This window comes from Paracoccus hibiscisoli (genome assembly GCF_005048265.1).
Taxonomy (GTDB): Bacteria; Pseudomonadota; Alphaproteobacteria; order Rhodobacterales; family Rhodobacteraceae; genus Paracoccus; species Paracoccus hibiscisoli.
This window is the reverse complement of record NZ_SUNH01000024.1, coordinates 1-45411: the sequence shown is the minus strand read 5'-3', so window position 1 is coordinate 45411 and position 45411 is coordinate 1. Positions and strand designations below refer to the sequence as shown.

56 protein-coding genes, 1 tRNA gene and 4 pseudogenes are annotated in these 45411 nt (G+C 65.0%); 43 read left to right on the top strand and 18 right to left on the bottom strand.

Features of this window, described 5'->3' with window-relative positions:
• Positions 1–94: EF-Tu C-terminal domain-related protein (locus FA740_RS20360; protein ID WP_136857013.1), on the top strand; the 94-nt coding region annotated here is incomplete at its 5' end.
• Positions 95–156: 62 nt separating this feature from the next.
• Here FA740_RS20360 and FA740_RS15685 read toward each other — a convergent pair.
• Positions 157–1434, bottom strand: coding sequence for a glycosyltransferase 61 family protein (locus FA740_RS15685; protein WP_136857778.1), 1278 nt, complete (start codon positions 1432–1434; stop codon positions 157–159).
• Positions 1435–1711: 277 nt separating this feature from the next.
• On the opposite strand from FA740_RS15685, the gene rpsJ reads away from it, so the two are divergent.
• From rpsJ to rpmD, 20 genes are all read left to right on the top strand, one after another.
• A complete protein-coding gene (gene rpsJ, locus FA740_RS15680; RefSeq protein WP_042247848.1) occupies positions 1712–2020 on the top strand; it encodes a 30S ribosomal protein S10 in 309 nt (102 codons plus the stop codon).
• 11 nt (positions 2021–2031) lie between these two features.
• Complete coding sequence (rplC, locus tag FA740_RS15675) at positions 2032–2922, top strand: 50S ribosomal protein L3 (protein ID WP_136857777.1); 891 nt, start codon at positions 2032–2034, stop codon at positions 2920–2922.
• The gene (rplD, locus tag FA740_RS15670) at positions 2922–3542 is read left to right on the top strand and encodes a 50S ribosomal protein L4 (RefSeq protein WP_136857776.1); all 621 of its coding nucleotides are present in this window, start codon (positions 2922–2924) and stop codon (positions 3540–3542) included. Before rplC ends, rplD begins: the two co-directional genes overlap by 1 nt.
• The gene (locus tag FA740_RS15665; protein ID WP_136857775.1) at positions 3539–3835 is read left to right on the top strand and encodes a 50S ribosomal protein L23; all 297 of its coding nucleotides are present in this window, start codon (positions 3539–3541) and stop codon (positions 3833–3835) included. Before rplD ends, FA740_RS15665 begins: the two co-directional genes overlap by 4 nt.
• Before the next feature lie 95 nt (positions 3836–3930).
• A complete protein-coding gene (rplB, locus tag FA740_RS15660) occupies positions 3931–4770 on the top strand; it encodes a 50S ribosomal protein L2 (protein ID WP_136857774.1) in 840 nt (279 codons plus the stop codon).
• Between the two features lie 3 nt (positions 4771–4773).
• Entirely contained in the window at positions 4774–5052 is a 279-nt protein-coding gene (rpsS, locus tag FA740_RS15655; protein ID WP_131574401.1) for a 30S ribosomal protein S19, read from the top strand.
• A 5-nt stretch (positions 5053–5057) separates the two neighbouring features.
• Complete coding sequence (gene rplV / locus FA740_RS15650) at positions 5058–5438, top strand: 50S ribosomal protein L22 (RefSeq protein WP_042247864.1); 381 nt, start codon at positions 5058–5060, stop codon at positions 5436–5438.
• Positions 5438–6148: a 30S ribosomal protein S3 gene (rpsC, locus tag FA740_RS15645; RefSeq protein ID WP_136857773.1), complete on the top strand. Its 711-nt coding sequence runs from the start codon at positions 5438–5440 to the stop codon at positions 6146–6148. Before rplV ends, rpsC begins: the two co-directional genes overlap by 1 nt.
• Positions 6149–6161: 13 nt before the next feature.
• The gene (gene rplP / locus FA740_RS15640) at positions 6162–6575 is read left to right on the top strand and encodes a 50S ribosomal protein L16 (protein ID WP_045982159.1); all 414 of its coding nucleotides are present in this window, start codon (positions 6162–6164) and stop codon (positions 6573–6575) included.
• Positions 6576–6768: 193 nt separating this feature from the next.
• Positions 6769–6975: a 50S ribosomal protein L29 gene (rpmC, locus tag FA740_RS15635; protein ID WP_136857772.1), complete on the top strand. Its 207-nt coding sequence runs from the start codon at positions 6769–6771 to the stop codon at positions 6973–6975.
• 12 nt (positions 6976–6987) lie between these two features.
• Positions 6988–7233, top strand: coding sequence for a 30S ribosomal protein S17 (rpsQ, locus tag FA740_RS15630; protein ID WP_136857771.1), 246 nt, complete (start codon positions 6988–6990; stop codon positions 7231–7233).
• Between the two features lie 77 nt (positions 7234–7310).
• The gene (gene rplN, locus FA740_RS15625) at positions 7311–7679 is read left to right on the top strand and encodes a 50S ribosomal protein L14 (protein WP_022708219.1); all 369 of its coding nucleotides are present in this window, start codon (positions 7311–7313) and stop codon (positions 7677–7679) included.
• Positions 7679–7984 (top strand): 50S ribosomal protein L24, encoded by a 306-nt coding sequence (rplX, locus tag FA740_RS15620; RefSeq protein ID WP_136857770.1) that lies wholly within the window; start codon positions 7679–7681, stop codon positions 7982–7984. The genes rplN and rplX overlap by 1 nt, the downstream gene beginning before the upstream one ends.
• Positions 7984–8544, top strand: a complete 561-nt coding sequence (gene rplE / locus FA740_RS15615; protein ID WP_136857769.1) for a 50S ribosomal protein L5 — start codon at positions 7984–7986, stop codon at positions 8542–8544. Before rplX ends, rplE begins: the two co-directional genes overlap by 1 nt.
• Positions 8545–8563: 19 nt before the next feature.
• Entirely contained in the window at positions 8564–8869 is a 306-nt protein-coding gene (rpsN, locus tag FA740_RS15610) for a 30S ribosomal protein S14 (protein ID WP_136857768.1), read from the top strand.
• A gap of 10 nt (positions 8870–8879) precedes the next feature.
• Entirely contained in the window at positions 8880–9278 is a 399-nt protein-coding gene (rpsH, locus tag FA740_RS15605) for a 30S ribosomal protein S8 (protein WP_211243727.1), read from the top strand.
• Between the two features lie 10 nt (positions 9279–9288).
• Positions 9289–9822 (top strand): 50S ribosomal protein L6, encoded by a 534-nt coding sequence (gene rplF / locus FA740_RS15600; protein WP_136857766.1) that lies wholly within the window; start codon positions 9289–9291, stop codon positions 9820–9822.
• Between the two features lie 12 nt (positions 9823–9834).
• On the top strand, positions 9835–10194 hold the full coding sequence (gene rplR / locus FA740_RS15595; RefSeq protein WP_136857765.1) for a 50S ribosomal protein L18: 360 nt from the start codon (positions 9835–9837) through the stop codon (positions 10192–10194).
• A gap of 116 nt (positions 10195–10310) precedes the next feature.
• Positions 10311–10880, top strand: coding sequence for a 30S ribosomal protein S5 (gene rpsE / locus FA740_RS15590; protein WP_136857764.1), 570 nt, complete (start codon positions 10311–10313; stop codon positions 10878–10880).
• A gap of 12 nt (positions 10881–10892) precedes the next feature.
• The gene (rpmD, locus tag FA740_RS15585) at positions 10893–11078 is read left to right on the top strand and encodes a 50S ribosomal protein L30 (protein ID WP_136857763.1); all 186 of its coding nucleotides are present in this window, start codon (positions 10893–10895) and stop codon (positions 11076–11078) included.
• A 61-nt stretch (positions 11079–11139) separates the two neighbouring features.
• Here rpmD and FA740_RS15580 read toward each other — a convergent pair whose 3' ends face one another.
• Positions 11140–11769, bottom strand: coding sequence for a hypothetical protein (locus FA740_RS15580; RefSeq protein WP_136857762.1), 630 nt, complete (start codon positions 11767–11769; stop codon positions 11140–11142).
• 228 nt (positions 11770–11997) lie between these two features.
• On the opposite strand from FA740_RS15580, the gene rplO reads away from it, so the two are divergent.
• The 17 genes from rplO to FA740_RS15495 all read left to right on the top strand — a co-directional run bounded on the left by rplO (position 11998) and on the right by FA740_RS15495 (position 27523).
• The gene (gene rplO, locus FA740_RS15575; RefSeq protein WP_136857761.1) at positions 11998–12474 is read left to right on the top strand and encodes a 50S ribosomal protein L15; all 477 of its coding nucleotides are present in this window, start codon (positions 11998–12000) and stop codon (positions 12472–12474) included.
• 110 nt (positions 12475–12584) lie between these two features.
• Complete coding sequence (gene secY, locus FA740_RS15570; protein ID WP_136857760.1) at positions 12585–13955, top strand: preprotein translocase subunit SecY; 1371 nt, start codon at positions 12585–12587, stop codon at positions 13953–13955.
• Between the two features lie 66 nt (positions 13956–14021).
• A complete protein-coding gene (locus FA740_RS15565) occupies positions 14022–14603 on the top strand; it encodes an adenylate kinase (RefSeq protein WP_136857759.1) in 582 nt (193 codons plus the stop codon).
• 155 nt (positions 14604–14758) lie between these two features.
• Entirely contained in the window at positions 14759–15127 is a 369-nt protein-coding gene (gene rpsM / locus FA740_RS15560; RefSeq protein WP_136857758.1) for a 30S ribosomal protein S13, read from the top strand.
• A 12-nt stretch (positions 15128–15139) separates the two neighbouring features.
• Entirely contained in the window at positions 15140–15529 is a 390-nt protein-coding gene (gene rpsK, locus FA740_RS15555) for a 30S ribosomal protein S11 (protein WP_042247912.1), read from the top strand.
• 114 nt (positions 15530–15643) lie between these two features.
• Complete coding sequence (locus FA740_RS15550) at positions 15644–16660, top strand: DNA-directed RNA polymerase subunit alpha (RefSeq protein WP_136857757.1); 1017 nt, start codon at positions 15644–15646, stop codon at positions 16658–16660.
• A 108-nt stretch (positions 16661–16768) separates the two neighbouring features.
• Complete coding sequence (rplQ, locus tag FA740_RS15545) at positions 16769–17188, top strand: 50S ribosomal protein L17 (protein WP_136857756.1); 420 nt, start codon at positions 16769–16771, stop codon at positions 17186–17188.
• Between the two features lie 286 nt (positions 17189–17474).
• A complete protein-coding gene (locus FA740_RS15540) occupies positions 17475–18086 on the top strand; it encodes a helix-turn-helix transcriptional regulator (RefSeq protein ID WP_136857755.1) in 612 nt (203 codons plus the stop codon).
• A gap of 58 nt (positions 18087–18144) precedes the next feature.
• Positions 18145–18735 carry an acyl-homoserine-lactone synthase gene (locus tag FA740_RS15535; protein ID WP_136857754.1) on the top strand — a complete coding sequence of 197 codons (591 nt, stop codon included), beginning with the start codon at positions 18145–18147 and terminating at the stop codon, positions 18733–18735.
• Positions 18736–18797: 62 nt separating this feature from the next.
• Positions 18798–20114 carry a replication-associated recombination protein A gene (locus FA740_RS15530; protein WP_136857753.1) on the top strand — a complete coding sequence of 439 codons (1317 nt, stop codon included), beginning with the start codon at positions 18798–18800 and terminating at the stop codon, positions 20112–20114.
• 163 nt (positions 20115–20277) lie between these two features.
• Entirely contained in the window at positions 20278–21333 is a 1056-nt protein-coding gene (locus FA740_RS15525) for an RluA family pseudouridine synthase (protein WP_136857752.1), read from the top strand.
• A complete protein-coding gene (locus FA740_RS15520; RefSeq protein WP_136857751.1) occupies positions 21330–21986 on the top strand; it encodes an HAD-IA family hydrolase in 657 nt (218 codons plus the stop codon). Before FA740_RS15525 ends, FA740_RS15520 begins: the two co-directional genes overlap by 4 nt.
• Positions 21983–22696: an ATP12 family chaperone protein gene (locus FA740_RS15515; protein WP_136857749.1), complete on the top strand. Its 714-nt coding sequence runs from the start codon at positions 21983–21985 to the stop codon at positions 22694–22696. Before FA740_RS15520 ends, FA740_RS15515 begins: the two co-directional genes overlap by 4 nt.
• A 170-nt stretch (positions 22697–22866) precedes the next feature.
• Positions 22867–23892 carry an amino acid ABC transporter substrate-binding protein gene (locus FA740_RS15510; RefSeq protein WP_136857747.1) on the top strand — a complete coding sequence of 342 codons (1026 nt, stop codon included), beginning with the start codon at positions 22867–22869 and terminating at the stop codon, positions 23890–23892.
• A gap of 120 nt (positions 23893–24012) precedes the next feature.
• Positions 24013–25269 (top strand): amino acid ABC transporter permease, encoded by a 1257-nt coding sequence (locus tag FA740_RS15505; protein ID WP_246053671.1) that lies wholly within the window; start codon positions 24013–24015, stop codon positions 25267–25269.
• 1 nt (position 25270) lies between these two features.
• Entirely contained in the window at positions 25271–26725 is a 1455-nt protein-coding gene (locus FA740_RS15500; protein ID WP_136857745.1) for an amino acid ABC transporter permease, read from the top strand.
• 12 nt (positions 26726–26737) lie between these two features.
• A complete protein-coding gene (locus FA740_RS15495; RefSeq protein WP_136857743.1) occupies positions 26738–27523 on the top strand; it encodes an amino acid ABC transporter ATP-binding protein in 786 nt (261 codons plus the stop codon).
• A gap of 43 nt (positions 27524–27566) precedes the next feature.
• On the opposite strand, the gene FA740_RS15490 is transcribed toward FA740_RS15495, so the two are convergent.
• From FA740_RS15490 to rpmH, 10 genes are all read right to left on the bottom strand, one after another.
• A complete protein-coding gene (locus tag FA740_RS15490; protein ID WP_136857741.1) occupies positions 27567–28085 on the bottom strand; it encodes a SixA phosphatase family protein in 519 nt (172 codons plus the stop codon).
• Positions 28086–28168: 83 nt separating this feature from the next.
• Positions 28169–29068, bottom strand: coding sequence for an acetylglutamate kinase (gene argB / locus FA740_RS15485; RefSeq protein ID WP_136857739.1), 900 nt, complete (start codon positions 29066–29068; stop codon positions 28169–28171).
• 64 nt (positions 29069–29132) lie between these two features.
• Positions 29133–29783 carry a ribosome biogenesis GTP-binding protein YihA/YsxC gene (gene yihA, locus FA740_RS15480; RefSeq protein WP_136857737.1) on the bottom strand — a complete coding sequence of 217 codons (651 nt, stop codon included), beginning with the start codon at positions 29781–29783 and terminating at the stop codon, positions 29133–29135.
• Positions 29780–30541, bottom strand: a complete 762-nt coding sequence (locus FA740_RS15475) for an MOSC domain-containing protein (protein ID WP_136857735.1) — start codon at positions 30539–30541, stop codon at positions 29780–29782. Before FA740_RS15475 ends, yihA begins: the two co-directional genes overlap by 4 nt.
• Positions 30538–32394 (bottom strand): membrane protein insertase YidC, encoded by a 1857-nt coding sequence (gene yidC / locus FA740_RS15470; RefSeq protein ID WP_136857733.1) that lies wholly within the window; start codon positions 32392–32394, stop codon positions 30538–30540. The genes FA740_RS15475 and yidC overlap by 4 nt, the downstream gene beginning before the upstream one ends.
• Before the next feature lie 150 nt (positions 32395–32544).
• Positions 32545–33828, bottom strand: coding sequence for an EAL domain-containing protein (locus FA740_RS15465; protein WP_169306328.1), 1284 nt, complete (start codon positions 33826–33828; stop codon positions 32545–32547).
• Between the two features lie 70 nt (positions 33829–33898).
• On the bottom strand, positions 33899–34786 hold the full coding sequence (gene ttcA / locus FA740_RS15460) for a tRNA 2-thiocytidine(32) synthetase TtcA (RefSeq protein WP_136857729.1): 888 nt from the start codon (positions 34784–34786) through the stop codon (positions 33899–33901).
• Entirely contained in the window at positions 34770–35033 is a 264-nt protein-coding gene (gene yidD, locus FA740_RS15455) for a membrane protein insertion efficiency factor YidD (protein WP_136857728.1), read from the bottom strand. Before yidD ends, ttcA begins: the two co-directional genes overlap by 17 nt.
• Positions 35030–35473, bottom strand: a complete 444-nt coding sequence (gene rnpA / locus FA740_RS15450) for a ribonuclease P protein component (RefSeq protein WP_420873153.1) — start codon at positions 35471–35473, stop codon at positions 35030–35032. Before rnpA ends, yidD begins: the two co-directional genes overlap by 4 nt.
• Entirely contained in the window at positions 35473–35607 is a 135-nt protein-coding gene (rpmH, locus tag FA740_RS15445; protein ID WP_042247969.1) for a 50S ribosomal protein L34, read from the bottom strand. Before rpmH ends, rnpA begins: the two co-directional genes overlap by 1 nt.
• 250 nt (positions 35608–35857) lie before the next feature.
• On the opposite strand from rpmH, the gene FA740_RS15440 reads away from it, so the two are divergent.
• Positions 35858–37279: a sensor histidine kinase gene (locus FA740_RS15440; RefSeq protein ID WP_136857725.1), complete on the top strand. Its 1422-nt coding sequence runs from the start codon at positions 35858–35860 to the stop codon at positions 37277–37279.
• Positions 37280–37374: 95 nt separating this feature from the next.
• Positions 37375–37451 (top strand) — tRNA-Arg (locus FA740_RS15435).
• A gap of 470 nt (positions 37452–37921) precedes the next feature.
• On the opposite strand, the pseudogene FA740_RS20135 reads toward FA740_RS15435, so the two are convergent.
• Positions 37922–38026: pseudogene (locus FA740_RS20135) on the bottom strand (IS481 family transposase); the annotation flags it as partial.
• Between the two features lie 59 nt (positions 38027–38085).
• Here FA740_RS20135 and FA740_RS15425 point away from each other — a divergent pair.
• Positions 38086–38516 (top strand): annotated as a pseudogene (locus tag FA740_RS15425) (IS5 family transposase); the annotation flags it as partial.
• Positions 38517–38658: 142 nt separating this feature from the next.
• Here the strand turns inward: FA740_RS15425 and FA740_RS15420 are convergent.
• A complete protein-coding gene (locus tag FA740_RS15420; protein WP_136857723.1) occupies positions 38659–39183 on the bottom strand; it encodes a hypothetical protein in 525 nt (174 codons plus the stop codon).
• The gene (locus tag FA740_RS15415) at positions 39180–40874 is read right to left on the bottom strand and encodes a YadA-like family protein (RefSeq protein WP_136857721.1); all 1695 of its coding nucleotides are present in this window, start codon (positions 40872–40874) and stop codon (positions 39180–39182) included. The genes FA740_RS15420 and FA740_RS15415 overlap by 4 nt, the downstream gene beginning before the upstream one ends.
• 208 nt (positions 40875–41082) lie before the next feature.
• On the opposite strand from FA740_RS15415, the pseudogene FA740_RS15410 reads away from it, so the two are divergent.
• Positions 41083–41337 (top strand): annotated as a pseudogene (locus FA740_RS15410) (hypothetical protein); the annotation flags it as partial.
• Positions 41338–41531: 194 nt separating this feature from the next.
• Here the strand turns inward: FA740_RS15410 and FA740_RS15405 are convergent.
• Positions 41532–41834 carry a hypothetical protein gene (locus FA740_RS15405; protein ID WP_136857719.1) on the bottom strand — a complete coding sequence of 101 codons (303 nt, stop codon included), beginning with the start codon at positions 41832–41834 and terminating at the stop codon, positions 41532–41534.
• Between the two features lie 870 nt (positions 41835–42704).
• Between FA740_RS15405 and FA740_RS15400 the strand changes: the two genes are divergently transcribed.
• A complete protein-coding gene (locus FA740_RS15400; protein ID WP_169306327.1) occupies positions 42705–43229 on the top strand; it encodes an outer membrane beta-barrel protein in 525 nt (174 codons plus the stop codon).
• A gap of 148 nt (positions 43230–43377) precedes the next feature.
• Here FA740_RS15400 and FA740_RS15395 read toward each other — a convergent pair whose 3' ends face one another.
• Complete coding sequence (locus FA740_RS15395; protein ID WP_169306326.1) at positions 43378–44853, bottom strand: vWA domain-containing protein; 1476 nt, start codon at positions 44851–44853, stop codon at positions 43378–43380.
• 321 nt (positions 44854–45174) lie between these two features.
• Positions 45175–45411: pseudogene (locus tag FA740_RS19910) on the bottom strand (hypothetical protein); the annotation flags it as partial.

Below are 45411 nucleotides of genomic sequence, written 5' to 3'. Positions count from 1 at the left end.
CGCGCCGATCGCCATGGAAGAGAAGCTGCGCTTCGCCATCCGCGAAGGCGGCCGCACCGTCGGCGCAGGCGTCGTGTCCAAGATCATCAAGTGATCTGACCCAAAGACAGACGGAAAGGGCCGCCCCAAGGGGCGGCCCTTTTTGCATTCGGGCCGTCAGGCCACGCCCATCCGGGTTAGGACCGCCGACATCCGGTCCAGCGTGGCGGCGCGGTCAATGTCGCTGCGCGCCAGGATCGCGTCGCGCCACAGCTGCGCATCGCGGGCCTCTGCCGCGGCAAAGCGGTCGCCGTCCCAATGGGGCGCCAGCTCGACCCCATATCCGCGCAGGATGCCGAACAGGCGCTGCGGCGCAAGGAAGGTGATCCCGTGGGGCAGCATCTCGGACCCGCCCAGATGGATCGGGGTCGCGAATCCGCGGATGACCGGGGCGTAATCCAGCCGGGTGCAGCGTGGCTGCAGCTGGGCGCGGGCCATGGTGCTGTGCGGCCTGCGGCGCAGCACCAGGATGGTCTGGTCCACCCGGCCCAGCAGCTGGCGTCCGTGCATCGCCGAGCCTTCGGCAAAGATCAGCAGCCGCGCCCCGGCATAAAGCGCCATCTGGCGCATCAGCCCCTCGCGGCCGGGGTCCATGATCGCCACCCCGGCGGCGCGCAGGGCGTCGACCAGGGCGGCCTCGCCCGCATGGGCGCCGCTGCCGCGGGGCAGCTGCCCCATGCGGGTGACATACAGCGCCCGGTTGGGGACCGGCTCCAGCCCGTGCAGCTTTGGCAGCTGGTCCAGCAGGTCCAGATGCCAGTCGGGCGGGGGATGGGCGCTCATGTGTTCGGTCTGAGGGGTGACCATCAAGCGGCCTGCCACCATCGGTCGCGTGACCAGGCGCACCCGGTCGGGGCGCAGGCCGAACCATGCAGTCATGTCCCAGAAATAGCCCGGCACCTCTCGGCCCAGCTTGCCGGGCGGCAGCAGGAACAGCGCCTCGGCGTTGGGGTGGTGATACAGCGCGCCGGGCAGGCGGTTCAGATGCTCGGCCGCGAGGTGGCCGAAATGGAACAGGCAGCGCCCGCCCCAGATGACCGGGCGGTCCAGCCGCGGCCCGGGTCTGCGCGCGGGCGTCGCGTTGATGTCGGCGGGGGTGTCGTGGATCAGGTGGCGGACCACCGGCGTCGTGTCAAAATCGGGCCAAACGGGGCCGCCGTCGGACAGGACCTCATGGTGCAGGCGGCGGGCCGGCACGACGGGAATGTCGTCCAGCAACAGGGGCGGGGGAACGGGCAGGCCGGGCGTCGCACGCCGCCAGTCGATCGGCGGGATGGTCGAGGCCGGGCGCGCCGCCGCGCCGGGCAGCCGACCCAGCACCGCCACCCGCGCCTGGCGCAGGGCGTCCAGCAGGGCGGGCCTGCGCCGGATCATGCCGATCAGCCTGTGTCGCATATCCGGTCCCCCGCAGCCTTGTGCGCCCTGCGCGACATAGCGCCCGGCCCCGTGACGCACAATCGCTAGGATAGGCACGCCATGCCTTGACCTGCGGGGGGCAAGCCGTTAAGGCAGCGCAATCGTGACCGGTCTGATGCCTGATGGCAAGAATCGGTCGCCTTGTCACGGGCCGCCACCCAAGGGCGGCCTGCTGTTATTTTTACGGTCCGATGCTGGCCCCGCGCGGTGCGATGTCAGCCTCTCGACTGGAACTCCCCGCAAGAGGGATGTCTTTATGCAAAGCCAGAATATCCGGATCCGGCTGAAGGCCTTCGATTACCGCGTGCTGGATGCCAGCACCCAGGAAATCGTGAACACGGCCAAGCGCACCGGCGCGACCGTCCGCGGCCCGATCCCGCTGCCGAACAAGATCGAGAAATTCACCGTCCTGCGCGGTCCGCACATCGACAAGAAGTCGCGCGACCAGTGGGAAATCCGCACGCACAAGCGTCTGCTGGACATCGTCGACCCGACCCCGCAGACCGTTGACGCCCTCATGAAGCTCGACCTCGCCGCCGGCGTGGATGTCGAGATCAAAGTCTGAGGAGGCCGATCATGTTGCGTACTGGTATCATCGCCAAGAAACTGGGCATGACCCGTCTGTTCCTTGAGGACGGCCGTCAGGTTCCCGTCACCGTCCTGCAACTGGACGGTCTGCAGGTCATCGCGCAGCGCACCGCCGCGACCGATGGCTATACCGCCGTCCAGCTGGGCGCCGGTGAAGCGAAAGCAAAGCGCACGACCGCAGCCATGCGCGGTCACTTCGCGAAGGCCTCGGTCGCGCCCAAGCGCAAGATCGTGGAATTCCGCGTCGCGGAAGAGAACCTGATCAACGTCGGTGAGGAAATCACGGCTGACCACTACTTCTCGGGTCAGTATGTGGACATCGCCGGCATCTCGATCGGTAAGGGCTTTGCGGGCGCCATGAAGCGTCACAACTTTGGCGGTCTGCGTGCCTCGCACGGCGTGTCCGTCAGCCACCGTTCGCACGGTTCGACCGGCCAGTGCCAGGACCCCGGCAAGGTGTTCAAGGGCAAGAAGATGGCAGGTCACCTGGGTGCCGTCCGCGTCACCACGCAGAACCTGCAGGTCGTGCGCACGGATTCCGAGCGGGGCCTGATCATGGTCAAGGGCTCGGTTCCGGGCTCGAAGGGTGGCTGGGTCACCGTCAAGGACGCCGTGAAGAAAGCGACGCCCGAGAACCTGATCTATCCGGCCGCCCTGCGTTCCGCCGCGAACGAGGCCAAGCGTCTGGCTGAGGAAGCCGCCGCCGCCGCCGCCGCCGAGGAAGAAGCAGCCCGCGAGGAGGCCGCCCGTCTGGCCGCCGAGCAGGAAGCCGCCGCCCTGGCCGAGGCCGAAGCCTCGATCCAGTCGGACAAGGACGCTGTCGATCCCAACGCGGAAGAGCCGGCCTCCAATGACGACGCGCCGGAAGGAGACAAGTGATGAAACTTGATGTGATCAAGCTGGATTCCGGCGCAGCCGGGTCGATCGATCTGGCCGACGACATCTTTGGCCTGGAGCCGCGCGGCGACATCCTGCAGCGCGTCGTGCGCTGGCAGCGTGCCAAGGCGCAGGCTGGCACCCACTCGGTGCTGGGCCGGTCCGAGGTCAGCTATTCGACCAAGAAGATCTATCGCCAGAAGGGCACCGGCGGCGCACGCCACGGCTCCCGCAAGGCGCCGATCTTCCGCAAGGGTGGCGTCTACAAGGGCCCGACCCCGCGGTCGCACGCCTTCGATCTGCCCAAGAAGGTTCGTGCCCTGGGTCTGCGTCACGCGCTGTCGGCCAAGGCCACTGCGGGTGAACTGGTGATCATCGAGGATCTGAACCTCGCCGACGCCAAGACCGCAGCCGTTGCCAAGGCCGTCCGCGAGAACGGCTGGAAGCGCGTGCTGGTGATCGACGGTGCCGAAGTGAACGAGAACTTTGCCCGTGCCGCCCGCAACATCGAAGGCGTGGATATCCTGCCGTCGATGGGTGCCAACGTTTATGACATCCTCAAGCGTGATACCCTGGTCATCACGCGCGCTGGTGTCGAAGCTCTGGAGGCTCGTCTGAAATGAGCGCGAAAGCCGAACATTACGACGTGATCGTCAAGCCGATCATCACCGAAAAGGCCACCATGACGTCCGAGAACAACGGCGTCGTGTTCCAGGTCGCCAAGGATTCGAACAAGCCGCAGATCAAGCAGGCCGTCGAAGCCCTGTTCGGCGTCAAGGTGAAGGCGGTCAACACCACCATCACCAAGGGCAAGACCAAGCGCTTCCGCGGCCAGCCCGGCCGTCGCAGCGACGTCAAGAAAGCCTATGTGACGCTGGAAGCCGGCCACACCATCGACGTCTCGACCGGTCTCTGATAACCGGACGCGATCAGGCCGCCCCGGAGCGATCCGGGGTGGCCGCATTTGACTGAAACGGACCTCCTCGGTCCAAAGCAACGGAAGACAGAAAGATGGCATTGAAGTCGTATAAGCCGACGACGCCTGGCCAGCGTGGGCTGGTTCTGATCGACCGTTCGGAGCTTTGGAAAGGTCGCCCGGTCAAGAGCCTCACTGAGGGTCTGACCAAGAAAGGCGGCCGGAACAACACCGGACGGATCACCATGCGTCGCCAGGGTGGCGGCGCAAAGCGCCTGTATCGCATCGTCGATTTCCGGCGCACCAAGTTCGACATGGCGGCCACGGTCGAGCGGATCGAATACGATCCCAACCGCACCGCCTTCATCGCGCTGGTCAAGTACGAAGACGGCGAGCAGGCTTATATCCTGGCGCCGCAGCGTCTGGCCATCGGTGACAAGGTCGTCGCCGGCGCCAAGGTCGACGTCAAGCCCGGCAACGCCATGCCCTTCAGCGGCATGCCGATCGGCACGATCGTCCACAATGTCGAGCTGAAGCCCGGCAAGGGCGGTCAGATCGCACGTTCGGCGGGCACCTATGCCCAGTTCGTGGGTCGTGACGGCGGCTACGCCCAGATCCGCCTGTCCTCGGGCGAGCTGCGTCTGGTGCGTCAGGAATGCATGGCCACCATCGGTGCCGTGTCGAATGCCGACCATTCGAACCAGAACCTCGGCAAGGCCGGTCGCAACCGCCACAAGGGCATCCGCCCGAGCGTTCGCGGCGTCGCCATGAACCCGATCGACCACCCGCATGGTGGTGGTGAGGGTCGCACGTCGGGTGGCCGCACGCCGGTCACGCCCTGGGGTAAAGACACCAAGGGCAAGAAGACCCGCAGCAACAAGGCGACCGACAAGTACATCTTGCGTTCGCGCCACGCGAAAAAGAAGGGGCGTTGATCCATGGCACGTTCTGTTTGGAAAGGCCCCTTTGTTGACGCCTATGTGCTCAAGAAAGCGGAAAAGGTCAAAGAATCCGGCAAGTCCGAGGTCATCAAGATCTGGTCGCGTCGTTCGACCATCCTGCCGCAATTCGTGGGTCTGACCTTCGCCGTCTACAACGGGCACAAGCATATCCCGGTGAATGTCAGCGAAGAGATGATCGGCCAGAAGTTCGGTGAATATTCGCCCACGCGGACCTATTACGGTCACGCCGCGGACAAGAAAGCGAAGAGGAAGTAATCGTCATGGGTAAGGAAAACAATCCGCGCCGCGTGGCGGAGAACGAGGCCTTCGCCAAGACGAAGATGCTTCGCACCTCGCCGCAGAAACTGAACCTGGTCGCGCAACTGATCCGCGGCAAGAAGGTGGACAAGGCCCTGGCCGACCTGACCTTCTCGCACAAGCGGATCGCCGGTGACGTGAAGAAATGCCTTCAGTCCGCCATCGCGAATGCCGAGAACAACCACGGTCTGGACGTCGACAACCTGGTCGTCGCCGAGGCCTGGGTCGGCAAGAACCTGGTGATGAAGCGTGGCCGTCCGCGGGCACGTGGCCGCTTCGGCAAGATCATGAAGCCGTTTTCGGAAATCACCATCAAGGTGCGCCAAGTCGAGGAGCAAGCGTAATGGGTCAGAAGGTCAATCCGATCGGCATGCGCCTGCAGGTCAACCGCACCTGGGACAGCCGCTGGTATGCCGACGACAAGGACTATGGCAATCTGCTGCTTGAAGACCTGAAGATCCGGGACTTCATCCACACGGAAGCCAAGCAGGCCGGCATCAGCCGCGTCATCATCGAGCGTCCCCACAAGAAGTGCCGCGTGACCATTCACGCAGCGCGCCCCGGTGTCATCATCGGGAAAAAGGGTGCGGACATCGAGACCCTGCGCAAGAAGCTGGCGAACTTCACCGACAGCGAACTGCACCTGAACATCGTCGAAGTGCGCAAGCCCGACGTCGATGCGCAGCTGGTCGCCGAATCGATCGCTCAGCAGCTGGAGCGTCGCGTGTCGTTCCGCCGCGCCATGAAGCGTTCGGTCCAGAACGCCATGCGCATGGGTGCCCTGGGCATCCGCGTGAACGTCGCCGGCCGTCTGGGTGGCGCCGAGATCGCGCGGACCGAGTGGTATCGCGAGGGCCGCGTGCCCCTGCACACCCTGCGGGCCGACATCGACTATGCGCTGTCCGAGGCGACGACTCCCTACGGGATCATCGGCGTCAAGGTGTGGATCTTCAAGGGCGAGATCATGGAACATGATCCCCAGGCCCATGACCGCCGCGCCGCCGAAGCCCAGGAGGGCCCTGCCCCCCGCGGCCCGCGCCGCGACGCCCGGTAAGGAGTAGAGAACAATGCTGCAACCGAAACGGACCAAGTTCCGCAAACAGCACAAGGGCCGCATCCACGGCGAGGCGAAGGGCGGTTTCGACCTGAACTTCGGCTCGTTCGCCCTGAAGGCGACCGAACCCGAGCGTGTGACCGCGCGCCAGATCGAGGCGGCCCGCCGCGCGATCACGCGTCACATGAAGCGTCAGGGCCGCGTCTGGATCCGGATCTTCCCGGATGTCCCGGTCTCGTCCAAGCCCACCGAAGTCCGGATGGGTAAGGGCAAGGGTTCCGTCGACTTCTGGGCGGCCCGCGTCCACCCGGGCCGGATCATGTTTGAGATCGACGGTGTCAACGACACCATCGCCCGCGAGGCCCTGCGCCTTGGTGCGATGAAGCTGCCGGTCCTGACCCGCATCGTCGCCCGCGAAGACTGGTAAGCGGCGGCCCGAAAGGGTCATCGCGATGGGGGCCCCGCCGAGCGATTGGCGGGGCCCCTGCCTTTTGTGGCAATCGGGCTTGCCAAACGGGCGCACAGCCTGTATGCGCAGGCCTTCATCACGAAACTCCACCGGAATCAGGGTGGCCCTGGGCATCAGGGGCTCTCCGGTGATGTTGAAAGGAAGACGCGTCATGGACGCCAAAGAACTGCTCTCGAAGACGCCTGACCAGCTGAAGGATCAGCTGGTCGCGCTGAAGAAAGAGGCCTTCAACCTGCGCTTTCAGCAGGCCACCGGCCAGCTGGAAAGCACTGCGCGCATGCGCGTCGTCCGTCGTGACGTCGCCCGCGTGAAGACGATTCTGAACCAGAAAGCGGCCGACGCCGCGGCCTCGAACTAAGGAGCCCGGTCCATGCCCAAACGCATTCTGCAAGGCCGCGTCACCAGCGACAAGAACGAACAGACGATCACCGTCCTGGTCGAGCGCCGCTTCAAGCATCCCGTGCTGCACAAGATCGTGCGCTCGTCCAAGAAATACCGCGCGCATGACGCGGAAAACCAGTTCAAGATCGGTGATCTCGTTCGCATCGTCGAATGTGCCCCGATCTCGAAGACGAAACGCTGGACTGTCCTGACGGACGAAGCGGCTACCGCCTGAAGTCCATCATCACAGATCAGAAATGATCGAAACCCTGGGGTCGGCGAGGCCGGTCCCCAAAGGTCGGGAGAAACCAAATGATCCAGATGCAGACCAATCTGGATGTTGCTGACAACTCTGGCGCACGCCGGGTTCAGTGCATCAAGGTCCTGGGTGGTTCGCACCGTCGCTATGCGTCGGTGGGCGACATCATCGTCGTGTCCGTCAAGGAAGCCATCCCTCGGGGCCGGGTGAAGAAGGGGGACGTCCGCAAGGCCGTCGTCGTTCGCACCGCCAAGGAAGTGAACCGTGAAGACGGTACCTCCATCCGCTTCGACCGCAACGCCGCCGTCATCCTGAACAACCAGGGCGAGCCGGTCGGCACCCGTATCTTCGGGCCGGTCGTGCGCGAGCTGCGCGCGAAGAACTTCATGAAGATCATCTCGCTTGCGCCGGAGGTGCTGTAATGGCTGCCAAGCTGAAAAAGGGCGACAAGGTCGTCGTGCTGGCCGGCAAGGACAAGGGCAAGCAGGGTGAGATCACCGCTGTCATGCCCAAGGACAACAAGGCCATCGTGGACGGCGTGAACGTTGCCATCCGCCACACCAAGCAGTCCCAGAACAGCCAGGGCGGCCGCGTGGCGAAGGCCATGCCGATCGACCTGTCGAACCTGTCGCTGATGGACAAGGACGGCAAGGCGACCCGCGTGGGCTTCCGCATGGAAGACGGCGCCAAGGTCCGCTTTGCCAAGACCACGGGAGACGTGATCTGATGCTGGACGACGCAAAGTACACGCCCCGCCTGCGTGCGGTGTTCAACGACACCATCAAGGCCGCGCTGAAGGAAGAGTTCAGCTACAAGAACGACATGCAGATCCCGCGTCTGGACAAGATCGTCCTGAACATGGGTGTCGGCGAGGCCGTCAAGGACACCAAGAAGGTCAAGCAGGCAGCAGACGAGCTGTCGCTGATCGCGGGTCAGAAGGCCATCATCACCTATGCCAAGAAGTCGATCGCCGGCTTCCGCGTGCGTGAAGAGATGCCCTTGGGCTGCAAGGTGACCCTGCGCGGCGACCGGATGTACGAATTCCTGGACCGCCTGATCAACATCGCACTGCCCCGCGTCCGCGACTTTCGCGGCGTGAAGCCGACGTCCTTCGACGGCCGCGGCAACTATGCGATGGGCCTGAAAGAGCACATCGTGTTCCCGGAGATCAACTTCGACAAGGTCGACGAAGTTCTGGGAATGGACATCATCATCTGCACCAACGCGAAGACCGACGCGGAAGCGAAGTCGCTGTTGAAGCATTTCAACATGCCGTTCACCAGCTGATCGCGGAGGGAAAGAAGATATGGCAAAGAAATCCATGGTCGAGCGCGAGAAGAAGCGCGAGCGTCTGGTGAAGCAATACGCTGCCAAGCGTGCTGAACTGAACGAGGTCATCCATGACCAGTCCCGCCCGATGGAAGAGCGGTTCAAGGCTACGCTGAAGCTGGCCGAGCTGCCGCGCAATTCGTCGGCCGTGCGCCTGCACAACCGGTGCCAACTGACCGGTCGTCCGCATGCGTATTACCGCAAACTGAAACTGTCGCGGATCATGCTGCGCGAGCTTGGCTCGCAAGGTCAGATCCCCGGCCTGGTCAAGTCCAGCTGGTAAGGGGGCATATATCATGATGAACGATCCTCTCGGCGATATGCTGACCCGCATCCGCAATGCGCAGATGCGCGGCAAATCGACCGTCCGCACCCCCGCCTCCAAGCTGCGTGCCTGGGTTCTGGACGTGCTCAAGAACGAAGGTTACATCCGCGGCTACGAGGAAGTGACCACGACCGAAGGCCACAAAGAGCTGGAAATCGGGCTGAAATACCACGACGGAACCCCGGTCATCCGGGAACTGTCGCGCGTGTCCAAGCCGGGTCGCCGGGTCTATGCCGGGTCCAAGGAAATCCCGCAGGTCCGTCAGGGCCTGGGCGTCTCCATCGTCTCGACTCCCAAGGGCGTCATGACGGATGCAGCGGCTCGCACTGCCAATGTCGGCGGCGAAGTCCTCTGCACCGTGTTCTAAGGAGGGCAGAATGTCTCGTATTGGTAAGAAGCCGGTCGAACTGCCCAAGGGCGTGACGGCCGAGATCAAGGGTCAGACCATCGAAGTGAAGGGGCCGAAAGGCACCCGTCACTTCACGGCGACCGATGATGTGGACCTGGTGCTGGAAGACGGTTCGGTTGCGGTCAAGCCGCGCGGAACCTCCAAGCGTGCGCGCCAGCAATGGGGGATGACCCGCTCGATGATCGAGAACCTGACCGTGGGCGTGTCCACCGGGTTCAAGAAAGAGCTGGAGATCCAGGGCGTGGGTTACCGCGCCACCATGCAGGGCAAGGACCTGAAACTGGCCCTGGGCTATTCGCATGACGTGATCTTCGCGGTGCCGGAAGGCGTCACGGTGTCGTCTCCGAAGCAGACCGAAATCGTTGTGGAAGGCATTGACCAGCAGCTTGTTGGCCAGGTCGCAGCGAACATCCGCGAGTGGCGCAAGCCCGAGCCCTACAAGGGCAAGGGAATCCGCTACAAGGGCGAGTTCGTCTTCCGCAAGGAAGGCAAGAAGAAGTAAGGGGCGCATGAAATGGCACTGAAAAAGCAAGAGCTGTTCCAAAAGCGCCGCCTGCGCGTTCGGAACAAGCTGCGGGCGATGTCGAACGGACGTCCCCGCATGTCGATCCACCGGTCGTCCAAGAACATCTTTGTTCAGGTGATCGATGATCTGAAGGGCGTGACCCTGGCCTCGGCCAGCACGCTGGAGAAGGATCTGGGCCTGATCGGCAAGAACAACGTCGAGGCCGCGGCCAAGATCGGCGCGACCATCGCCGAGCGTGCGAAGGCCGCAGGCGTCGAAGAGGTCGTGTTCGATCGCGGCGGCTTCATCTTTCACGGCAAGGTCAAGGCTCTGGCCGACGCCGCCCGTGAAGGTGGCCTGAAGTTCTGATCCTGTGGGCGGCATTCGTGCCGCCCCGATGATCCGGGGACGTGCCCGCCAGCGGGCGCGTCCACCAAGGGTCGAGACAACCGGCGCCGCGCGCGCCACCCAAGAAGGAATGCCTCATGGCAGAACGTGACAACAACCGCCGGGGCGGTCGCAACGACCGCGAAGAGAACCCGGAATTCCAGGACCGCTTGGTTGCGATCAACCGCGTGTCCAAGACCGTCAAGGGCGGCAAGCGCTTTGGCTTTGCGGCACTCGTCGTCGTCGGCGACCAGCGCGGCCGCGTCGGTTTCGGCAAGGGCAAGGCCAAAGAGGTCCCCGAGGCGATCCGCAAGGCGACCGAGCAGGCCAAGCGCGGTCTGATCCGTGTGCCGCTGCGTGACGGCCGCACCCTGCACCACGACATCGAAGGTCGTCACGGTGCCGGCAAGGTCATCATGCGCACCGCCGTTCCGGGCACCGGCATCATCGCGGGCGGCCCGATGCGCGCCGTGTTCGAGATGCTGGGCGTGCAGGACGTCGTGGCCAAGTCGCAGGGGTCGCAGAACCCCTACAACATGATCCGCGCCACCCTGGACGGTCTGAAGAAAGAGTCGAGCCCCCGCTCGGTCGCGACCCGTCGCGGCAAGAAGGTCGCCGACATCCTGCCCTCGAACGACAAGCCGGCTGACGCCGCTGTCGAAGCGTAAGGAGCGAGACGCATGGGAACCATCGTCGTCAAGCAGATCGGCAGCCCGATCCGCCGTCCCAAGGACCAGCTGGCCACGCTGAAGGGTCTGGGACTGAACAAGATGAACCGCACCCGCGAGCTGGAGGATACCCCCTCCGTGCGCGGCATGGTCAACAAGATCCCCCACATGGTGGTGATCATCGAAGAAAAGAACTGAGCCTTACCGCCGGTTCGTCGAAACGCCCCGCCATGTGCGGGGCGTTTTGCGTTTCACGGGGTCATTCGCCCTCGCGGCAGGCATAGAGCGTGCCGCCCACGGCCACGACCGACACCGCGGCGCCCGTCAGCAGCACGGGGGACGCCGCGACCGCCGCAGCCGCCCCGCCAAGCGAGGCCAGCGCCCCCGACACCGCCGTGCCCGCCCCGCTGAGGATGACCGCGCCCGAGGCGTCCGGCAGGGTCTGCAGCCCCTGGACCGAGCGGCGCGCGGCGGCCCCGGTGAGGGCTCCGGCGGCGGCGGTGGTCTGGTTCACGCGGCGGCAGACGGCGCGCGACTGCTCGCGGCACTGACCCCAGGCATCGCGGGCGCCCAGATCATAGCCCATGACCGAATCGGTCTGCTTGTCAAAGCGCAGGCAGAAGGGCAGGCGCTCTTCGTCGCTCAGTTCGGGGGTCAGGCTGCGCAGCACGACATAGCTGGGGCAGTCGTGCCGCCCGATGCGCGTGGCCAGCTGCTCGCGGCGGGAATAGGTGTCGGACAGGCGCGCCTCGGCCCGGTCATAGCCCATGACCACGTCGCGGTCGTTGATGCGGGCGGTGCAGAAGGTCGGATCGGCCTCCTGTGCCAGGGCAGGGGCGGTCCAGAGGGCGGCCAGCAGGGCCAGTGGAACGAGGGACAGGCGGGACATGGCGGTTTCCGGGGTTCGTTGCCCATCCTGCCTAGCAAGCGGGCGGGCGCACTCAAGTCACAACACGGTGTCGGACGCGATTGGGCCGGGCGCTGTGGCGGGATCGCTTGAATGATGCGGGGTTTGGGCGTATAGCGCCCCGGTGCCGATGGCACTGTGATTCAACAAGCAAGAAAAGCCGTGGCCCCCTGTTTCGCTTCGAGGGTGTGTCCGGCAAGGAGAAGCGACATGAAACTGCACGAAATCCGCGACAACGACGGCGCGAACAAATCCAAGAAGCGCGTTGCGCGCGGCCCCGGTTCGGGCAAGGGCAAGACCGCAGGCCGCGGTATCAAGGGTCAGAAGTCGCGCTCGGGCGTGGCTCTGGGCGGATACGAGGGCGGCCAGATGCCGCTGTACCGCCGCCTGCCCAAGCGTGGCTTTACCGCGCCCAACGCGAAATCCTTTGCCGTCGTGAACCTGGGCATGATCCAGGGCTTCATCGACGCAGGCAAGATCGACGCCAAGGCCGAGCTGACCGAGGATGCGCTGGTCGCATCGGGCCTGGTGCGCCGCAAGCTGGACGGCATCCGTCTGCTGGCCAAGGGTGAGCTGAAGGCCGGTCTGACCATCACCGTGACCGGCGCGTCCAAGGCCGCGGTCGAGGCGGTCGAGAAGGCCGGCGGCAAGGTCCAGCTGCCCGCAACCGCAGCGGCGGCCGAATAAGCTGTTGAACGGGGCATGTCTGCCCCTATAGATAGCATCTAGGTTTTCAGGCGCCGCCGGTCCCCGCGAAAACGGGTCGGCGGCGCTGTCATGACACGGGACGGAACAGCATGGCGTCAGCCGCAGAACAGATGGCCGCGAACCTCTCCTGGGGGCAGCTCGGCAGGGCCACGGAACTTCGCCAGCGGATCTGGTTCACGATCGGCGTGCTGATCATGTACCGCATCGGCACCTATATCCCGGTGCCGGGTATCGACGGCGCGGCGCTGCGCAACTTTATGGAGCAGGCCTCGACCGGCATCGGCGGCATGCTGTCCATGTTCACCGGCGGCGCGCTTGGCCGGATGGGCGTCTTTGCCCTGGGCATCATGCCCTATATCTCGGCCTCGATCATCGTGCAGCTGCTGACCTCGATGGTGCCCACGCTGGAGCAGCTGAAGAAAGAGGGCGAGCAGGGCCGCAAGAAGATCAACCAGTACACGCGCTATGGCACGGTCGTGCTGGCGCTGTTCCAGGCCTATGGTCTGGCGCGCAGCCTTGAGGCGGGCGGTCTGGCGCATGAGCCGGGACTGTTCTTCCAGGCCTCGGTCGTGATCACGCTGGTCGGCGGCACCATGTTCCTGATGTGGCTGGGTGAGCAGATCACCGCGCGCGGCGTGGGCAACGGCATCTCGTTGATCATCTTCGTGGGCATTCTTGCGGAAATTCCGGCGGCGCTGGCGACCTTCTTCCAACAGGGCCGCACGGGCGCCATCTCGACCCCGGTGATCCTGTTCGTGATCGTGATGCTGATCGCGATCATCGCCTTCGTGGTGTTCATGGAACGCGCGCTCCGCAAGATCCGCATCCAGTATCCCCGGCGCCAGGTAGGCATGAAGGTCTATGACGGCCAGACCAGCCACCTGCCGGTGAAGGTCAACCCGGCGGGCGTGATCCCGGCGATCTTTGCCAGCTCCCTGCTGCTGCTGCCGATCACCATCTCGACCTTCTCGGGGAACGAGACCGGCCCGATCATGTCGATCGTGCTGGCCTATTTCGGGCCCGGACAGCCGCTCTATCTGCTGTTCTTCGCGGCGATGATCATCTTCTTCACGTATTTCTACACGCAGAACGTGTCGTTCAAGACCGATGACGTGGCCGAGAACCTGAAGAACCAGGGCGGCTTCATCCCCGGCATCCGGCCGGGTAAGCGCACCCAGGACTATCTGGATTACGTGGTGAACCGCCTGCTGGTCATCGGCTCGGCCTATCTGGCCCTGGTCTGCCTGATGCCCGAGATCCTGCGCGACCAGTTCTCGATCCCGGTCTATCTGGGCGGCACGTCGGTGCTGATCGTGGTGTCGGTGACGATGGACACGATCAACCAGGTCCAGAGCCATCTGCTGGCGCACCAGTACGAGGGGCTGATCGAGAAATCCCAGCTGCGCGGCAAGCGCAAGCCGGGGACCGCCAAGCCACGCCGGCTGCCGTCGCGCCGCTGAGGCGCGACCGGCAATCGACGAGACGACAAGGCCGCATGAATGGCCAGCCTGAGGGGGACAGACGCCATGACCATCAACATCATCCTGTTGGGACCGCCGGGGGCGGGCAAGGGAACCCAGGCCAGCCGCCTGGTCGAGGACAAGGGGATGGTCCAGCTGTCCACGGGCGACATGCTGCGCGCCGCCCGCTCCTCGGGGACCGAGATGGGCCAGCGCGTCGCCGAGGTCATGGATCGCGGAGAGCTGGTCACCGACGAGATCGTCATCGGCCTGATCCGCGAGCAGCTGGAGAAGGGTGGCAAGGGCTTCATCTTTGACGGCTTTCCGCGCACCCTGGCGCAGGCCGACGCCCTGGACCGCCTGCTGGCCGAATCCGGCATGGCGCTGGACGCGGTGATCGAGTTGCAGGTGGACGACGAGGCGCTGGTCGGCCGCATCGTCAAACGTGCCGATGAATCGCGCGCCGCGGGACAGCCCGTGCGCCGCGACGACACGCCCGAGGTCTTTGCCGACCGCCTGCGCGAGTATTACAAGAAGACCGCGCCGCTGCTGGGCTACTATTACGCCAAGGGCAATCTGAAGACCGTGGACGGCATGGCCGCCATGGATCAGGTCTCGGCGCAGATCGCGGCGGCGCTGCCTGCTTGACGGCGCGGCGATCTGCCGCTAATCCACGGCATCTCGCAAGAGAATCACCCGGTTCGCGGGTGGACCATCGATTTGGCCCGAAGGCACAGCTTTCGGGCCTTGCGTTGTGAAAAAAGGTTCCGGCGTTACGGAACCGCAACTGAAAAGGAAAACGCGTGGCTCGTATTGCTGGCGTCAACATTCCGACGGGGAAACGCGTCCCCATCGCACTGACCTATATCCACGGCATCGGCGACCTGTTCGCCGCACAGATCTGCGAATCCACGGGCATCGACCCGACGCGCCGCATCAACGATCTGTCGGATGCCGAAGTTCTGGCTATCCGCGAGTACATCGATGCCAACCTGACCGTCGAGGGCGACCTGCGCCGCGAAGTCCAGATGAACATCAAGCGCATGATGGACCTGGGCTCGTATCGCGGTCTTCGTCACCGTCGCGGCCTTCCGGTCCGTGGCCAGCGCACGCATACCAATGCGCGCACCCGCAAGGGCCCGGCCAAGCCGATCGCCGGCAAGAAGAAATAAGGGGCAAGCGACATGGCACGTGACAAGACCCGCATGAAGCGCAAGGAACGCAAGAACATCGCCACCGGCGTTGCTCATGTGAACTCCAGCTTCAACAACACCAAGATCCTGATTTCCGACGTTCAGGGCAACGCCATCGCCTGGTCCTCGGCCGGCACGATGGGCTTCAAGGGTTCGCGCAAATCGACCCCCTACGCCGCCCAGATGGCCGCCGAAGACGCCGGCCGCAAGGCGCAGGAACACGGCGTCCGCACGCTGGACGTCGAAGTCCAGGGCCCCGGTTCGGGCCGCGAATCGGCTTTGCGCGCGCTGGCCGCCGCCGGCTTCAACATCACGGCCATCCGTGACGTGACGCCGATCGCGCATAACGGCTGCCGCCCGCCCAAGCGCCGTCGCGTCTGATCCTGGATCATCATTGACCGGCCCCTGCATGTCTGCGGGGGCCGGACATTCGCATTTCACCTCGGGCGTTTCCGGCCACGGTCATGGGCAGGAAGCAAGTATGGAGGAAAATCCATGATCCACAAGAACTGGGCCGAACTGATCAAGCCGACGCAGCTGGCGGTCAAGCCGGGTGCCGACGCGACCCGCACGGCAACGCTGATCGCAGAGCCGCTGGAGCGGGGCTTCGGCCTGACGCTTGGCAATGCGCTGCGCCGCGTGCTGATGTCGTCGCTGCAGGGCGGTGCCATCACGGCCGTGCAGATCGACAACGTCCTGCACGAGTTCAGCAGCGTCGCCGGCGTCCGCGAGGACGTGACCGACATCGTGTTGAACCTGAAGGGCGTCACCCTGAAGATGGACGTCGAAGGCCCCAAGCGCCTGACCCTGTCCGCCAAGGGTCCGGGTGAGGTCAAGGCCAGCGACATCCAGGAAACGGCCGGCATCACCGTGCTAAACCGTGACCATGTCATCTGCCATCTGGATGACGGTGCCGAACTGAACATGGAACTGACCGTGCAGACGGGCAAGGGCTATGTCGCCGCCGACAAGAACCGTCCCGAGGATGCGCCCATCGGCCTGATCCCGATCGACGCGATCTTCTCGCCGGTCAAGCGGGTCAGCTATGAGGTGCAGCCCACCCGCGAGGGGCAGGTTCTGGACTATGACAAGCTGACGATGAAGATCGAGACGGACGGATCGCTGACCCCGGAAGACGCCGTGGCCTATGCCGCGCGCATCGTCCAGGACCAGCTGTCGGTCTTTGTGAACTTCGACGAGCCGGAATCGGCGACCCGTCAGGACAGCGACGATGGTCTGGAGTTCGACCCGCGCCTGCTGAAGAAGGTCGACGAGCTGGAGCTGTCGGTCCGTTCGGCGAACTGCCTGAAGAACGACAACATCGTCTATATCGGCGACCTGATCCAGAAGACCGAAGCCGAAATGCTGCGGACCCCGAACTTTGGCCGCAAGTCCTTGAACGAGATCAAGGAAGTGCTGTCGGGCATGGGCCTGCACCTGGGCATGGACGTGGTCGACTGGCCGCCGGAGAACATCGAGGACCTGGCCAAGCGTTTCGACGACCAGTTCTGAGATCACGGCGGGGGGCAACCCCCGCTGACCACCGGGCATCCGCCCCAAGGAGAGCGGCCCGCACGCATGGGCTGCCGGACAAAGCAAAACACGCTGTAGGAGATCATCATGCGTCACGCTCGCGGTTACCGCCGCCTCAACCGTACCCACGAACACCGCAAGGCGCTGTTCGCCAACATGTCCGGCTCGCTGATCGAGCACGAGCAGATCAAGACCACCTTGCCGAAAGCCAAGGAACTGCGTCCGATCGTCGAAAAGCTGATCACGCTGGCCAAGCGCGGCGACCTGCACGCGCGCCGTCAGGCGAATGCGCAGTTGAAGCAGGACATGCACGTGGCCAAGCTGTTCGACGTCCTGGGCGAGCGCTACAAGGACCGTCAGGGTGGCTATGTCCGCATCATGCGGGCCGGCTTCCGGTATGGCGACAACGCGCCGATGGCGATCATCGAGCTGGTCGACCGTGACACCAGCGCCAAGGGTGCCGCCGACCGCACCCGCCTGGAAGCGGAATACGCCGCCGAGGAGTGATCTCCGGATCACGACCCCGAGCATCGACCCGCCGCGTGCCAGCGCGGCGGGTTTTTTCATGGCCGCCCGCTTTACCTTTACGTTAGGGAAGCTGCCATTCAGCATCTTCCGCGCGTGCTGCGGGCTCTGTATCATCGCCTGGTGGAAACGGTTGAAGGTTCAATCGATTCCGGGGGGAGGGCATGGATTTTTTCATCGCATCACAGTTGTTAACCAAATTGAAACTTAATCGGGTGAATGCTTTCAGCACCGTTGACCGAAACCATTTCAAGCTGTCCAAAAAGCCATGTCATCACGTGCAGACATAAATGCGGCTCTGAGAAAGCTGGGCAAGCACGCCTTGTCCGGCTATTTCGTGGGTTTGCACATCCGGTTTGCTGCACCGCTGATGCAGTTTCAGACCTATGCCGAGGAATGGTCCGAGTTCTATTCCCAAAACGGCTATGCCCTGCGCGATCCGACGATCGCATGGGGGTTCTCGACCACAGGGTCCTGCCGGTGGTCGGCGCTGCCGATCCCGGACCCGTTCAACATCCTCAAGGATGCGGCCGATCACGGTCTGATCTTTGGTCTGACCGTCTCGCACGGTCCGATCGCCTCGCGCACCATCGCGTCCTTCGCACGCGCCGACCGCGAGTTCACCGATGCCGAGATCGAGGATATCTCGACCACGGTGCGGCGGCTTCACGAAATGACCGAGCCGCCTGCGAGCCTGACCAAGGCTCAGAAAGAAGCCCTTCGTTGCATTGCGGAGGGCGATCGTCATGCAGCAGCGGCTGCCAAGCTTGGCATCACCGAAAGCGCGTTCAAGGCAAGGTTGATTTCTGTCCGCGAACGCCTGAAGGCGCGGACGACGGCCGAGGCGCTGCAGAGGGCCAAGGAATACCGTTTGTTGTAGATGTCGCCCAGGGGTCCGCGTGGCAGACAAGGGTGCCCTCACACCCCAGGAGTATCAGATGCAGATGACGACCCTTTCCTTTTCAAACCTTCATAACCACGGCGAATTGTTCGCGAACCTGTTCCGCGCCCGCAAGCAGAGCTTCATCATCCAGAAGAACTGGGACCTGCCCGAGTCCGAGGATATGGAGTTCGATCAGTACGACACGCCGCAAAGCCGCTGGATCGCCATTCACGACCGCACGGACATCCTGGCCGGCATCCGTCTGACGCCGACGACCGCGCGCTGCGGCATCTATTCCTACATGATCCGCGACGCGCAGGAGGGGATTCTGGGCGGGGCGATTCCGCAGGATCTGCTGTATGCGCCGGCACCGGTCGATCCGCATGTCTGGGAATGCTCGCGCGTGTTCGTGAGCCATTCGATCCCGCAGATGTATCGCCGCAAGGTGCATTTCAAGATGGTCGAGGCGATGACCGGATCGGCCCGCGACATGGGCGCGACGCGGCTGATCGCGCTGACCGGGGCCAACTGGCCGCGCTGGTACGGACGTTGCGGCCTGACGGCCGAGGCCCTGGGCCGCGAGATGCAGATCGAGGATGGCCAGTTCCAATGCGTCTCGATCGACCTGACCGCCAAGATGCACTGACCGCCATCGCCGCGCCGAACGGGGCTGTCGCAGCAGCCCGGACCGGCCTAGAATAGGCCGCCATGGCAGATCTGTTCGACACCGCGCCCCAGGCAGACCCACCGTCCGGAACGGGGAACCGGCCCCTGGCCGATCGCATCCGGCCGTCCCGCCTGTCCGAGGTCATCGGACAGGCCAAGGTGCTGGGCCCGGACGGACCCCTGGGCAGCATGCTGGCGTCGGGCAGCCTGTCGTCCCTGATTCTGTGGGGGCCGCCGGGGGTGGGCAAGACGACGATCGCACGGCTGCTGGCTGATGAGACCGACCTGGCCTTTGTCCAGATCAGCGCGATCTTTACCGGCGTGCCCGACCTGCGGAAGGTGTTCGATGCCGCGCGGCTGCGCCGCAGCCAGGGGCGCGGCACGCTGCTGTTCGTCGATGAGATCCACCGCTTCAACAAGGCGCAGCAGGACAGCTTTCTGCCGCATATGGAGGACGGGACGATCCTGCTGGTGGGTGCCACGACCGAGAACCCCTCGTTCGAGCTGAACGCCGCTGTCATGTCGCGGGCGCAGGTCATCGTGCTGGACCGTCTGTCGCCCGCCGATCTGGAACTGCTGGCACAGCGGGCCGAGCGTGAGCTGGGCCGCGCCCTGCCGCTGACCGGGCCCGCGCGCGAGGTTCTGCTGGACATGGCCGATGGAGATGGCCGCGCCGCCCTGAACCTGATCGAGCAGGTCGCGGCCTGGAAGGTCGACGGCCGCATCGACCCCGACACCCTGGCGCAGCGGCTGATGAAGCGGGCGCCCAAATACGACAAGTCGGGCGAGGAGCATTACAACCTGATCTCGGCGCTGCACAAATCGGTGCGGGGCAGCGACCCGGATGCGGCGCTGTACTGGCTGGCGCGGATGCTGGAGGGCGGCGAGGACCCGCGCTATCTGGCCCGGCGCATCACCCGCATGGCGATCGAGGATATCGGCCTGGCCGATCCGGCGGCCGCGCGGCACTGCCTGGATGCCTGGGCGCTGTACGAACGGCTTGGCTCCCCGGAGGGGGAGCTGGCCCTGGGGCAGGCGGTCATCTATCTGGCGCTGGCCCCGAAATCCAACGCGGGCTATGCCGCCTACAAGAACGCGCGGGCCGAGGCGCGGCGCACCGGCAGCCTGATGCCGCCCGCCCATATCCTGAACGCGCCGACCAAGATGATGAAGGATCAGGGCTATGGCGCGGGCTATGCCTATGATCATGATGCCGAGGATGCCTTCAGCGGCCAGAACTATTTCCCCGACGGGCTGAAGCGGCCGGTGCTGTATGTCCCGGTCGAACGGGGTTTCGAGCGTGAGTTGAAGCGACGGCTGGACTGGTTCGTCAGCCAGCGGCTGAAGCGCGGCGGTTGACTTTGGGGGCCAGCCGCCACACAGACGCGCAACAATGAACCGCGCCCCGCGCGCCCGTTCCGCAAGGGCAGATCGGGCAGCGGGTGCGGGACGCGGGAGCTTTCGGTCCTGCGATTGCCGGGGGCCGTCAGGCCGGACCGGCCTTGGGACAAGGAATTTGGGCATGAGTGCCGTGCAGACCATCATAGTCGGCGACGATGACGCAGAGATGCGGCTGGATCGCTGGCTGAAGAAACGCTTTCCGCAGCTGTCGCAGGTGGCCATCGAGAAGATGTGCCGCAAGGGAGAGCTGCGCGTCGACGGGGGCCGCGTCAAGGCCGCGACCCGGATCGAGCCGGGCCACCAGGTCCGCATCCCGCCGCTGCCCGAGCCGGGAGACATGCCCGAGCGCGCGGAACGCCCCTTGGGGCCCCGCGTCAGCGACAGCGACGAGGAGATGATCCAGTCCGCCGTCCTGTGGAAGGACGAGCATATCATCGCCCTGAACAAGCCCCCCGGCCTGCCCAGCCAGGGCGGCAGCGGTCTGGGCGGCCGCCATGTGGACGGGCTGACCACCGCGCTGCTGTTCGGCTTCAAGGAGCGGCCCAAGCTGGTGCACCGGCTGGACAAGGACACGTCGGGCGTCCTGCTGCTGGCGCGGACCGACCGTGTCGCGCGGGCCCTGTCCGAGGCGTTCCGCTCTCGCACCACGCGCAAGATCTATTGGGCGGCGGTGGCGGGCGTGCCGCATCCGCGGATGGGCACGATCCGCTATGGCCTGGTCAAGGGCGGTTCGGGGCGCGGTGGCGACAACGAGAAGATGATCGCCGTCCACCCCCGCGACATCGACAAGACCGAGGGCGCCAAGCGGGCCACCACCGATTACGCGGTGCTGGACGCGCTGGCGACGCGGGCAAGCTGGTGCGCGCTGGTGCCGATCACCGGGCGCACGCATCAGTTGCGCGCGCATATGGCCGAACTGGGCCATCCGATCGTGGGCGACGGCAAGTACGGCGGCTCGGGGCAGGAGAATCTGGGCGATGGCTGGGGCGCGCAACTGGGCGGAGAGATCAGCAAGAAGCTGCACCTGCATGCGCGGTCGATCACCTTCGACCATCCGATCACGAAAAAGCGCATGACCATCACCGCGCCGCTGCCCGAACACATGGGCCGCACCTGGAAATCGGTGGGCTGGCACGAGAACGACGTGCCGGACGATCCGTTCGCGGATGACGAATGAGACTGGTCGTCTTTGACGTCGACGGCACGCTGGTCGACAGCCAGAACCACATCACCCACGCGATGGGTTTCGCCTTTGACCAGGTCGGGCTGACGCCGCTGCCCAAGGCGCAGGTGCTGTCCATCGTCGGCCTGTCGCTGCCGGTGGCGGTGGCGCAGCTGGCCCCGGAGGTCGATGCCGACACGCAGGCGCGGATCGTCGCGGCCTACAAGGACAGCTTCATGCGGGCGCGGCTGGACAGTGCCGCGCCGCTTTATGACGGGGCGATGGCCTGTCTGGACCGGCTGGCGGATCGCGACGACCTGCTGCTGGCGGTGGCCACGGGCAAATCGCGGCGCGGGCTGGATGCGATGATCAAGGCGCATGGGCTGCAGGGGCGGTTCCTCAGCCTGCAGACGGCGGATGGGCATCCGTCCAAGCCGCATCCCTCGATGCTGCAGGCGGCCCTGGCTGAGACGGGGACGCAGGCGGACCGGGCGGTGATGATCGGCGATACCAGCTTTGACATGCTGATGGCGGGTGCTGCGGGGCTGGCGGGCTTTGGCGTCAGCTGGGGTTATCACCCGGTCGAAGCGCTGCACGGGGCAGGGGCCGTGCGGGTGCTGGACGATTTCGCCACCCTGACGCGGGCCATCGAGGAGTGGGCGGCATGAGCGAATGGAAGGCCCGGCGGTTCTGGAAGACTGCCGATCTGCGCCCCGCCGAGGGCGGATTCGAGGTGATGCTGGACGACCGCGTCCTGCGCACCCCCGGCAAGCACCCGCTGGTCCTGCCGACCGAGGGGCTGGCGGCCGCCATCGCGGTGGAATGGCAGGCGCAGGACGATCTGATCGTGCCGCAGAGCATGCCGCTGACGCGGGCCGCGAACTCGGCCATCGAAAAGGTCGCACCGCAATTCGATGCGGTTGCTGCAATGCTTGCCGAATATGGCGGCACCGACCTGCTGTCTTATCGGGCAACCGAACCCGAGGTGCTGATCCGCCGCCAGGCCCAGGGCTGGGACCCGCTGATCGACTGGTCGGCCACCCATCTGGCCGCGCCGCTGCGCATCACGCATGGGGTGATTCCCGTCGATCAGGACCCCGCCGCGCTGGCGCGTCTGCATGCCCGGGTGCGGGACTTGGACCTGTGGGGGCTGACCGCGCTGCATGATCTGGTGACGATTCCCGGTTCGCTGATCCTGGGCCTGGCGGTGGTCGAGGGGCGCATCGACGCCCCCGAGGCGCATCGCCTGTCCCGCATCGACGAGGATTTCCAGGCCGAGCGGTGGGGCAGCGACGAGGAGGCTGCGGAGGCCGCCGAAGGCCGCCTTGTGGCGATTCTTTCGGCAGAGCGGCTGTGGCATCTGTCCCGTCGGGGTTGAAAGCGGTTGCGGACCCGGACGGGGTTCTTGACGTGGCAACTTGTATCGGCACAATACCGCCTAATAGGACGGCACACTGCGCCGTGCTATGCCGACAAGGGCTCCGCGAAGGGTCCGCATCGTGTCCGCCGCCCGTCAGGGGGGCAGGGCGCTCCAACACAGAGGTAACAATGAAAAAATCGGTTTTCCTGGGGACGGTGACCGCAGCGACCCTGCTGGCGGGCATGGGCATGGCCCAGGAGGGGTCGACTTTGGCCCAGGTCAAGGAACGCGACGAGCTGAATTGCGGCGTCAACACCGGCCTGGTCGGATTCGCGGCGCCCGACGCCAGCGGCAACTGGACCGGCTTCGACATCGCCTATTGCCGCGCGCTGGCCGCCGCCGTGCTGGGTGACCCCAACAAGATCAAGTTCGTCCCGACCACCGGCCAGACGCGCTTTACCGCGCTGTCCTCGGGCGAGGTCGACGTGCTGGCCCGGAACTCGACCTGGACCTATTCGCGTGACACCGACCTGAAGCTGGATTTCGTGGGCGTCAACTATTACGACGGCCAGGGCTTCATGGTGAACCGTGACCTGGGCGTGACCTCGGCCAAGGAACTGGACGGCGCGACGATCTGCATCCAGACCGGCACCACGACCGAGCTGAACCTGGCCGACTATTTCCGCGCCAACAACATGGCCTACACGCCCGTCAACATCGACAGCAATGCCGAGGGCGAGCAGCAGTACATGGCCGGCGCCTGCGACGCCTACACGACCGACGCGTCGGGCCTGGCCGCGACCCGTGCGGCCTTTGCCGACCCGGAAAACCACATCATCCTGCCCGAGATCATCTCCAAGGAGCCGCTTGGGCCGGCCGTGCGCCATGGCGACAGCAACTGGGGCGACATCGCGCGCTGGACGCTGAACGCGCTGGTCGCCGCCGAGGAATACGGCGTCACCTCGCGCAACATCGAAGAGCTGGTCCGCTCCTCCGAGAACCCCGAGGTCCAGCGCCTTCTGGGCACCACCGATGAGCTGGGCGCCATGATCGGCCTGGACGCCGAATGGGCACGCCGCGCGATCCTGGCCAACGGCAACTATGGCGAGATCTTTGCCGCCAATATCGGCGAACAGACCCCGATCGGCCTGGCCCGCGGTCTGAACGCGCAATGGACGCAGGGCGGCCTGCTCTACGCCCCGCCGTTCCGCTGATCGGCTGATGCGATCGGGGCCGGACCTGTCATGGGTCCGGCCCCACCCTCTCCAGCAACGATAATCCTGCCTCAATGAAAAACGGTGCAAAGCCGGTGGCGGGCGACAGGGGTATTCAAGATGACGGACATCCGGGCAACGGCGACACCGCCGTTCCGGCTGAGCATGCTGGTCAATGACCGGCGGTATCGGTCCCTGACTTTTCAGGTCATCGTGTTCATTCTGGTCATGGCCGCCGCCTGGTGGCTGATCGACAACACGATCCGCAACCTGGCCCTGATGGGCAAAAGCTTTGATTTCGGGTTCCTGTTCCAGCGCGCGGGCTATGACATCTCGCAGACGCCGATCCCCTACACGGCCGATGACACGCATCTGCGCGCTTCGGTCGTGGGGCTGCTGAACACGCTGATCGTGGCGGTGCTGGGCTGCATCGCGGCGACCGTTCTGGGCGTGATCGTGGGCGTGGCGCGCCTGTCCAGGAACTGGCTGTTCGCGCGGCTGATGACGGTGTTCGTTGAGATCTTCCGCAACATGCCGCTGCTGCTGTGGATCCTGATCGTCTATGCGGTCTTCACCGAGATCCTGCCGCCGCCCAACGCCTTTCGCGGCGACGAGGCCAGCGCCGGCATGATCCTGTTCGACAATGTCGCGCTGACGAACCGCTATACCGCGCTGCCGACGCTGGCCATGACCAACGATCCGGGCAGCCTGGACCTGGGCGCGCGCATCACCTTCAACTGGGCCACCATCGCCTTTGTCGTGGTGCTGGTCGGCGGCTGGATCGTGCGGCGCATGATCCGGGCCTGGGCGCAGGACGTGCAGGACCGCACCGGCGACCGCCCCGTGACCTGGTGGAAGACCCTGGCCGTGATGACGCTGCCGTCGCTGTTCCTGATCTGGTTCTTTGGCCTGCACCTGGAGGCGCCCAGCCTGCAGGGGTTCAACTTTACCGGCGGGCTGAACGTCTCGAACTCGCTGGTGGCGCTGTGGCTGGCGCTGACGCTGTACACGGCGGCCTTCATCGCCGAGATCGTGCGCGCTGGCATCCTGGCCGTCAGCCGCGGCCAGTCCGAGGCGGCCTTTGCCCTGGGCCTGCGCCCGAACCGCACCATGAGCCTGGTGATCCTGCCGCAGGCGCTGCGGGTCATCATTCCGCCGCTGATCTCCCAATACCTGAACCTGACCAAGAACAGCTCTCTGGCGATCGCGGTCGGCTACATGGACCTGCGCGGCACCCTGGGCGGCACCACGCTGAACCAGACCGGCCGGGAACTGGAGGCCATCGTGCTGATGATGCTGACCTATCTGGTCCTCAGCCTGATCATCTCGGCGGGCATGAACGTCTTCAACGCCCGCGTCAAACTGAAGGAGCGGTGAGATGAGCGACACCCACGCCCAGACCGTCGCCTTCGTGCGCGACACCATGCTGCCCGCCGCCGCCCCGCCGATCCGCGAATCGGGCGCCGTGCGCTGGCTGCGCGAGAACCTGTTCTCGGGGCCGGTCAATTCGATCCTGACCGTCCTGGGCCTGCTGATCCTGTGGTTCCTGGTCGCCACCTTCTGGGACTGGTTCGCGCATTCCGTCTGGAACGCGTCCAGCCTGACCGAATGCCGCGAGATCATCAGCGCCACCTGGGGCCCCGATGCGCGCGGCGCCTGCTTTGCGGTGATCCGCGAGCGCTGGAACCAGTATCTGTTCGGCTTCTATCCCCAGCATCTCTACTGGCGCCCGACGATGACCTTTGGTCTGCTGATGGTCGCGCTGGCGCCGGTGCTGTTCAGCGCATCGCTGACCATCCGGCGGGTCGTGCTGGCCATCACCACGCTGGTGACCCTCTGGGCGATGGTCGTGCTGGGCGCGCCTGCGGGCTGGCTGGTCTTTGCCGCGATCGTGCTGGCCACTGGCCTGATCCTGTCCGAGCGCAACATCGCCTGGATGCTGCCCTTTTCCATCGTCTATCCGCTGCTGGGGGTGTGGTTCCTGTGGGGCGGCACGCTGTGGGGCCCGATCTTCGTGCTGGTCGGCCCGGCCTTGGGCTGGGTCGCCTGGCGGCTGCTGTCGCGCCTGTCGCCGCTGCTGGCGACGGTGGCGGCGATCGTGGTGACGCTGATCTTCTGGCTGGTGCTGGCGGGGGACGCCGCCCGCGATGCCGAGGGGCTGCTGTCGCTGTCCATCGAATCGGTCCGCTCGGACCGCTTCGGGGGGTTCCTGCTGTCGCTGACCATCGGCGTCGCGGGCATCGCCCTGTCGCTGCCTTTGGGCATCGTGCTGGCGCTGGCGCGGCAATCGGACATGTTCCTGATCAAGTCGCTGTCGGTGGTCTTCATCGAATTCATCCGGGGCGTGCCGCTGATCACGCTGCTGTTCGTGGCCTCGCTGCTGCTCAACTACTTCCTGCCGCCGGGGACGACCTTCGACATCATCCTGCGCGTCATCATCATGGTCACGCTGTTCGCCGCCGCCTATATGGCCGAGGTGATCCGCGGCGGCCTGGCCGCCCTGCCCAAGGGCCAGTACGAGGCCGCCGACGCCCTGGGCCTGGATTACTGGAAGGCACAGCGCCTGATCGTGCTGCCGCAGGCGCTCAAGATCAGCATCCCGGGGATCGTGTCGACCTTCATCGGCATGTTCAAGGACACGACGCTGGTGACCTTCGTGGGCCTCTATGACCCGCTGAAATCCATGTCCGACGCCGTTCGCGCCAATGTCGAATGGAAGGGCATCTATTGGGAGCCGTTCATCTTCGTCGGCGGCATCTTCTTTCTCATCTGCTTCGGCATGTCGCGATACTCGATGTATCTGGAACGCCGCCTGCAACGCGACCACAGGTAAGGACCCCCTCCCATGGAAACCATCGAACGTCCGATCGACCGCAGCCAGATGACGGTCAGCGACGAGGTCGCCATCGAGATCCGCGACATGAACAAGTGGTACGGCACGTTCCACGTTCTGCGCGACATCGACCTGACCGTCCACAAGGGCGAACGCATCGTCATCGCCGGGCCGTCGGGTTCGGGAAAATCGACGCTGATCCGCTGCATCAACCGGCTGGAGGAGCATCAGGCCGGTCACATCTCGGTCGACGGGGTCGAATTGACCAGCGACATCAAGAACATCGACAAGGTCCGCTCCGAGGTGGGCATGGTGTTCCAGCACTTCAACCTGTTCCCGCATCTGACGGTGCTGGAGAATTGCACGCTGGCGCCCATCTGGGTGCGCAAGGTCCCGCGCAAGCAGGCCGAGGCGACCGCCATGCGGTTCCTGGAGAAGGTCAAGATCCCCGAGCAGGCCGACAAGTATCCCGGCCAGCTGTCCGGCGGCCAGCAGCAGCGCGTGGCCATCGCGCGGTCGCTGTGCATGCAGCCCAAGATCATGCTGTTCGATGAGCCGACCAGCGCGCTGGACCCCGAGATGATCAAGGAGGTCCTGGACACCATGATCGAGCTGGCCGAGGAGGGGATGACGATGATCTGCGTCACCCACGAGATGGGCTTTGCCCAGGCCGTGGCGAACCGCGTGATCTTCATGGACCAGGGTCAGATCGTCGAGCAGAACAACCCGACCGACTTCTTCAACAACCCGAAATCCGAACGGACCAAGCTGTTTCTCAGCCAGATCTTGGGGCACTGAGCGCCACCAAAGGGGGCAGGGGGGTTGGCCCCTGCCCCTGCTGTCAGATGCGGCCGTCCAGGCGCACGAAATCCATGACGCTGCCCTGGCCGGGCGCGATCTGGTCCCACGAGTCGACCTGGAAATCGACCACGAGGGTCGCGCCGGTGGGATAGCGGCGGAAATCCGGGTCGGCCGGCGCCCGCGCGGGCAGCATCGCGGCGAATTCCGAAATGCCCGGATTATGCCCCAGCATCATCACGGTCGGCATCGTGGCCGATTTCAGGACCGCCATCATCCGCTCCGCCCCGGCCTGATAGAGGCTGGGTTCGATGCGCATCAGGGGGCGGACCTCCAAGGGGGCACCAGCGATGACCGCCCAGGTCTCCTGCGTGCGGGCGGCCGAGGAACAGAGCACCTCCTCCGGTTCATAGCCGCGGCTGGCCAGCCAGTCGCCCAGGGCCCGCGCCGAGCGCCGCCCCCGGTCGTTCAGCGGCCGGTCATGGTCGTCCAGCGTGGGGTCGTCCCAGGCCGATTTCGCATGGCGCGTCAGGATCAGGCGTCGGTGTCCGAGTGGGGTCATGAGATAGCGGCCTCCTGTGCCATGCCGTCAGTTTCGGCAGCCTGCCACAGCCATCGTCGCAGGAGCAAGCGCTTCGCGACCGGTCACAGCGGGCTGGGGGTCTGGCGCAATCCGCGCGGCGTCACCCGCGGTTCGGTCGTGCGGATCAGCGAACCGGCGCCGTGTTCGGTGAACAGCTCCAGCAGGCAGGCATTGGGCACCCGCCCGTCCAGGATCACGACGGCGCGGACACCGTCGTCAAGGGCCTTCAGCGCGGTCTCGGTCTTGGGGATCATGCCGCCGGCGATCTGGCCGTCGGCGATCATCGCGCGCACCTGGTCGGGATGCAGCTGCGTGACCACCTGGCCCGATGCGTCCTTGACCCCCGTCACATCGGTCAGCAGCAGCAGGCGGTCGGCCTTGAGCGCGCCCGCGATGGCGCCCGCCGCGGTATCGCCGTTGACGTTGAAGGTCTCGTTATCCTCCATGCCGGTGGCGACGGGGGCGATCACGGGGATCATGCCGGCGCCGTACAGATCGCGGATGATCTGGACGTTCATCTCGACCGGGCGACCGACAAAGCCCAGTTCGGGGTCGTCCGCCTCGCAGACCATCATGTCGTCATCCTTGCCGGAAATGCCGACCGCGCGCCCGCCCGCATCGTTGATAGCCTGGACGATGCGCTTGTTGACCAGGCCCGACAGCACCATCTCGACCACCTCGACGGTCTCCTTGGTGGTCACGCGCTTGCCGCGGACAAAGCGGCTCTCGATGCCGAGGCGGGCCAGCAGGTCGTTGATCATCGGGCCGCCGCCATGGCAGACGACCGGGTTCATGCCCACCTGCTTCATCAGCACGATGTCGCGGGCGAATTCGGCCATGGCCTCGTCGTCGCCCATGGCATTGCCGCCGAACTTGACCACCACGACAGAGCCGGAATAGCGCTGCAGATAGGGCAGGGCCTCGGACAAGGTGCGGGCGGTGGCGATCCAGTCACGATTCATGGTCTGTGTTCTCATCCTTGGGGGCCCCTGTCTGACGGGGCGGACCCTAGGACGCGGGGCGCGATCAGTCCAGCCCGGCGATGATCGCGCGCAGCGTGGCGATGCCGTGGCCCTTTTCCGAACTGGTCACGACCAGCTCGGGATAGGCGGCGGGATGCTTTTGCAGCGCCTCCTGGACCTGCTCCATCACGGGTTGCAGCGCGTTGGGGCCCAGCTTGTCGGTCTTGGTCATCACGACCTGGAACGGCACGGCGGACCGGTCCAGCAGGGTCATGATCTCGTGATCGACATCCTTCACGCCGTGGCGCGAATCGATCAGGCAAAAGGCCCGGCGCAGGGTCTGGCGCCCGGCCAGATAGGATTTCAGCAGCGCCTGCCATTTGGCGACCACGGCCACGGGGGCCTTGGCAAAGCCATAGCCGGGCAGGTCGACCAGGTAGCCGTGGGTGCCCAGGGCGAAATAGTTGATCTCTTGCGTGCGGCCCGGCGTGTTCGAGGCGCGGGCAAGGCTGTTACGCCCGGTCAGCGCGTTGATCAGGCTGGATTTCCCGACATTCGAGCGTCCGGCAAAGCAGACCTCGGGGCGGTCGGCGGGGGGCAGGCCGTCCATGTGGACGACCCCCTTCACGAAATCGACGGGGCCTGCGAACAGCAGGCGCGCGGCCTCAGCGGCGGCGGCTTCGGGTTCGGGGGCGGTGGGAAAGGCAACTTTCATGCGTGGACCTGATCCTGAAGGCGGATCGTGCCGCCGGTGACGACCTCGGCAAAGACGCCGAAATCGGTATGGCCATACAGGCCGGAAAGCGTGGCGACCATATCGCGGTCGCGCAGACCGGTGGCCGTGTCCGCGCTGGTGGCGTCACAGCGCCCGATAGGCTCGGCGACCCGCAGCGCGACCGCGCCGATGCGGATCGTCCGGCCGATCAGGTCGCGTTCCGCAAAGGGGGGCCAGCCTGCGACCCACAGGTTGCCGCGCCAACGATGCGTGCCAAGCGTGCCGCCCGTCCGCGTCTCCAGCTCGGCCAGGCTGGACAGGGACAGGACCGAGATCAGCGGCGATTTCTGGTCGGTCCAGACGCCCGCCCCGCGCACCAGACGCGTAGGTTGCGGGGCGTCGGCGGGCCAGAGCGGACGCAGCCAGTCGATCAGCCGCGCCCCGTCGCGGGCGGGGGCCAGCGTGATGCGGCTTTGGGCGGGGTGGTCAAGAACCAGCTGGTCGCCCTGCCAGCCGCCGGTGACGGCCTGCAGCGCAGGGGACGCAACCCCGCGCAGAAAGCAGGATTTGGGCAGCCAGCGGTCCGGCTGCCCCTCGGTCTGGCTGGCCAGGGCGTGACGCTCTCCGGCCTCGGTCAGGATGGCCCATTCCCGGTCGCCGGGCAGGCGCTGGCCTGCCTGCAGGGTGACCTGCTCCAGCCCCTCTCCGCCGACCGACTTGATCGGATGGCGGCGGATCAGGGCCAGATACGCGGTCACTTTCCGGCGCCTCTCTTGCCGGGCTTGTCGCCGGGGCGCTTGCGCACCGGGATCGAGGACTTGACGTTGCCCAACAGGTCGGGCCGCGCGCCGTGCATGGTCATGATCGTGTATTGCTGCAGGATCGTGATCACGTTGTTGGTGATCCAGTACAGGACCAGACCCGAAGCAAAGCCGCCCAGCATGAACATGAAGATCCACGGCATCCAGGCAAAGATCATCTTTTGCGCGGGATCGGTGGGCGCCGGGTTCAGCTTTTGCTGGAACCACATGCTGAGGCCAAGGGCGATGGCCAGCGCGGGCAGGGTCAGCGAATGCAGCAGCGTTCCCTGCGCCGGCACGCCGAAGGGCAGCAGGCCATAGAGGTTCAGCAGGCTGGACGGATCCGGGGCCGAAAGGTCCTGAATCCAGCCGAACCAGGGCGCGTGGCGCAGTTCGATCGTGACGAAGATCACCTTGTAGAGCGAGAAGAAGATCGGGATCTGCAAAAGGATCGGCAGGCAGCCCGCGGCGGGGTTCACCTTTTCGCGCTTGTAAAGCTCCATCACCTCTTTCTGGAACTTCATGCGGTCGTCGCCGGTGCGCGCCTTGATCTCCTCCATCTGCGGCTGCAGCTCCTTCATCTTGGCCATCGAGATGTAGGATTTGCGCGCCAGCGGGAAGACCAGCGTCTTGAGCACGAAGGTCAGCGCGATGATCGCCCAGCCCATGTTGCCGATGATGCCGTGCAGCCAATGCAGCAGCTGGAAGATCGGCTTGGTCAGGAAGAAGAACCAGCCCCAGTCGATCGAATCGACGAAGCGCTGGATGCCGGGGGTCTCCTCATAGCTGCGGATGACCTCCCAGACCTTGGCACCGGCGAACAGATAGCTGTCGGCGCTCAGCTGGGTGCCGGGCTGGACGGTCTGCATCGGAAAGCGCGCTTCGGTCTGATAGATGTCGGCGCCATCGGCGTATTTCACCACCGCGGTGAAGGCCTGGCCCGGCGCGGGCGCCAGCGAGGTCATCCAGTACTTGTCGGTGAACCCGATCCAGCCGTTGCCGCTGACCTCGAAGACCTGGGCGCGGCCCTCGCGTTCGATCGGGTCCAGTTCGGCGATGCGGTCGTATTTCATCTCGATCAGGGTGCCGTCATGCATGCCCACCACGCCCTCGTGCAGCACGAAGAAGTTCTGGGTGTCGGGACGGCCGTGGCGCGCGATGATGCCGTAGGGCGCGGCCGAGAAGGCGGCGTCGCCGTCGTTCTGCAGGCTCTGGCCGATGGTGAACAGATAGTTCTCGTCCAGCGCAAAGGTCCGGCGGAAGATCTGGCCCGCGCCATTGTCCCAAGCCAGCGTCACCGGCTGGCCAGGTGCCAGCGTGTCGCCCGATTCCAGCGTCCAGACGGTCGCGGGGTTGGGCACCAGCGCCGCGTCCACGCCCGGACCCGGGGTCCAGCCATAGACCGCGTAATAGGGGCGGGTCACGTTGATGTTCACGCTGTCATCGGCGGTCGCCGAAGAGGGTGACAGCAGACGCACGTCGGGCGACCCCTCGTCCAGGGTCTCCTGATAGCGGGTCAGCAGCAGGTCGTCGATGCGCCCCCCCGCCAGCGAGATCGAGCCCGACAGCGCCGGCGACTGGATCGCGACGCGGCCCACCGGCTCGCCCGCGGGCGGTGCCTCGGCCAGATCGGCGGGGGCGGTCGTGCCCGTCGCAGGGGTCAGCGGCTGGTCGCCGATGCTCTGTTCGGCCAGCGGAACGCCGGACGGTTGATCGGATACGGGTTCCGGGGCGAAGACCGTGTACCAGACCAGGATCACCAGAAACGACAGAACCGTCGCCAGGATCAGATTGCGGTTGTTGTCTTCCATTCCCTCACCACTGTCATCGCGTCAGTCGGGCCGGTTCAACAGAACGCACCCCGAAAGGTCAAGCGGATTTGCCGTTTGGCAAGCGAATGCAGGGAAAACGCCGCGCCCGGTCGCGGTTTTGCGCGGCCGGGCGGGCGTGGGCCGGGTCGGTCAGCGCCGCTTGGCCAATGTCGGCAGACGGGCCGCCGCATCGGCATGGCGCTTGAGGAAGTCCAGGCTGTCGCTCAGCGGCATCGGCTTGGCGATGGCATAGCCCTGAACCTCGTCGCAGCCCATCTGCGCCAGAAAGGCGTATTCCTCGCGCGTTTCGACCCCTTCGGCGAGCGCGGCGATGCCAAGCCGCTCGGCAAGGGCCAGGATCGCCAGGATCATCCGCTGCTGCGCCTCGTCGACGTCGCAGGCGGTGACAAAGCTTCGGTCAATCTTGATCCGGTTGATGCCGAACTGACGGATCGCGTCCAGGCTGGCATAGCCTGTGCCAAAGTCGTCCAGGTCGATCTGGCATCCGGCATTGGCCAGCTTGCGCAGGTTATCGCGCGTCTCGTTGGTGCTGGTGATCGGGCTGACACTTTCCAGAACTTCGACCACCAGGCGGCTGGGGGCGATCTCGTGGCGGTCCATTTCCCACAGCAGGCAATCGGCAAAGCCCCGGTCGGACAGTTCGCAGTTCGAGATGTTGATCGACACGGTCGGCACGTCGAACCCGGCCTGGTCCCAGGTCTTCAGTGCGGCCATGGATTGGGCCAGCATGAACAGCGTCAGCGTGTTGTGATCGGCTGCCGACATCTGCGGCATGAAGGCCCCGGGGGCCAGCACGCCGCGCGTGGGGTGGTTCCAGCGGGCCAAGGCCTCGAACCCGGTGATCTGGCCGGAATGGCAGCTGATCTGCGGCTGGAACCAGGCCTGCATCTGGGCTGCGGCCACGGCGTCGCTGACGGTGGCGATCAGGCCGGGGCGGGTCAGCGCCCGGTCATGCGGAAACAGCTGAAGCTGGCCTAGAAAGGCATCCTGCACCAGGTCCATCCGTTGGCGGGCATTCTCGACCAGATCGGGAATCGAGGGCAGGTCCGGGGCCTCGGCATGGATCAGCACGCCGGTCATTACCGGGGTGACATGCTGGCCCGCCAGAGGCACCGGGGCCTGTCCTTGCTGATGCAGGCGGCGCGCCACCTGCAGGGCATCCCGGTCGGTCCGGTCACGCAGCACAAAGGCGAACAGCCCCGGCGCCAGCACCTGCACCGGGTCATAGGGGCGCACCGCGCGACCGAGCGACATGGACAGCTGGACCAACAGATGCCCCATGGCGACCTTGTCGAGGATGGTTCCCAGGGTCTCGGTGTTCTCGACCCGCAGCAACAGCAGGCTGCGTGACAGATCCTGTCTCCGGTTCACGCCGCAGAGCAGGTTGCGCAGGGGCGAGAGCAGACGGCTCACATTGATTGACATACCGGACCTTTCACGGAATCACCGGTATCAGAATTAGATCAAATTGCTTGTCGTACCGTTAATGGAGGTCGTCCCGATCGCGCAGGATCGGGGGTTCCGTGCCCTGGTTCCCGGTCTCTGGCGGGAAAAGCGATGAAAAACCGAACAGTCCGGTGTCCAGCAGATGCGACGGGCGGACGTTCATCAGCGCCCGGAACATCACCTGCCGCCGTCCGGGGGTCCGCGCCTCCCATTCGTCCAGCAGGCGTTTGACCTGCACGCGCTGCAACCCCTCCTGGCTGCCGCAGAGGTCGCAGGGAATGATCGGATAGTTCATCGCCCGAGAGAATCGCTCGCAATCGGCCTCGGCCACATAGGCCAGCGGGCGCAGGACGGTCAGATCGCCCTCCTCGTTCAGCAGCTTGGGCGGCATGGTCGCAAGCCGGCCACCATGAAAGAGGTTCATGAAGAACGTCTCGAGGATGTCGTCGCGGTGATGGCCCAGCACGACGGCCGAACAGCCCTCCTCGCGGGCGATGCGATAGAGGTTGCCACGCCGCAGCCGCGAACACAGCGCGCAATAGGTGCGCCCGGCAGGGACCTTTTCCTTCACGATGGAATAGGTGTCCTGATATTCGATCCGGTGGGGCACGCCGCGCGCCTGCAGGAATTCGGGCAGCACGGTCGCCGGAAAGTTCGGCTGGCCCTGATCCAGATTGCAGGCCAGCAGATCGACCGGCAGCACGCCGCGCCATTTCAGCTCATGCAGGATCGCCAGCAGGGTATAGCTGTCCTTGCCGCCCGACAGGCAGACCAGCCAGCGGTCGCCGGACCGCACCATGCCGTAATCGTCGATCGCCGCGCGCGTCTCCCGGACCAGCCGCTTGCGCAGCTTGCGGAACTCGGTGCCCTGGGGGGCGCCGGAGAAAAGGGCGTGGATCTCGGTGTCGTCAGCGTCGTCCAGCATCGCGGGCCTCGTCATGGTCGGGGTCGGCGCCGGGCACCGGGTCATAGCCGTGGCCGCCCCAGGGGTGGCAGCGCCCGATGCGCCGCAGGGTCAGCAGGCTGCCCCGCCACGCCCCATGCCGCGCCAGCGCGTCCAGCGCATAGGCCGAGCAGGTCGGCTGGAACCGGCAGCCATGGCCGACCCAGGGCGACGCGATCAGCCGATAGCCGCGCACCGGCAGCGCGACAAGGCGCGCCAGCGGGCTCATGCGTGGATCTTGGTGATGGCGCGCGCGAAATCGTCCTGAAGGGCGGCGAAATCGCGCGCGATGGTGGCCTCGGGCCGGCCGATCAGGACGTAATCCCATCCGGCGATGCCGCGGCCGGGCAGGCCAAGCCGCGCGACCTCGCGCAGGCGACGCTTGGCGCGGTTGCGTGCGACCGCGTTGCCGACCTTCTTGGAGCAGGTGAATCCCACGCGGGCGGGCCCGTCATCGTCCCGCCGGCGCGCCTGCAGCAGAAATCCCGGCATGCCCTGACGGCGTGCACGGGCGGCGGCCAGGAAATCGGCACGCTTTTGCAGAACAGGCGGCATGCGAAATGCCGCCGTGCCGACATCCTGGGGCTGATCGTCAGCAGGATGGGGCAGAGGCGGCATGTCGAAAGCCTTCATGGGGCGGCCGTGACCGCCGGCAGGATCAGGGTTGATCAGGCCGACAGACGCTTGCGGCCCTTGGCGCGGCGGCGGTTCAGCACCAGACGGCCGCCTTTGGTGGCCATGCGGGCGCGGAAGCCGTGACGGCGCGCACGAACGAGGTTCGAAGGTTGGAAGGTGCGCTTCATGGTCAGTCTCCGGATCGGTTCTTGCGGGGCGGTCCGGGACGGGGCAGGTTGCAGTCATCTGCCCTGCGCCACGGCGCCGGTTGTTCGAAGCCCGCTGGATAGTGGACCGACAGGCCCGCGTCAACCGCTCAAACCCTTAAATTCGGGCATTCGGGCCAAGGGAACCCTGCCTTGATCACATTCGTTTGATGTGCAAACCCGCAATCGCTTGGCTGACAAGCGGTCGTCGCCCCACCATAACCCGGACACGATGCGATTGAACACGATCTCTGGCCGATTCGCCGCGTTGACGACCATGTTCGTCATCCTGGCAGAGCTGTTCATCCTGCTGCCGTCCTTGGCGGGGTTTCGGCTGGACTATCTGGAGAGCCGGCTGGAGCGGGCTCAGATCGCCAGCCTGGCGCTGCTGGCGACCGACGAATCGCTGGCCTCTGACCTGGAATCAGAGCTGTTGCAGAATGCGGGGGTGTTCAACGTGGTGCTGCGGCGCGACGACATCCGCCAGCTGGTCCTGTCCTCGCCGATCCCCGGCCCGATCGACGCGACCTATGACCTGCGATCGGAAGGCGTGCTGCAGACCATCGACGATTCTCTGGTGGCGCTGGCCGACGGGCGCAACCGGGTGATCCGGGTGATCGGCGCGCCGGTCAATCAGGCGGGCCAGCTGATCGAGATCACCATGGAGACGGCGCCCCTGCGCGAGGCGATGATCGACTATGGCCTGCGCCTGCTGTTGGTGTCGGCGGCGTTTTCGATCCTGACGGCGGTGCTGCTGTTCCTGGCGGCGCAGCGGCTGATCCTGGTGCCGATTCGCCGGGTGATCAGCCACATGACCGCCTATGCCAGCGCCCCCGAGGATGCGCGCCACATCATCATCCCCGATGCCCGCCTGGCCGAATTGCGCGACGCCGAAACGGCCCTGCAATCCATGCAGCGCACTGTCACGTCGTCCCTGAAGCAGAAGGAGCGGATGGCCCAGTTGGGGCAGGCGGTGGCCAAGATCAGCCACGATCTGCGCAATATCCTGACCACCGCGCAGATCTTTGCCGACCGGCTGGAGGACAGCGCTGACCCCAAGGTACGCCGCGCCGCCCCCAAGCTGGTGAATTCGATCACCCGCGCGGTCAACCTGTGCGAGACGACGCTGGCCTTCGGCAAGGCCGAGGAACCCGCGCCCACGCTGTCGCGCTTCAACCTGGCGCAGCTGGCCGCCGAGGTCATCGAGGCCGAGAGCCTGGCCGGAGAGGCCGCGGGCCAGGTCGAGTTCCTGACCGACATCCCGCCCAGCCTGGTGATTCGCGCCGACCGCGATCAGCTGTATCGCGTGCTGGCCAACCTGGCGCGCAACGCCCGTCAGGCCATCGAGGGCACCCGCCAGCCGGGCACCGTCGAGATCGGCGCCGGCGAATCCGAGACCGACTGGTGGATCAAGGTCTGCGACTCTGGCCCCGGCCTGCCCGATCGTGCGCGCGAATACCTGTTCAAGCCCTTCACCGGCAGCACGCGCCGCGGCGGCACGGGCCTGGGCCTGACCATCGCCGCCGATCTGGTGCGTGGCCATGGCGGTCGTCTGGATCTGCTGCGCAGCGACGCCGAGGGCAGCCAGTTCTGCATCCACATCCCCCGGGGCATGGCCGATCTGGCCCTGCGGACGGGTGCGGCACTTGCCTGAACGGCACGCCCCTGTGCCGGGCAAAAAAGGTTTCGGTTTTTTGTGTTTTCGGTCTTGCATCCCCCCGACGTGCCCGGTAATTCCACCCTCATGTTGCACCCGTAGCTCAGCTGGATAGAGCACCAGACTACGAATCTGGGGGCCGGGCGTTCGAATCGCTCCGGGTGCACCATTTCCCATTTTGTGGACACCAAGCAAAATTGCCGTTTGCGTCACGGCTTTGCCTTTTTGGTGATCCCACATCTCCGCCCGCTCCTTCCTGTTCCGCCAGTGGCGAAGCCATCGCTGCTTTTCACTTTGGATGACCTCATGTCATCCGAAGGGCAAAGCAGGGTGGGCGCAGCCCGACCTGCGGCCGGACGGTGATCTGACACACGGGGCCGGAGCGGTGAAATTGGGAGGGACCCGCGCGCCCCGCGCGTGGGAGGAACCGGATTTCCCCGTGGAGGCTAACGCGCAGCGGCACCAGCGCCCGTGTTCGGATCGCCGGCCGGATGGCAGGCGGAAAAAAAATGAAAGATCGTCAGCGGTGCCAGAGCGAAGCGGAGGCGCGGCTGTCCGTTGGATCGACGATCGCGGTGCACGCGATCACCATATCTCTGAAAAAGCAGCCTCTCGGGGGCCTGATCGCATCGACGCGAAGATCCCAAGATCCCGGCTCAACGTCGCGAGCGAAGCTTGCGATCGTTGTATTGCAGCTCTGACGGCGTGCGTGGTCGTGGCGCTTCCGTGACGAACCTGGCCCATAATGCTTCCTTCCATTCCTGAGAAAGGATCGCACCATCAAACCGTGGGATCAAACAAGCAAAAAAGGGGGGCGCGCTCGCCAGATCGGTCGAACGAAAGGCGGCATGAATACAAAACTGCACGCCGTGACCGATGCGAAAGGCAGACCTATCCGGTTCTTCATGTCGGCAGGACAGGTCAGTGATTATACCGGCGCGGCGGCGCTTCTGGACAGCCTCCCACAGGACGACTGGCAACTGGCGGACCGAGGCTATGATGCTGACTGGCTGCGTAAAGCGTTGCAGGCCAGTGGCATAAAAGCCTGCATCCCAGGCCGGAAGTCCCGCAAGAAGGCCGTGAAGTACGACAAGCGGCGCTACAAACGGCGTAGCCGCATCGAGATCATGTTCGGCTGAAGGATTGGCGCCGGGTCGCGATTCGCTACGACAGGTGCCCTGAAACCTACCTTTCCGCCATCGCATTGGCTGCGACCGTCCTCTTCTGGCTATGATCAAGAACAAGTCCTGTCTCTAACTTCAGCATTGATGTAACGGCGCGACGCGCCTGTGGTACGCTTCGCCATAGGACGGTTGCGCAGCAAGGCTTACTGCCGGACACGAGGGGGCCGGGCCCTGCGGGGCGAGGCCCCAATTTCACTCCGCAGGTGGCGGCTCGATCGGATCGAAGGCACCGACCGAGATGCCCAGCAACAGCCAGCGCCGGCCCTCCTGTCCGAAGACCAGATCGAAACTGACATGGCGCGGTTGCAGCGGCACATAGCCGGTCAGGCGCAGCTCCTGCCCCGACGGGCTCAGGTCGCCCTGCAGGATTACCGGGTCGACGACCATGGCCTGCAGCAGGTCCAGCCGTTCCGTCCGCAGGGTGGTGAACAGCCCGGCCAGCCGCGTGGGATCATTGGCAAGGGCAAAATCGGGGGCGGCATGGTCGCGCAGCACGGTGTAATTGCCGGTGCAGTTGCCGTGATTGACCGCCGCCAGCACGTCGCGGATCAGGGCCGTGGCATAGCTGGGTTCGATCAGCGGGACGGTGTCGGGTTCGGTCACGGGTGTCGACGCTTCCTGCGCCTGAGCGCCGGCCCCGATCAGGGCCAGCGACAGGACAAGGACCCGGGACAGGGCGCGCGGCCCCGTCTCGGACAGGGGTGTGGCGCAGATCACCACGCGTAGGTCACGCCGATGCGGCCGCCGACCTGGTTGCGGTCGACGCCATAGGTGATGCCCGCATCGAACTGGGTATTGGCATCGAAGCGATAGCCCATCGAGGCGGCCAGCGCGGTCGATCCGTCGAAGCTGCCCAGGCTCGTCGAGACTGCGTAGGTCTTGTCCTCGGGGACATAGGGGGTGTTCAGCGCCATCGCCATGGCGATGCCCTCGCGGTTGTCCGCGACCTGGCTGCCAAGCGAGCGGACCCGCCCGTCCAGTGAGGACATGGTCGCGCCGATCGAGCGGTCGACGGCGAGGTTGCCCGCCGCATCCGATGTCACCACGCCGACCGGCACGCCTTGCGCGGCGCGGCTGGCATCCGAGGCAATGCCCGCGGCGCGATAGGTGTTCGCGCCATTGCCCAGCACGAACTCGTTCGCGCGCGTCGCCGTCGCCCCGTCACCGATAGCGACCGAGTTGTCGGCGCTGGCAACCGCCTCGTTGCCGATGGCGATGGCGCCCGACCCCATAGCCATCGCGGCCTCGCCGACCGCGGTCGAGCGCACGCCGGTCGCAGTGGCCAGATGGCCGAAGGCCTGCGCGCGTTCCGCCGTGGCGCGGGACTGCCAGCCGATGGCCGTGGCGCCCGCCCCCTGGGCGATGCTTTCGCCGCCAAGCGCCGTGGTCGAGGTGCCGTCCGCGATCGCCGTGTCGCCGAGCGCCAGCGCGTCGATGCCGTTGGCGATGCTCTCATTGCCGATGGCGGTCGAGAAGTCGCTTTGCGCATCGGCATTCTCGCCGACCGCTAGCGAGCGGACGCCCTGTGCGGTGGCCAGGTGGCCGATGGCCTGCGCGCGTTCGGCGGTGGCCATGGACTGCCAGCCGATCGCGCTGGCGCCGGCGCCCATCGCCACCGATTCGCCGCCAAGCGCGGTGGTCGAGGTGCCATCCGCGATCGCCGTGTCGCCCACGGCCAAGGCATCGATGCCGTTGGCGATGCTCTCGTTCCCGATGGCGGTTGAGAGGTCGCTTCGCGCATCGGCATTCTCACCGATGGCCATCGAGCGGATGCCCTGCGCGGTGGCCAGATGACCGAAGGCCTGTGCGCGTTCGGCGGTGGCCTCTGCCTGCCAGCCGATGGCGCTGGCGCCCGGGCCGGTGGCAATGGATTCGCCGCCCACGGCGGTGGTCGAGGGGCCGGTGGCCGCAGCCGTGTCGCCGATGGCCAGCGCGTCAATGCCGTTTGCGACGGATTCATTGCCGATGGCGGTCGAGAAATCGCTGACCGCATCCGCATTCTCGCCCACGGCCAGCGAGCGTTCGCCCTGTGCGGTGGCCAGATGGCCGATGGCCTGCGCGCGCTCGGCGGTGGCTTGGGCCTGCCAGCCTATGGCGCTTGCGCCCGGGCCGGTCGCCACCGTCTCGCCGCCGATGGCGGTGGTCGAGGGTCCGGTCACGATCGCCTCGGAGCCGATGGCCACACCGTCGATGGCGGTCGCGTCGGTGGTGGAGCCATCGCCCACGGCCACCGAGAAATCGCCGTCGGCGGTGGTGTTCACGCCGCATTCGGTCGAGTTCACGCCGGCGCCGACATTGCAGGGGGCGGTCGCGTCGGCGCGGGCCAGCGCGGTCGTCGACAGCAGGGCGGCAAAGGCTGCGCCGGACACCAGGGTGGCGCGGGACAGCGGGCGGGTGCTGCGGGTCATGGGGTTCTCCTCATCCATTGGACAGGGGCCTTTTGCAGGCCTCCTGTTCCGGGGACTCGCGCGGCGGGCGAATGGATGCAGGATCATGTGATTTTTTTCCCGCCGGGCCGGGGGGCGGAGGCCAAGGCAGCGTCAGGCGGGTTGCCATGGGCGCAACTCGGCGCGCATCCAGGTGCCGCGGGCGGCGTTGACGATGCGACCAACCGTACGCGTCACCTTCAGTGCAAATGGCAAACGCTTCCACTACGATAGCCACGACCAGCTCCGGACGCACCTCGCGGACTTCATGGCAGCCTACAACTTCGCGCGCCGGCTCAAGACCCTCGCCAGCCACGATCCTCGGACCGATGGCGGACCATAGCTGGCCCTCACGCCCTACGAATGCATCTGCAAGATCTGGACATCTGAGCCGGACAGATTCATCCTAAACCCGATCCACCAGATGCCGGGACTGAACACCTAAGGGCGCGTCAGGTCGATCTACGGTCGACTGACACATCCTAAATATGGACTGTGGGTGATAGGCAGCAACCAGGCAGGAGGTTGGCGGTCGGTTAGGGGTTTGGAGACGCAAAGTGACGTTTCTCGAAGTCGCAGTCCCTTTAGGCTTCGCGCTGGTGGTCCTAAGTGCGGCGCTAGCGAAAATCGTTGCTCCCGTCAAAGTCCGGTGTCCGGGTTATAGCTCAACATATCGTCGTAGTCGTCGGGGTCGATCCAGATCTCCTCCTCGGCCGGTGCAGAGGGCTTTTCCCGAGTGCCGGTGGCGTAAAGCAGCAGCGACGGGTCGGTTGGCTCAGGTTCTGAATAGTCATTTGTGACCGCCAATGCTTCACCAATTCCTGTTTCTGACGAGAACAGCGATCCGCTCCCGCCGGCGGCGGCGGCGCTGGTCGAAATGAGGGTTATGGCGATGGCAGCACTAAGATAGGCGTGCGCCAGCTGGGAAGGCAGCATATGCATGATCGGTTCTTGCTATCATCAAGCAGTTGACGCTTTGTGAAGATCGGACCTGCTACTAGTAGAGTGACCATCCGATCCGCTGGCGTCAGGCCGGGCAGTCGATTAGCGTCAGCGCCCCATTGCATAAGGGCCGCTGCAGCCCACGCGCCAGAGTGCCCTCCAGCCACGCTACCACTCGTCCAAGGCCTTGGTTCCCGAAGCCGTATTTCTCGGCCTGCATAATCACCACCCAGATCCGCAAGATCGGTTTATGGAACACTGAGTATGGCTGACCGGGATCGTGGCTGCTATGCGGGACAAATCGGCCTTTAGCTGCAAGTGCAGTCTCGTCGTCTATGCATATTCTGAGCTTAGCGTAACCTGTTGCCATAATATGGACAAAGCAGGGTGGGCGCAGCCCCACCTGCGGCCGGACGGTGATCTGACACACGGGACCGGAGCGGTGAAATTGCAAGTGACCCGCGCACTTTCGCCTGGAGGGAACCGGATTTCTCGGTGGAGGCTGACGCGCAGCAGCCCAATGCCTGTGTTCATATCGCCGCCGGATGGCAGGCGGACCAATGAAATGAAAAGTCGGCCGCGGTGCCAAAGCGACGCGTAAGCGCGGATGTTCACTGGAGCAGCGATTGCGGTGGCTGCGATCGCCATATCTATAGAAGAGCCGCCTTTCGACCGTGGGGCAGCATCGAGGCTAACAGGTCATGAAAGCAAGCGTGCCGTTGCCACCGGCGCCAATGTGCAACACTCCCCTCAGGCAAATTTTTCAGGATGCCGTCGAGGAAATTTGGTACAGTAGGGTCTCGCGTGTATCCCGAGGTAGACCCGCGAATGCGACGTTGTGATAACATTAACGGTAATCTGGAGCGTACAATGGGAAAGCATTTTACAACGGGCGTGGCGTTTCTGGCCCTCTCTGCAACTTCGGTATTTGCCAATGACTGGTCCGGTTTCTACGCCGGTGCGGGTGTGGGAAAGATCGAGGTGGATACAAGCGTCGCTGGCGTCAAAGAAAGCGACACGTCATACGGTATTCACGCCGGATACAGATATGATGCGGGTCAATGGGTTACTGGCGGCGAATTTGAGCATGACTGGACGGACGTGGAGCTTGTTCCCGGAGCCATCTCCGCCGATCGGGTGATGCGTTTCAAGGCGACCGCTGGCTATGAATTCGGGCAGACCTTGGTTTATGTCGCCGCAGGTGCGGCGAAGGTAAACGTAGACGGTCTTGGTGATGATTGGGGCAGTTTCTACGGGCTTGGCGCGGCTTATGCCGTCAGCGCTCGGGCCAATGTCAGCCTTGAACTGCTTGAGCATAATTTCTCCGATATCGGAGACTCGGGCATTGATGCTGACGCATGGAGCGGCAACCTGAGAGCCTCCTGGAAGTTCTAAGATCCGTCCAACGACTTAAAATAAGCTCGTGACCTCATATGGGCCACGAGCAACTTTCGCAGAGCTTCGATCTCAAGGAATTTCGCAGGCAAGTGCGGCCAGGGTCGGCCTGCACTTCCGCTTGAGACATGCGGCAACTCCCGCGCATCTACTGCGCCATGATCGTGCTCATCACTGTGGTCTGGATTTGCGCTGCGATCGGCACTCCATCCCGCGCAGCGTCACGCATAAAGGAGAGTGCCGCGCGGCGATCGTATTGCTCTGTCAGCGCCGCGGCAAAAGGATCGGCTAGCGGCGTTTGAGCGTGGGCGAAATAGAAGTCGTTCGCCGCAAGCGCTTCTGTTTCACGGAAGCACGGCAGGAAATCCTCGGGGGCCTGCGCTGTGGCAAGGCACGCCTCGCTGCGGTTAGCGGCGACCTTTCGGATCATCTGGTCCGTGACCTGGCTTTCCATGGTCTCGGTCTCGCGCGTTCCGAGCAATTCGGCATAAAGATCGGAGGTGCATTCCGACGACAGTTCGGCGCCCTCGACACTGGCAAGCAGATCATCCGAAATCGCCTTAGTTTGGGCATATCGGACGTTGCCGTCGATCAAGCCCTCCTCTTCCAGCGCCATGATGTCAGCGTAGTCGGGCATGTAGCTGACATACAGATCCAGCGGCGCGCAATTGCCGCCCGACACCGGTACGTCAGCAACACGCCCTGCCTGCGGGGTATAGGTCTTGCTTGCCTGCTGCCCATCTGCCTCAACATCAACGCGGCGCATGGTGCCATCGGCGAGCAGTGATGAGGTATAGGACACGGAATACTGCCCGCCAAGCTGCGTCCCGATGCTCTCGAAGACAGCGTCAAGGTCGCTTGCCGCGTCCGCGGTCAGAAAACGGCCCCCGGTCTCGTCGGCAATGCGGGTCAGCCCCTCGACGTCAAGGTCTTCACCGAGTCCGACCACGAAGATCGGCACGTTCACCGATGCGGCCTTCTGCAGCACGGTGTCCACCGTCGCCTCAGAGAGCGGGCTGCCAGCCCCGTCGTCGTCCAAGCCGTCGCTCAGAAGAACAACAGCCTTGCGTCCCTGCACCGTGCCGACGAGGTCGACGGACTGCGCCAGTGCGTCATAAAGTGCGGTATCGCCGCGCGCGGTGAGGCCGTCGATGGCTGTGACTACCGTCTGACGATCCTCTGTCATGTCGGTGACCTCGATCACGTCACGTGCAAAGCTGAGCACAAGAGTGCGATCGTCTACCGAAAGCGTATCAAGAAAAGCATTCGCTGCGGATTTTGCGTCATCCATTGCCGTCGCCATGGACCCGGAAACATCCATGGCAAACACAATGGACAATGGTGGCAACTGTGGGTCCACCGTCAAAGGTGACTGATCGACCTCATCTTCGCGCACACGAAAATCGGCGGCGTTTAACCCAGAAATCGGTGATCCCCCGGACAGGACTGTCACGAACACCCGCACGTCAGGGTAGGCATCAACATTCACCTCGTTCAGAACGACCTCGGCTGCCCCTTCAGGTGCTACCGCGTCGACGCGCTGCTCGACGTCTTGCGCTGGCGCCTGACCAGCCAAGCATATTGCGACACAAAAGCTAGTCGGAAAGAACCATCCACGCGGCATCTGGTGCATCCTTCAGTTAACGCCTTCAAGCCAGCATTGGCAGTTATACGGCTATGCCAGTTTATGGTTTGGCTCAGACACCCGGGTCCAGTTAAATATGAGGCAGACAGCGGACGTTCGCCGCATTTTGGACCAAGGCAGTTCGGGCTGACGCTGGTCATTCGCTGCACTTGGCGTGAACAGCAGCTCTGGGCCGTCAGCTCATGCTGCGCCTGCACTCGTTGCAAACCAAACGAAGGGCGGCAATGGGCTCTTCAGGTAGCTGTCGCCGCAGCTCGGTGGCGTCAGCTCTGCGGGAGGAGCAGACATTGATGGGCGTGATTAAAGCGTCAGGACCAGAAGCAAAATGCTGGTGCAGATGAAGGCCATGCCTGCAACCTCTCTTCCCGTAAGCCGCTCGTGGAATACAAAGAATGAGATCACCATTGTGAGGCGTTGTTGCAGAAAGGCGGCCTGATGCGTGACTGCCCCTTCCCCCTTCATCGTCAGGCCACGCGGACGATCTCGGCGGTGCCGAGGGCGTTGAAGCGGTTCATGAGCGCGACGCGGATATGGATT

Coding starts and splice junctions, on each gene's coding strand:
- rpmH (WP_042247969.1), bottom strand. CDS start 35,607: ATGAAGCGCACCTTCCAACCTTCGAACCTCGTTCGTGCGCGCCGTCAC.
- rplP (WP_045982159.1), top strand. CDS start 6,162: ATGCTGCAACCGAAACGGACCAAGTTCCGCAAACAGCACAAGGGCCGC.
- FA740_RS15495 (WP_136857743.1), top strand. CDS start 26,738: ATGGAAACCATCGAACGTCCGATCGACCGCAGCCAGATGACGGTCAGC.
- rpmC (WP_136857772.1), top strand. CDS start 6,769: ATGGACGCCAAAGAACTGCTCTCGAAGACGCCTGACCAGCTGAAGGAT.
- FA740_RS15525 (WP_136857752.1), top strand. CDS start 20,278: ATGAGTGCCGTGCAGACCATCATAGTCGGCGACGATGACGCAGAGATG.
- yidC (WP_136857733.1), bottom strand. CDS start 32,394: ATGGAAGACAACAACCGCAATCTGATCCTGGCGACGGTTCTGTCGTTT.
- rpsC (WP_136857773.1), top strand. CDS start 5,438: ATGGGTCAGAAGGTCAATCCGATCGGCATGCGCCTGCAGGTCAACCGC.
- rpsK (WP_042247912.1), top strand. CDS start 15,140: ATGGCACGTGACAAGACCCGCATGAAGCGCAAGGAACGCAAGAACATC.
- FA740_RS15500 (WP_136857745.1), top strand. CDS start 25,271: ATGAGCGACACCCACGCCCAGACCGTCGCCTTCGTGCGCGACACCATG.
- FA740_RS15515 (WP_136857749.1), top strand. CDS start 21,983: ATGAGCGAATGGAAGGCCCGGCGGTTCTGGAAGACTGCCGATCTGCGC.
- FA740_RS15535 (WP_136857754.1), top strand. CDS start 18,145: ATGCAGATGACGACCCTTTCCTTTTCAAACCTTCATAACCACGGCGAA.
- yihA (WP_136857737.1), bottom strand. CDS start 29,783: ATGAAAGTTGCCTTTCCCACCGCCCCCGAACCCGAAGCCGCCGCCGCT.
- FA740_RS15685 (WP_136857778.1), bottom strand. CDS start 1,434: ATGCGACACAGGCTGATCGGCATGATCCGGCGCAGGCCCGCCCTGCTG.
- rpsJ (WP_042247848.1), top strand. CDS start 1,712: ATGCAAAGCCAGAATATCCGGATCCGGCTGAAGGCCTTCGATTACCGC.
- secY (WP_136857760.1), top strand. CDS start 12,585: ATGGCGTCAGCCGCAGAACAGATGGCCGCGAACCTCTCCTGGGGGCAG.
- FA740_RS15520 (WP_136857751.1), top strand. CDS start 21,330: ATGAGACTGGTCGTCTTTGACGTCGACGGCACGCTGGTCGACAGCCAG.
- FA740_RS15565 (WP_136857759.1), top strand. CDS start 14,022: ATGACCATCAACATCATCCTGTTGGGACCGCCGGGGGCGGGCAAGGGA.
- FA740_RS15400 (WP_169306327.1), top strand. CDS start 42,705: ATGGGAAAGCATTTTACAACGGGCGTGGCGTTTCTGGCCCTCTCTGCA.
- FA740_RS15490 (WP_136857741.1), bottom strand. CDS start 28,085: ATGACCCCACTCGGACACCGACGCCTGATCCTGACGCGCCATGCGAAA.
- rplQ (WP_136857756.1), top strand. CDS start 16,769: ATGCGTCACGCTCGCGGTTACCGCCGCCTCAACCGTACCCACGAACAC.
- rpsE (WP_136857764.1), top strand. CDS start 10,311: ATGGCAGAACGTGACAACAACCGCCGGGGCGGTCGCAACGACCGCGAA.
- argB (WP_136857739.1), bottom strand. CDS start 29,068: ATGAATCGTGACTGGATCGCCACCGCCCGCACCTTGTCCGAGGCCCTG.
- rplF (WP_136857766.1), top strand. CDS start 9,289: ATGTCTCGTATTGGTAAGAAGCCGGTCGAACTGCCCAAGGGCGTGACG.
- FA740_RS15540 (WP_136857755.1), top strand. CDS start 17,475: ATGTCATCACGTGCAGACATAAATGCGGCTCTGAGAAAGCTGGGCAAG.
- FA740_RS15440 (WP_136857725.1), top strand. CDS start 35,858: ATGCGATTGAACACGATCTCTGGCCGATTCGCCGCGTTGACGACCATG.
- FA740_RS15505 (WP_246053671.1), top strand. CDS start 24,013: ATGACGGACATCCGGGCAACGGCGACACCGCCGTTCCGGCTGAGCATG.
- rplD (WP_136857776.1), top strand. CDS start 2,922: ATGAAACTTGATGTGATCAAGCTGGATTCCGGCGCAGCCGGGTCGATC.
- rpsN (WP_136857768.1), top strand. CDS start 8,564: ATGGCAAAGAAATCCATGGTCGAGCGCGAGAAGAAGCGCGAGCGTCTG.
- ttcA (WP_136857729.1), bottom strand. CDS start 34,786: ATGCTGGACGACGCTGACGACACCGAGATCCACGCCCTTTTCTCCGGC.
- rpsS (WP_131574401.1), top strand. CDS start 4,774: ATGGCACGTTCTGTTTGGAAAGGCCCCTTTGTTGACGCCTATGTGCTC.
- rplX (WP_136857770.1), top strand. CDS start 7,679: ATGGCTGCCAAGCTGAAAAAGGGCGACAAGGTCGTCGTGCTGGCCGGC.
- rplE (WP_136857769.1), top strand. CDS start 7,984: ATGCTGGACGACGCAAAGTACACGCCCCGCCTGCGTGCGGTGTTCAAC.
- FA740_RS15415 (WP_136857721.1), bottom strand. CDS start 40,874: ATGACCCGCAGCACCCGCCCGCTGTCCCGCGCCACCCTGGTGTCCGGC.
- FA740_RS15530 (WP_136857753.1), top strand. CDS start 18,798: ATGGCAGATCTGTTCGACACCGCGCCCCAGGCAGACCCACCGTCCGGA.
- FA740_RS15665 (WP_136857775.1), top strand. CDS start 3,539: ATGAGCGCGAAAGCCGAACATTACGACGTGATCGTCAAGCCGATCATC.
- rpsQ (WP_136857771.1), top strand. CDS start 6,988: ATGCCCAAACGCATTCTGCAAGGCCGCGTCACCAGCGACAAGAACGAA.
- yidD (WP_136857728.1), bottom strand. CDS start 35,033: ATGAGCCCGCTGGCGCGCCTTGTCGCGCTGCCGGTGCGCGGCTATCGG.
- FA740_RS15395 (WP_169306326.1), bottom strand. CDS start 44,853: ATGCCGCGTGGATGGTTCTTTCCGACTAGCTTTTGTGTCGCAATATGC.
- rplC (WP_136857777.1), top strand. CDS start 2,032: ATGTTGCGTACTGGTATCATCGCCAAGAAACTGGGCATGACCCGTCTG.
- rplV (WP_042247864.1), top strand. CDS start 5,058: ATGGGTAAGGAAAACAATCCGCGCCGCGTGGCGGAGAACGAGGCCTTC.
- rplR (WP_136857765.1), top strand. CDS start 9,835: ATGGCACTGAAAAAGCAAGAGCTGTTCCAAAAGCGCCGCCTGCGCGTT.
- FA740_RS15550 (WP_136857757.1), top strand. CDS start 15,644: ATGATCCACAAGAACTGGGCCGAACTGATCAAGCCGACGCAGCTGGCG.
- FA740_RS15510 (WP_136857747.1), top strand. CDS start 22,867: ATGAAAAAATCGGTTTTCCTGGGGACGGTGACCGCAGCGACCCTGCTG.
- rpmD (WP_136857763.1), top strand. CDS start 10,893: ATGGGAACCATCGTCGTCAAGCAGATCGGCAGCCCGATCCGCCGTCCC.
- FA740_RS15405 (WP_136857719.1), bottom strand. CDS start 41,834: ATGCATATGCTGCCTTCCCAGCTGGCGCACGCCTATCTTAGTGCTGCC.
- rplN (WP_022708219.1), top strand. CDS start 7,311: ATGATCCAGATGCAGACCAATCTGGATGTTGCTGACAACTCTGGCGCA.
- rplB (WP_136857774.1), top strand. CDS start 3,931: ATGGCATTGAAGTCGTATAAGCCGACGACGCCTGGCCAGCGTGGGCTG.
- rplO (WP_136857761.1), top strand. CDS start 11,998: ATGAAACTGCACGAAATCCGCGACAACGACGGCGCGAACAAATCCAAG.
- FA740_RS15580 (WP_136857762.1), bottom strand. CDS start 11,769: ATGTCCCGCCTGTCCCTCGTTCCACTGGCCCTGCTGGCCGCCCTCTGG.